Annotated in this window: 43 protein-coding genes and 1 rRNA gene; 24 read left to right on the plus strand and 20 right to left on the minus strand. The window is 61.3% G+C overall.

Going from position 1 to position 49467, the window contains the following annotated elements:
* Positions 1–6: 6 nt before the first annotated feature.
* Together rrf and mrdA are read left to right on the plus strand one after the other, a co-directional pair.
* Positions 7–122 (plus strand): 5S ribosomal RNA (gene rrf / locus CQ002_RS26715).
* A 356-nt stretch (positions 123–478) separates the two neighbouring features.
* Complete coding sequence (gene mrdA, locus CQ002_RS26720; protein WP_025857942.1) at positions 479–2371, plus strand: penicillin-binding protein 2; 1893 nt, start codon at positions 479–481, stop codon at positions 2369–2371.
* Here mrdA and CQ002_RS26725 read toward each other — a convergent pair whose 3' ends face one another.
* Positions 2372–2773: a GFA family protein gene (locus CQ002_RS26725; protein ID WP_034106050.1), complete on the minus strand. Its 402-nt coding sequence runs from the start codon at positions 2771–2773 to the stop codon at positions 2372–2374.
* Positions 2774–2872: 99 nt separating this feature from the next.
* Here CQ002_RS26725 and CQ002_RS26730 point away from each other — a divergent pair, with 99 nt between their 5' ends.
* Positions 2873–3340 (plus strand): SRPBCC family protein, encoded by a 468-nt coding sequence (locus tag CQ002_RS26730; protein ID WP_034106052.1) that lies wholly within the window; start codon positions 2873–2875, stop codon positions 3338–3340.
* A gap of 186 nt (positions 3341–3526) precedes the next feature.
* Here the strand turns inward: CQ002_RS26730 and CQ002_RS26735 are convergent, their stop codons facing one another.
* The gene (locus CQ002_RS26735) at positions 3527–5770 is read right to left on the minus strand and encodes a TonB-dependent siderophore receptor (RefSeq protein ID WP_034106054.1); all 2244 of its coding nucleotides are present in this window, start codon (positions 5768–5770) and stop codon (positions 3527–3529) included.
* Positions 5771–5966: 196 nt separating this feature from the next.
* Here CQ002_RS26735 and CQ002_RS26740 point away from each other — a divergent pair, with 196 nt between their 5' ends.
* From CQ002_RS26740 to CQ002_RS26755, 4 genes are all read left to right on the plus strand, one after another.
* Positions 5967–8324, plus strand: coding sequence for a DNA polymerase II (locus CQ002_RS26740; RefSeq protein ID WP_105161928.1), 2358 nt, complete (start codon positions 5967–5969; stop codon positions 8322–8324).
* 69 nt (positions 8325–8393) lie between these two features.
* The gene (locus CQ002_RS26745; protein ID WP_098466183.1) at positions 8394–8972 is read left to right on the plus strand and encodes a GNAT family N-acetyltransferase; all 579 of its coding nucleotides are present in this window, start codon (positions 8394–8396) and stop codon (positions 8970–8972) included.
* Positions 8973–8984: 12 nt separating this feature from the next.
* The gene (locus CQ002_RS26750) at positions 8985–9617 is read left to right on the plus strand and encodes a glutathione S-transferase N-terminal domain-containing protein (protein ID WP_105161929.1); all 633 of its coding nucleotides are present in this window, start codon (positions 8985–8987) and stop codon (positions 9615–9617) included.
* A 164-nt stretch (positions 9618–9781) separates the two neighbouring features.
* Positions 9782–10357 carry a DUF4174 domain-containing protein gene (locus tag CQ002_RS26755; protein ID WP_034106058.1) on the plus strand — a complete coding sequence of 192 codons (576 nt, stop codon included), beginning with the start codon at positions 9782–9784 and terminating at the stop codon, positions 10355–10357.
* A gap of 71 nt (positions 10358–10428) precedes the next feature.
* On the opposite strand, the gene CQ002_RS26760 is transcribed toward CQ002_RS26755, so the two are convergent.
* The 12 genes from CQ002_RS26760 to CQ002_RS26815 form a co-directional block, all read right to left on the minus strand.
* Positions 10429–11457 carry an acyltransferase family protein gene (locus CQ002_RS26760; RefSeq protein ID WP_177431183.1) on the minus strand — a complete coding sequence of 343 codons (1029 nt, stop codon included), beginning with the start codon at positions 11455–11457 and terminating at the stop codon, positions 10429–10431.
* A 99-nt stretch (positions 11458–11556) separates the two neighbouring features.
* Positions 11557–12966, minus strand: a complete 1410-nt coding sequence (locus CQ002_RS26765; RefSeq protein WP_034106062.1) for a lipid II flippase MurJ — start codon at positions 12964–12966, stop codon at positions 11557–11559.
* Positions 12966–14393 carry an O-antigen ligase gene (locus CQ002_RS26770; RefSeq protein ID WP_034106299.1) on the minus strand — a complete coding sequence of 476 codons (1428 nt, stop codon included), beginning with the start codon at positions 14391–14393 and terminating at the stop codon, positions 12966–12968. The genes CQ002_RS26765 and CQ002_RS26770 overlap by 1 nt, the downstream gene beginning before the upstream one ends.
* A 2-nt stretch (positions 14394–14395) precedes the next feature.
* A complete protein-coding gene (locus tag CQ002_RS26775; RefSeq protein ID WP_105161930.1) occupies positions 14396–15499 on the minus strand; it encodes a glycosyltransferase family 1 protein in 1104 nt (367 codons plus the stop codon).
* Positions 15490–16707, minus strand: coding sequence for a glycosyltransferase family 4 protein (locus CQ002_RS26780; protein ID WP_034106066.1), 1218 nt, complete (start codon positions 16705–16707; stop codon positions 15490–15492). The genes CQ002_RS26775 and CQ002_RS26780 overlap by 10 nt, the downstream gene beginning before the upstream one ends.
* Before the next feature lie 8 nt (positions 16708–16715).
* Entirely contained in the window at positions 16716–18044 is a 1329-nt protein-coding gene (locus tag CQ002_RS26785) for a cellulase family glycosylhydrolase (protein WP_105161931.1), read from the minus strand.
* The gene (locus CQ002_RS26790; protein ID WP_034106071.1) at positions 18034–19224 is read right to left on the minus strand and encodes a glycosyltransferase; all 1191 of its coding nucleotides are present in this window, start codon (positions 19222–19224) and stop codon (positions 18034–18036) included. Before CQ002_RS26790 ends, CQ002_RS26785 begins: the two co-directional genes overlap by 11 nt.
* Positions 19224–21215, minus strand: a complete 1992-nt coding sequence (locus tag CQ002_RS26795; protein WP_105161932.1) for an exopolysaccharide transport family protein — start codon at positions 21213–21215, stop codon at positions 19224–19226. The genes CQ002_RS26790 and CQ002_RS26795 overlap by 1 nt, the downstream gene beginning before the upstream one ends.
* Positions 21216–21230: 15 nt before the next feature.
* On the minus strand, positions 21231–22007 hold the full coding sequence (locus CQ002_RS26800) for a polysaccharide biosynthesis/export family protein (RefSeq protein ID WP_034106075.1): 777 nt from the start codon (positions 22005–22007) through the stop codon (positions 21231–21233).
* A gap of 29 nt (positions 22008–22036) precedes the next feature.
* Entirely contained in the window at positions 22037–22948 is a 912-nt protein-coding gene (locus CQ002_RS26805) for a glycosyltransferase family 2 protein (protein WP_069022729.1), read from the minus strand.
* Between the two features lies 1 nt (position 22949).
* Complete coding sequence (locus CQ002_RS26810; RefSeq protein ID WP_034106079.1) at positions 22950–24410, minus strand: mannose-1-phosphate guanylyltransferase/mannose-6-phosphate isomerase; 1461 nt, start codon at positions 24408–24410, stop codon at positions 22950–22952.
* Positions 24410–25849 (minus strand): undecaprenyl-phosphate glucose phosphotransferase, encoded by a 1440-nt coding sequence (locus CQ002_RS26815; protein WP_034106081.1) that lies wholly within the window; start codon positions 25847–25849, stop codon positions 24410–24412. Before CQ002_RS26815 ends, CQ002_RS26810 begins: the two co-directional genes overlap by 1 nt.
* A gap of 694 nt (positions 25850–26543) precedes the next feature.
* On the opposite strand from CQ002_RS26815, the gene CQ002_RS26820 reads away from it, so the two are divergent.
* Complete coding sequence (locus CQ002_RS26820; protein ID WP_105161933.1) at positions 26544–27173, plus strand: LysE family translocator; 630 nt, start codon at positions 26544–26546, stop codon at positions 27171–27173.
* Between the two features lie 726 nt (positions 27174–27899).
* Here the strand turns inward: CQ002_RS26820 and inhA are convergent.
* The gene (gene inhA, locus CQ002_RS26825; RefSeq protein ID WP_105161934.1) at positions 27900–28580 is read right to left on the minus strand and encodes an isonitrile hydratase; all 681 of its coding nucleotides are present in this window, start codon (positions 28578–28580) and stop codon (positions 27900–27902) included.
* A 90-nt stretch (positions 28581–28670) separates the two neighbouring features.
* Between inhA and CQ002_RS26830 the strand changes: the two genes are divergently transcribed.
* Positions 28671–29675 carry a GlxA family transcriptional regulator gene (locus tag CQ002_RS26830; protein ID WP_105161935.1) on the plus strand — a complete coding sequence of 335 codons (1005 nt, stop codon included), beginning with the start codon at positions 28671–28673 and terminating at the stop codon, positions 29673–29675.
* On the opposite strand, the gene CQ002_RS26835 is transcribed toward CQ002_RS26830, so the two are convergent.
* Genes CQ002_RS26835 through CQ002_RS26850 form a run of 4 tightly spaced genes read right to left on the minus strand, consistent with a single transcriptional unit; the run spans position 29609 to position 33739 of the window.
* On the minus strand, positions 29609–30523 hold the full coding sequence (locus CQ002_RS26835; protein ID WP_105161936.1) for an alpha/beta fold hydrolase: 915 nt from the start codon (positions 30521–30523) through the stop codon (positions 29609–29611). The genes CQ002_RS26830 and CQ002_RS26835 overlap by 67 nt on opposite strands.
* A 59-nt stretch (positions 30524–30582) precedes the next feature.
* Positions 30583–31071 carry an isochorismatase family protein gene (locus CQ002_RS26840; protein WP_069022736.1) on the minus strand — a complete coding sequence of 163 codons (489 nt, stop codon included), beginning with the start codon at positions 31069–31071 and terminating at the stop codon, positions 30583–30585.
* 48 nt (positions 31072–31119) lie between these two features.
* The gene (locus CQ002_RS26845; RefSeq protein WP_098466190.1) at positions 31120–32946 is read right to left on the minus strand and encodes a glycoside hydrolase family 15 protein; all 1827 of its coding nucleotides are present in this window, start codon (positions 32944–32946) and stop codon (positions 31120–31122) included.
* Entirely contained in the window at positions 32939–33739 is an 801-nt protein-coding gene (locus tag CQ002_RS26850; RefSeq protein WP_034103572.1) for a glucose 1-dehydrogenase, read from the minus strand. The genes CQ002_RS26845 and CQ002_RS26850 overlap by 8 nt, the downstream gene beginning before the upstream one ends.
* 253 nt (positions 33740–33992) lie before the next feature.
* On the opposite strand from CQ002_RS26850, the gene CQ002_RS26855 reads away from it, so the two are divergent.
* The 15 genes from CQ002_RS26855 to CQ002_RS26930 all read left to right on the plus strand — a co-directional run bounded on the left by CQ002_RS26855 (position 33993) and on the right by CQ002_RS26930 (position 48739).
* Complete coding sequence (locus CQ002_RS26855) at positions 33993–34697, plus strand: HAD family phosphatase (protein ID WP_105161937.1); 705 nt, start codon at positions 33993–33995, stop codon at positions 34695–34697.
* Between the two features lie 25 nt (positions 34698–34722).
* A complete protein-coding gene (locus CQ002_RS26860; RefSeq protein ID WP_105161938.1) occupies positions 34723–35946 on the plus strand; it encodes a transaldolase family protein in 1224 nt (407 codons plus the stop codon).
* The gene (locus tag CQ002_RS26865) at positions 35943–36671 is read left to right on the plus strand and encodes a sulfotransferase family protein (protein WP_105161939.1); all 729 of its coding nucleotides are present in this window, start codon (positions 35943–35945) and stop codon (positions 36669–36671) included. The genes CQ002_RS26860 and CQ002_RS26865 overlap by 4 nt, the downstream gene beginning before the upstream one ends.
* Before the next feature lie 10 nt (positions 36672–36681).
* Positions 36682–37407: an SDR family NAD(P)-dependent oxidoreductase gene (locus CQ002_RS26870; protein ID WP_034103580.1), complete on the plus strand. Its 726-nt coding sequence runs from the start codon at positions 36682–36684 to the stop codon at positions 37405–37407.
* Complete coding sequence (locus CQ002_RS26875; RefSeq protein WP_069022748.1) at positions 37404–38540, plus strand: hypothetical protein; 1137 nt, start codon at positions 37404–37406, stop codon at positions 38538–38540. The genes CQ002_RS26870 and CQ002_RS26875 overlap by 4 nt, the downstream gene beginning before the upstream one ends.
* Positions 38541–38547: 7 nt before the next feature.
* Positions 38548–39318, plus strand: a complete 771-nt coding sequence (locus CQ002_RS26880) for a bifunctional 2-polyprenyl-6-hydroxyphenol methylase/3-demethylubiquinol 3-O-methyltransferase UbiG (protein WP_034103584.1) — start codon at positions 38548–38550, stop codon at positions 39316–39318.
* Positions 39319–39328: 10 nt separating this feature from the next.
* Positions 39329–40558, plus strand: coding sequence for a nitrate/nitrite transporter (locus tag CQ002_RS26885; protein ID WP_034103586.1), 1230 nt, complete (start codon positions 39329–39331; stop codon positions 40556–40558).
* Entirely contained in the window at positions 40555–41169 is a 615-nt protein-coding gene (gene cysC, locus CQ002_RS26890) for an adenylyl-sulfate kinase (protein ID WP_105161940.1), read from the plus strand. Before CQ002_RS26885 ends, cysC begins: the two co-directional genes overlap by 4 nt.
* A 96-nt stretch (positions 41170–41265) precedes the next feature.
* Positions 41266–41910: a CGNR zinc finger domain-containing protein gene (locus CQ002_RS26895; protein ID WP_098466193.1), complete on the plus strand. Its 645-nt coding sequence runs from the start codon at positions 41266–41268 to the stop codon at positions 41908–41910.
* A 91-nt stretch (positions 41911–42001) separates the two neighbouring features.
* Positions 42002–42502, plus strand: coding sequence for a sigma-70 family RNA polymerase sigma factor (locus tag CQ002_RS26900; RefSeq protein ID WP_105161941.1), 501 nt, complete (start codon positions 42002–42004; stop codon positions 42500–42502).
* 26 nt (positions 42503–42528) lie between these two features.
* Positions 42529–43482 carry a FecR family protein gene (locus tag CQ002_RS26905; protein ID WP_034103594.1) on the plus strand — a complete coding sequence of 318 codons (954 nt, stop codon included), beginning with the start codon at positions 42529–42531 and terminating at the stop codon, positions 43480–43482.
* A 97-nt stretch (positions 43483–43579) separates the two neighbouring features.
* On the plus strand, positions 43580–45985 hold the full coding sequence (locus CQ002_RS26910; protein WP_105161942.1) for a TonB-dependent receptor: 2406 nt from the start codon (positions 43580–43582) through the stop codon (positions 45983–45985).
* A gap of 261 nt (positions 45986–46246) precedes the next feature.
* A complete protein-coding gene (locus CQ002_RS28685) occupies positions 46247–47176 on the plus strand; it encodes a hypothetical protein (protein ID WP_234010410.1) in 930 nt (309 codons plus the stop codon).
* A 172-nt stretch (positions 47177–47348) separates the two neighbouring features.
* Entirely contained in the window at positions 47349–47603 is a 255-nt protein-coding gene (locus CQ002_RS26925; RefSeq protein WP_080758249.1) for a hypothetical protein, read from the plus strand.
* Between the two features lie 218 nt (positions 47604–47821).
* Positions 47822–48739: a hypothetical protein gene (locus tag CQ002_RS26930; protein WP_034103598.1), complete on the plus strand. Its 918-nt coding sequence runs from the start codon at positions 47822–47824 to the stop codon at positions 48737–48739.
* Positions 48740–48797: 58 nt separating this feature from the next.
* Here CQ002_RS26930 and CQ002_RS26935 read toward each other — a convergent pair.
* Positions 48798–49467 (minus strand): MFS transporter (locus tag CQ002_RS26935; RefSeq protein ID WP_146118040.1); only part of this gene is annotated, 670 nt, incomplete at its 5' end.

Here is a 49467-nt window from a genome sequence, read left to right on the forward strand (position 1 = left end):
GAATTTCTTGACGACCATAGAGCATTGGAACCACCTGATCCCATCCCGAACTCAGCAGTGAAACGATGCATCGCCGATGGTAGTGTGGGGTTTCCCCATGTGAGAGTAGGTCATCGTCAAGATTAAATTCCAGAACCCCTGTTTGCTAACGCAAACAGGGGTTTTGTTTTGGGCGGTCGAAAAGTTCGTAGAGGCCTATTGCAGCGAAGGTTGCCCGCGACAATCGTCAACAATGACGCAAACCCGCTTACGCGCCGATTCCCCCTAACCCCCCGCATGGTGCATCCCACCCGCCGACGCCGGACCTTTCTGCGCTATTGCTCCTGCAATGCCTAAAAAAAACGCTCATCAACATGCCGTTGGGGAAATCGATGCAAAGTGTTTCTGCATTTTTGGTATGGTGCAGCACATTTTCATAAGGATTGATCTTTCATCCGCAGGACGCGGCGTCGACCTTCTTCAACGAGATGCTGTAGAAATGCCTGAACCGATACCAATCAAGGATCACGAAAAAGAGAACCGCCTGGTCAACAAGCGCCTGCTCGCCTGCGCGCTGTTGGTCATTGGCATCACCTGCGCCCTGGTGGGGCGCATGTACTTCCTGCAGGTCGTACAGTTCGACTACCACTCCACGATTTCCGAGAACAACCGCGTCCACGTGTTGCCCATTACGCCGACGCGCGGGTTGATCTATGACCGCAACGGCGTCGTGCTGGCTGACAACCGCCCCAGCTACAACCTGACCATTACTCGTGAGCGCACCACCGACCTCAAGGGCGAGTTGGACGCCATCGTCAGTTTGCTGCACTTGCCGGCCGAAGACCGTGCTGTATTCGACAAGGCGTTGAAACAAGCGCGTCACCCCTTCGTTCCTGTGACACTGTTTTATGAGCTGACCGAAGAGCAGATCGCGCTGCTGGCCGTGAACGAATTCCGCCTGCCGGGTGTGGACGTAGAGCCGCAATTCGTTCGCCACTATCCCTTGGGCGCCCACTTTGCTCATTCCATCGGTTACGTAGGACGGATCAACGAGAAAGAATCCAAAGCCCTCGACTCGGTGGAGTACCGTGGAACGCAGTCTATCGGCAAGACCGGGATCGAGCGTTTCTACGAGTCCGAATTACACGGCCACGTAGGCTATGAAGAAGTAGAAACCAATGCCCAGGGCCGCGTACTGCGCGTTCTCAAGCACACCGATCCGATTCCCGGCAAAAATATCGTCCTGAGCCTCGACGTTCACCTCCAGGAGGCGGCAGAAGAAGCCTTGGGTGATCGCCGTGGTTCGGTGGTTGCCCTTGACCCGCAAACCGGTGAGGTGCTGGCCATGGTCAGCAAGCCGAGTTTCGATCCGAACCTGTTTGTTACCGGCATCAGTTTCAAGGAATATGCCGCACTGCATGATTCCATTGATCGGCCGCTCTTCAATCGCGTCCTCAGGGGGCTTTACGCGCCTGGCTCGACCATCAAACCGGAAGTCGCCATCGCCGGCCTCGACAGTGGCGTTGTCACCGCCCAAACCCGCGTGTTCGACCCTGGTTATTACCAACTGCCCGACTTCGACCACAAATACCGCAACTGGAACCACAGCGGCGACGGCTGGGTAGACATGGACGCAGCCATTATGCGCTCCAATGACACCTACTTTTACGACCTCGCCCACAAGCTGGGCATCGATCGCCTGCACGACTACCTGGCCGAGTTCGGCTTGGGGCAGAAAGTGTCGCTGGACATGTTCGAAGAGTCAGCCGGCCTGATGCCGTCCCAGGCCTGGAAGCGCGCCACCCGCCGCCAGCCCTGGTTCCCGGGTGAAACCGTGATCCTCGGCATCGGCCAGGGCTACATGCAGGTCACGCCGCTGCAGCTGGCCCAGGCCACCGCCTTGATTGCCAACAAAGGCGTGTGGAACCGGCCTCACTTGGCCAAGACCATCAATGGCGTGCCACCGGTGGATGAGAACCCGATGCCCAACGTGGTCCTCAAGGATCCGCGAGATTGGGAGCAGGTCAACCACGGCATGCAATTGGTGATGCACGATCCACGCGGCATTGCCCGCGCGGCCGCACAAGGCGCGCAATACCGCATCGCCGGCAAGAGTGGTACGGCGCAAGTGGTGGCGATCAAGCAGGGCGAGCGTTACAACCGTGACAAGACCCTGGAGCGTCACCGAGATAACGCTTTGTTCGTCGGCTTTGCGCCAGCCGAACACCCCAAGATCGTGATTTCGGTGATGATCGAAAACGGCGAGGCTGGCGGTCGTGTTGCGGGACCGGTCGTGCGGCAAATCATGGACGCCTGGCTACTCGACCAGGAAGGCCACCTGAAGCCCCAATATGCGACGCCTGCTAAAGCACCCGGTGACCCGAAGGTCTAATCAGGGTTTCCATTCGTCCCATTGCTCTACGCCTTCATAGGCAAGCCAGGGCATATCATGAGCCGTCCAGATGTGCGCGGTGGGCCTGACGCCTGGATCATCATCCAGCGTCGCCACCCGCACAATGACGTGGGGTTGGTGCCCGCGCTCAGCCATCAGATGTGAGCCGCAGCGTGAGCAGAAATGCCTGAGCTTGCCCGGCGACGATTCAAAAAATGCCAACAGGTCCACGCCCTGTGTCCAGCGAAAGTGTTCGCGCATTACGCCTGCCGTCGCGACAAAAGCCGCCGCATGCGCCTTGCGGCAGCTGTTGCAGTGGCAGTGGCTGATAGGCATGTCGAGGCGGTCTACCTGATAGCGCACGCCCTTGCAGAAGCAACTTCCATTCAATGGGTCAGTCATAACGTAATGCCGGGTCAAGGAAGGGGGTCATCATCATTGCTTACAACCCAAGGTTGCGCATTGTTTGATGTCGCCTACTGTCAATGGAGGAGGTGACTTATGCACGTATTAGATCGCATAGAACGAAAAGTCTTGCTCAACGCTTCACGTAGACAGGTGTGGGAAGCCCTCACCGATGCCGAGCAGTTCGGCAATTGGTTCGGTATCGCCCTAAAAGGCAAAGCCTTCGCTGCTGGGGAAACCATCGAGGCCCCGATCACTTATCCCGGCTACGAGCATGTGATCTGGAAGGCCAAGATCGAACGTATCCTGCCGCAAACGCTGTTCTCGTTCTGGTGGCACCCTTTCGCGGTAGAAAAGGGCGTCGACTACGACCAGGAAACCCCGACACTGGTGGAGTTCACCATTGAGGACCGTGCGCCGGGTATTCTGCTGCGGGTGGTCGAATCAGGCTTTGACACGGTGCCGGAGGCTCGTCGGCAGAAGGCCTTCAAGATGAACTCCAGGGGCTGGGACGAGCAGATGGGCAACATCGAAACCTACCTGAGCCAAGCCCGCCAGGCCTGACCGCAACGGGCATCATGCTCGATGCTTGGCGGCATCCACCGCCAATACGTGGAGGGCGGCCAGGGCTAACGCGGGGCGCTGAGCGCGGGGTAGCTTTATTGTCAGGACTTCCCTGTGGCAGAAGTCCTGAGTCTGGCGGTGAGTCAGCGATTCACACACCTGCTGGCTCACCTTGCTGTGGCGCGTTTAGAAATCCACAGTCGCCGACAGCTTGGCGACACGTGGATCGCCTTGGCTGAGGAAGCCACCCTGGGCCGATTCCCAATACTTCTCGTTGGCGACGTTCTCCACGGTAGCGCCGAGGGTGACATCACGCTGAGCCACCTTGAAGTTGTAGCGCGCCCCCACGTCGAAGCGGTTCCAGGTCGGCAGGCTCAGGTTGTTGGCGGCGTCGGCATACTGCCCGCCTGTGCGCAGCATCCGGCCGTTGAGCGTCACGCCCTGCAGGCCGGGGACATCCCAATCCACACCGGCGTTGAGCTGGAACGAAGGCACACCGATAGCGCGGTTGCCATCGTTGGCGCCGTTCTGTGTGTCCTTGAGCTCGGTTTTCATCACCGTCACACCGCCCAGCAGGCGCAGGCCGCTTACGGGTTCACCGAACACGTTCAATTCAACGCCTTTGTTGATTTGCTGGCCTTCACGCACATAGCGCGCGGTAGTGGCATCAATGACCTGAACGTAACCAGCGCCGGGCTGTTCGATACGGTACACACCCAACGTCGCCCCGTAGGTGCCCATGTCGACTTTCACGCCGGCTTCGATCTGCTTGGAGCGCGCGGGAGCGAACGCCTGGCCGCCACCGATGATAGTGCGGTTGCCCGAGTTGACGGGAGATGTCGGGCCTTGCGCCAGGCCTTCGATGCGGTTGGCGTAGAAAGACACGTGTTCCCACGGCTTGAACACCAGGCCGTAGACCGGCGTGGTAATCGACTCGTCATAGTTGGAGGTACGGGTGCCACTCATATAGTTGTACCCCTGCACCACCATCTGCTGGCGACGCGCACCGAGTGTGACCAGCAGGCGATCATCGAACACGCCAAGGGTATCGGACACTGCTGCGCTGCGCACAAATGTCTTGGCCGTAATGGTGGGGTCGCTGAAATCAGTCCCTGGCGTATTGCGTGGGTTGTTCAAGGTCGGTGGCGCGCCGGTTACCGGGTCGTAGATATTGGTTGGAGTGGCCGTCGACGAGGCGTTGAACACATAAGCGTTGCGTGCCTGGGTCCAGATACCGGCCAGGCCGAAATTGAGGCGGTGGCTGACAGCGCCGGTCTGGAACTTGCCGTTCAGCCCCCCCATCAAGCTGCGGTTATTTTCTTCGTGGGCAATGGTCGAGCGGCTCGCCTGGGCATTACCGAGGTTATCGGTCAGTGTCACCGACGAGTATTGGCCCATTTCGCGGGTGTGCTTGGCACCGCCTGCGGCATAGGCGGTCCAGTTGTCGTTCAGGTCGTACTCGGCGCGCAGCATCCCCAGGGTGTCTTCGAGGTTGGTGCTGCTCCAGCTCGGCGCGTAGTTGGTGTCTGCCGAAGGCGCATCCGGCACCTGGGTGGCCGTGCCCAGGAACACCGAGTTTCGTCCGCCGTTGATACGCTGCTTTTGATACACAAAGTCACTGGACAGGCGCAATGCATCGCCGCGGTAGTCCAGGCCAACGGTAAACAGTTTCGAGCGCTGGTTCTCATCATCGATGCCGGTATCGCCTTCGCGCTGGGACACGTTCACCCGCGCGCCAAAACGGTTGTCTTCACCGAATCGCTGGCCAATGTCCAGATGCTCGCCAACCCGGCCATCACTGCTGATATCGGTGCTGAAGCGACGCAGCGGCACATCATCGGCCCGCTTGGGTTGCAGGTTCACACCCCCGCCGATCCCTGAGCCGCCTGGCGTTACGCCGTTGATAAAGGCATTGGGCCCCTTGAACACTTCCACGCGCTCCAGGGCGTCAGTAGAGATGATCTGGCGTGGCACGATGCCGTACAGGCCGTTGAAGGAAATGTCGTCACCGTTCAACGGCAGGCCACGAATCATGAAGGTCTGCGCCTGGTTGGCAAAGCCCGACGCCTGGCGCACCGACGAATCATTGAGCAGCACATCACCGACGGTCTCGGCTTGCTGGTCGCGGATCAACTTCTCGGTATAGGAGGACATGCTGAACGGCACATCCATGATGTCCTGGTTGCCCAGCACCCCCAACTGACCGCCGCGTGCCACTTGGCCACCGGCGTATACCGGCGGCAAGGCATTTGGCGCAGGGGCGTCGGCGCTGACAGTGGTCGCACCCAATTCCAATGTGTCGCCATCCTGACGGCTGTTCGCATCCTGCGGGATGGCCGGGGTTGCGGCGAGGGCGGTGAGGCTCAAGGAGCAGCAAAGGGCGAGCAGGGTGGGGCGAAACGGCACAGCGAACGGAGTACGGATGGGCATGGTCGATCCTGACGGCGAACCGTCAATGTGAGGAAAAGGGTAACAGCGTTGCGCGTCCTCACTGCGCGGATACGACTCCGGCGCGAATGATAGTAATTATTATTAACGTCCTGCAACAAATTTGTGAGATTAAGGTCTGCGCGCGCGGATGCCGAGTAGAATCACGCCCTGAAAGCGATTCCTGAGGTGCGGTACGGTGGATTTACAGCAGGGTTTTGTCCTGACCCGGCATTGGCGCGATACCCCGGCGGGCACGGAGGTCAGTTTCTGGCTGGCCACTGACCAGGGCCCGAGGTTTATCCGCCTACCCGTGCAGACCTCGGTGATGTTCATCCCCGAGGCCCATCGCAAGCCGTTGGATTGGCTGCTCAAGGGCGAGCGCGACATCGAGTTGCGCCCGTTGCAGCTGTGCGATTTCCATCATCGCCCGGTGCTGGGCCTGTACACGCGCCAGCACCGCCAGGCGATGGACGTGGAGAAACGCCTGCGTGCCGCCGGCGTCGATGTCTACGAAGGCGACGTGCGCCCACCCGAGCGTTACATGATGGAGCGCTTCATCACTGCGCCCGTGTGGTTTGGCGGCACGCCCGACGCTACCGGCGTGCTCTGCGATGCGCAGATGAAGCCCGCGCCCGACTACCGTCCGCCCTTGAAACTGGTGTCCCTCGACATCGAGACCACCGCCCAGGGCGATCTTTATTCCATTGCCCTCGAAGGCTGCGGCGAGCGCCAGGTGTACATGCTTGGCCCGCCGAACAAAACCGATGCCGTGGACTTCAAGCTCGACTACTGCGACACCCGTGCCCAACTGCTCGAACGCCTCAACCACTGGCTTGCGGTGCACGACCCCGATGCGATCATCGGCTGGAACGTGGTGCAGTTCGACCTGCGCGTGCTCCACGAACATGCCCAGCGCCTCAACGTGCCGCTCATGCTCGGGCGGGGTGAAGAGCCGATGGCCTGGCGCGAACACGGCAGCCGCAACCATTACTTCGCCGCTGCGGCGGGGCGGCTGATCATCGATGGCATCGAAGCCCTGCGCTCGGCCACCTGGAGCTTCGAATCCTTCAGCCTGGAGAACGTCGCGCAGACCCTGCTGGGCGAAGGCAAGGACATCTCCACGCCGTACCAGCGCATGGACGAAATCAACCGCATGTTCGCCGAGGACAAGCCCGCGCTGGCGCGCTACAACCTCAAGGACTGCGAGTTGGTCACGCGGATTTTCGCGAAGACCGAACTGCTCAAGTTCCTGCTGGAGCGGGCCAGCGTCACCGGCTTGCCGGCCGACCGCAACGGCGGCTCCGTCGCCGCGTTCACCCATTTGTACATGCCGTTGATGCACCGCCAGGGCTTCGTCGCGCCGAACCTGGGCGACAAGCCGCCCCAGGCCAGCCCCGGCGGCTTTGTCATGGACTCACGCCCCGGTCTCTACGAATCGGTGCTGGTGCTCGATTACAAAAGTCTCTACCCGTCGATCATCCGCAGCTTCCTGATCGACCCGGTGGGCTTGATCGAAGGCCTCAAGCACACCGATGACAGCGAGTCGGTGGAAGGCTTTCGCGGTGCACGCTTCTCTCGCACCCGGCATTGTCTGCCTTCCATCGTTGCGCGGGTCTCCGAAGGCCGCGAAGTGGCCAAGCGCGAACACAACGCACCGCTGTCCCAAGCCCTGAAAATCATCATGAACGCCTTCTACGGCGTGCTCGGCTCCAGTGGCTGCCGTTTCTTCGATACACGCTTGGCCTCGTCGATCACGATGCGTGGCCACCAGATCATGCGACAGACCCGCGAGCTGGTCGAAGCCCAAGGCTACGAAGTGATCTACGGCGACACCGACTCTACCTTCGTGTGGCTGGGCAGCGCACATTCCCAAGAGGATGCCAGTCGCATCGGCCAAGCGTTGGTGCAGCACGTCAATGACTGGTGGCGTGAGCACCTGCACACTGCGTTCGGCCTGCAAAGCGCCCTGGAGTTGCAGTACGAAACCCACTTCACACGCTTCCTCATGCCGACCATCCGCGGCGCGGAGGAGGGCAGCAAGAAGCGCTACGCCGGCCTGGTCGTACGCAGCGATGGCAGCGAGGAGATGGTCTACAAAGGCCTGGAAACCGTGCGCAGCGACTGGTCGCCCCTGGCCCGCCGATTCCAGCAGGAACTCTACCAGCGCATCTTCCATCGCCAGCCCCACCAGGACTACATACGCGACTACGTGCGCCGCACCCTGAGTGGCGAGTTCGATGAGTTGCTGATCTATCGCAAACGCCTGCGCCGCCAACTGGACGACTACGAGCGCAACGTGCCGCCCCATGTGCGCGCCGCGCGCCTGGCCGATGAGTACAACGACCGCCTGAACCGCCCGCGCCAATACCAGCGCGGCGGCTGGATCAGCTACGTGATCAGCGTCAACGGCCCGGAGCCCCTGGAAGTGCGGCAGGCGCCCATCGACTACGACCACTACGTCACCCGGCAATTGCAACCGGTGGCCGATGCGATCCTGCCGTTTGTGAATGATGATTTCAGCACCCTGGTGGGTGGGCAAATGGGCCTGTTTTAAAACGCTTGATTCGTCAGTGCGCGAGCCTGCACTCTCTGTTCCTGACGACCATCCAGACGGCGCAGCCCCATGACCCCACTTACCTTGACCGGCACCACGGTCGAACTCCTGCCCCTGCAAAGGGAACACAAGGCCGCCTTGCTCGAAGCCGCCGCCGATGGCCAATTATGGGACCTCAAGGTCACCCACGTACCGGGCCCGGACACTGTCGATCAATACATCGACACCGCACTGGCGGGACGCGACGCCGGTAGCGTGATCCCGTTCACCCTGGTGCGCCGCGATACCGGCCAGGTGGTTGGCAGCACACGCTTCTGGAAGGTCGACCGGGCCAACCGCAAGCTCGAAATCGGGCATACCTGGCTGGCGCTGTCGACGCAAAAAAGCGGCATCAACACCGAAGCCAAGCTGCTGTTGCTGACCTACGCGTTCGAAGTGCTCGATTGCGTACGCGTGCAGTTCACCACCGATGAACTCAACGAAAAATCCCGCGCCGCGATCCTGCGCCTCGGCGCCGTGCAGGAAGGTATCGTGCGCCACGAACGCATCATGCCCGATGGACGCAAGCGCAACTCGGTGCGTTTCAGCATCATCGATTCGGAATGGCCACAGGTGAAGGCCAACTTGCAGGCCAAACTGCAACGCTAGGAGGAAAAGCCCATGTACACGCTCTACGGTATCGATGAATCCGGTTCCTGCATGATCGAAATCGCCCTGCAGCGGTGTGCGGTGCCGTGGCGGCGAGTGGATGCAGCCTCGTGGGCAGACGGCGAGGGCAGTTCCGAACTGGCGCGTATCAACCCGCTCAAACAGGTGCCGACGCTCGTCACCCCCGACGGCCAAGTACTGACAGAAAGCGCCGCGATCCTGATCCACCTGGGCCTGGAGTTTCCCGACTCCCACCTATTGTCCGACAACCGCGCGCAGATCATTCGCGGCCTGGTGTACATCGCCGCCAATTGCTATTCGGCGATCGGCATCATCGACTACCCGCAGCGCTGGCTTGGCAACGTCAACGACACCGTGCAAGCGCAACTGGTCACCGGCACCCGGCGCTACCTGCATCAGGCCTGGGTAGTGTTCGCCGATCAGTTTGCCGACCAATTGCTTGCCGCGAACAATACGCCGAACGCACTCGGCTTGATGGCTGCCGCGGTGTCGCGTTGGGACGAGGCGCGGGACGCGTTGAACGGCCTGGCGCCAGGCTTTGCGCAGACACTGGCGCAGGTGGATGCCGATCCCCTTGTAGCGCCTGTATTTGCTCGGCATTGGCCGGAGTGGAAGGTCTCATGATGTTTCCGTAATCAGTGGAAACAATGACGGTCGCCCCCATCAAACCCTTGCGTAGCGGGCGTCCTGACCTACGCTTTCTTAAAGTGGTGTAGGAATCATCCTTGAATTTGACTGTCGCAGACATGAAACTCAAGAACCCTGCATGGAATTCAAAGGAGGTGCGCATGCTCATCCGGTCGCTGACCCTGGCTACCTTGATGGCTTTTACGGGGCCGCTGTTGGCTGCTGATGATATCAACCCGCTCAAGCAGGACTTGGGCAAGGCCCGGCCGCTGGTGGTGGTGGAGCTTGATTCCGGCAACGACACCTTGGCGACCCTCAAGAAACAGTTGGACGAGCCTGCGACCAAGCAGTCCTTTGAAGAACGCAGCATGGTGTTCTACACCGTGAAGTTCGGCAGCATCGGTGCCGAAGGCGAGAAGTTCGCCAAGGACCCAAAAGACAGCAAAAAGCTCACGCCGCCGGAAACCAACGCGCTGATCCGTGCCCTCAAGCTGGGCGCCGGCAGCGGTACCAAAGTGATCCTGGTGGGCAAGGATGGCGAGAAGAAACTCGAGAAGACCGTGCCGCCGGATACCCTCGACCTCAAGGCGTTCTTCAGCGCCATCGACCAGATGCCGATGGCCGAGAAGGAAACCGCCGCCCCGGCTGAGCCTGAACCGGCTGCACCGGCGCCAGCCAAGGGCGCCAAGCCTGCCAAGCCAGGCAGCAAGCCAGCGCCTCAGCAACTCGACGACTAACTGGTTTTGGTCGGTACGTGATCAATGTGGGAGCCGGGCTCGCCCGTTCCCACAGTGGATCTTCAGCATGCCTAAGTTGTCGCCTTCTCCCCGGTCGCCTTGCGCACCGGAAACGGAAAGTAGAAAAACCGCAGGAACGCCACTCGCTTGATCACTTCCCCGATCAACAACGGCACCACCACCGCCACCACAAAGCCGATACAGGCCGCGACAAGCGCAGGCAGCCCCAGGCGTTCCATCAGGTCGAACGTCTTGTGTTGGATCTCACCGTGAAAGATCAGCAGGATCAGCGTCGACTGACCGATGTAGGTCATCGCCCGGGTGATCAGTGCCGAGACCATGAGTACCCGCGCCAGCGCCCAGCACGCATACACCCCGATCATCGCCAGCAGGCTGGTCCATAGCCAGTGATCGTAGCGACGCTGCGCCAGGTCCATGGTATCGCCCCGGTACAGGAACACCGCGGCGAACAGCACGATCGACACCAACAGCGTCAGCAGCGACCCCGCATGGGTGCGCAACCAGTCCCGCAACAGGTAGCCATAGATGAAGCAGGTGCTGCTGATCAGGGTGATGTCGAGGCTGAACGGCAAGCCTGGCAGCACCCAGGTTCTGCCGCCCAGGGTGACGGGCAGTTGCCAGAACCAGGGCAGCATCCAGATGCCGACCAGCAACGGCACCAGCATCACTGCACAGCTCACGGGCAGTGGCAGGCGTTGGATCAGTCGCAGCACCACCCAACTGAACAGAATCGACACCCAGAAGTGCGGCAGGAACCACAGCGCCTGCCACGGGATGGTGTCCACCGACGCATACAGCACGCCGCCGACATCGGGCAGCAGCGGCTGGCCACGCAGAATGCTGCGCACGATCACGTAGGTGAGCATGGTGAAGAAAAACGGCTTGAGCAGGCCATCGGCCTTACGTATCGCCATCTCCACGAAGGGCTGCTCCGGCTTGAAGAACACGCCGGACAAAAAGAAGAACAATGGCAAGATGAACGACGCCAGGATCGGGTACAGCAAGTCCGGCGAGGTGGCGACAAACCAGCTGTGGGCATAGACGATCACCAGGATGCCGATGCCTTTGGCGATATCCATTTGAATCCAGCGATGTTTCACCTGATCACCCCTCTATAAAACCCACCGCCCCGGTAGGCGCTGGCGTGTGGCGAGGGCGCTTGCTCGCCACTGTTAATGTCATGCCTTGCGCCACGGCTTCAGCCACAGCCCCATCCCCAGTAACACCACCGCGCCGGCCAGCGTGCTCAGCCCCAGTTGCAGCCACACGCCTTCAACCCGAAACAGCACCAACGCCGCCAGCCCCATCACCCCTGCACTGAGCAGCCACTGCCGCGCCCAGGCCAGGACGCCGAGCAACCCCTGGCGCTGCATCAACAGCAGTGCAGTGCAGATGACCCCGGCCAGCGCGGCCAACGGGATGCCCGCCAGCCCGAACACAAACGGCAGCACGCCCAGCAACAGCACGTTGACCAGGCTGCCGAGCAGCTCGCAGCGCAGTGGCTGGCGCGTGTCACCAGCGGCATAGGCATAACGTGCAAGCAGTGCGTTCCAGGCGCCGAATACCAGCGGTACGGCAAACCAGGCCAACAGCAGTGGCAAAGGCGAGTCCAGCGATTGCCTGGGCAGCAGCAACGCGACCAGGCTCGGGGCCGCCGCCACCAGGCCGACGCCGGCGGGCAGGGTCAGCACGCTGGCGGTTTCCAGGCCACGCTTGAGCAGGGCCAGGCGCTCGTCGCCCTGGCGGCGGCTCATCATGCCCAGCAGCACCTGGTTGAGGCTCATCAGCGCAATCAGCGGCAGGTTCATCAGCTTGCGCGCCAGGTTGACCCAGGTCACCGCGCCTTCGCCCAGCAACGACGCCACCAGCCGTTCAATGAGGGCCAGGCCCTGGCTGGCGCCATTGCTCAGCAGCAGCGGGCCGATGCGTTGGCCCAGCTCCCGCAGTGGTGCAAACGACCGTTGCCAATGCCACGGCCGCCAGCCCTGGCGCCATACGGACGGCAGCAGCGCCAGCGGCATCAACAGGCTGCCGGCGAGGCAGGCCAGGGCCAATGAGTGAGGTTGAGTGGCGGTGCCGGCGAAGGCGAGGTAGGCCACCGGCGGCAGGTTGAACAACAACGAGCCCAAGCCCGCCAGTACAAAACGTTCGCCGGCCTGCAAGGGAATGCTGAACAGCGCATGCAGTATCAGCCCGGGCACGCACCAGGCGACAATCTGCAAGTTACTGCTGGCGAGCGCCGTGGCACTGGCCGCCAGGCCCGGCCCGAGCAGTTGCACTAGCCACGGCGCCAGCAGCGTCAACAGCAGGCTGGTAACCAGTGCGATCAGCAACAGCGCCGGAAACAGTACCGCCAGCCAACCGAGGCGTTCATCGTCTTTGCGCGCCAGGTACAGCGGCAGCGCAGCGGCGCTCAGCACGCCGCCGGCCAATGACATGCGCAACGCCTCTGGCAGAAACAAGGCGATCAGGAATGCATCGCTGCGTTCTCCGGCGCCCCAGGCCGCCACCAGCAGCCATTCGCGGGCAAAGCCCAGGCACAGGCCGAGCAGCGTCGCCAGCGTCAGCCAGACGGCAGAGCCCAGCATCAGGGCCGCGCGCCATCAAGCATGGATTTGCGATAGGCCACGCTTTTCACCTGCGGCAGGCGCGCCGGAAACAGTCGGCGGGCCTCCAGCACATTGATTCCAACCATTAGCCAGAACAGCGCAACCATCACCACCGCAAAGCTGAAGTAGTGGTCGAACAGGCCGCTGACCAGAGCCGAGAGGATCCCGGCGGTGGTGCCCAGCCACAGCGCATTGTCCTTGGTCAGGCGGATTGGGCCGCTGTCCGGGCGCGCTTCCCGCCACCAGCGTACGGTCACCGCGACAAAGAAGAGCATGCCGACGATGCCGGTCTTGTAGATGAAGTTCAGCCACAGGTTGGAGATGCCCAGCAAGTGCGTGCCGGGCACTGGCGGGTCCACCTTGAAGCCGATGCCGAACGGATACGACACCACCGCCTGCGGGAACATGCGGTATTCGTCGAAACGCACTTCGGTACTGGCGTTGTCCGAGGAAAAAATCGTCGCCAGGCGTTCCTGTAACGGCGGATAAGCGATCACCAGTGCCACGGTCAGCGCCGCGCCGATCATCAGCAGGCGTCCGGTGTACGGCACTCGGCGCGTGGCCATCCACAGCAGCACCAACGCCAGGCTGACCATCGCACCGCGGCTACTGGCCAGCAACAAGGCGGCCGCGCCCAGGCACGCCACACTCAGGCCGAGCGCGCGTTTCCAGCCTTGCTCGGTCATGCCGAAACAGAAGGCCAGGGGCAGCAGCAACGCCATGATCCCGCCGATGGCATTCGGGTGCATCCAGGGTGAGCCCATGCGTGAAGACATGGCTTCCAGGCCGAACTTCAACATGTCGAAGTTGCCGTAGTTGAACAGCGCCAGGATCGGCGCAATGCCGGCCCCGGAGCGCGTGCGCACAAACACCGCAATCGACAGCACCAGCATTGCCAGGCTGCCCAGCAGCAGGGCGATCACCAGGGATTCGCGGTGCTTGTGGTCCACCAGCAACTTGGCGCAGAGGAACACCGACGACAGGCTCAGCAGCCAGCGCAACCAGTTGGCCACGCCGCTGGTGTCGGCGTGGATGGTGACCTGGCCGACGATAAAGGGGAACACGCTGAACAGCATCAGCCACAAGAGCATCTGGTCGGTGGGCCGGCGGGTGAGGCTTGGTGTGTCGGGCAGGCGCGACAAAAAGTTGTGCCACAGCACCGCGCCCCAGGTCAGCGCCAGGATGGCTTCGCTGACAGTACTGCGGATGCCCAGGTTGACGGTGGAGTAGGGCATGAACGTGGCGACCAGGGCAAACAGCAACAGCCCCCAGAATGGAAAGCGCAGGATGGTCATCGCCCCGGCCAGGCCGATCACGGCCAGGAACGCCTTGGCCGGTGACAGCAACAGGGCGAGGGCGCCAAACAGCAGGCCGAAAAGAATCGCAACGAGGCCGGACAGGTTCACGTTCACTTCAGCTCCTCGATCAGTTCGGCCAGGCGCCGACGGTAGGCGTGATGGTTGAAGCGTTCCGCCCATTGCCGGCGTTGCTCGGGCGATTCTTCATCGGCCCGTTCGCCCAGGCTCACCATCAACTGCGTCAGCGCCGGGCCATCGGTGGGGGAAAAACGCGGTGCCGACGGCGGAGTGATTTCATCCAGCGACGTGCCGCTGGCCACCGCCACCGGGGTACCGACGCTCAGGGCCTCGATCACCGGCAGGCCGAAGCCTTCGGCATACGAAGGTTGCCACAGGCGCGAGGCCTGGCGGTACAGCGCATGCAATTCGGCATCTGACACGCCACTCAGCGCGCGTATACCTGGCAGCGTACGCTGGGTTTCGGGCAAATGATCGAGGCTGCCCACCACCACCAAGTCCGGCACGGCGGGGGACTGGCGCCGCGCCTGTTGCCACGCGTCCACCAGGAACGGCACGTTCTTGCGCAGCTCGCGGGTGCCCACCAGCAGCCAATAACGCGCGGGCAGTTGGCGTTTACTGAGGTCCGCCGCCAGTTCGAAAAAACCCTCGACCTGGTTGGGCAGCACGCGAATCTTGCCCGCAGCCTTGGGGAATAGCCGCGCGGTTTCATCGGCGCTGTACTGCGACGGCGTCCACACCCGGTCGGCGCTGTGCACCGCGTAGGCAATCGACAGGCGATCGCTGGTCTTGTAGATCAGCGCCTTCAAACGGTTGGCGTGGTAATTGTTCAGGGTGATCTGGAACAGGTCATGCAAGAGCACCACGGTGCGCAGCCCCTTCGGCTTGGGCGGCAACGGCAGGCCCATGTTGAAGGTGCTGATGTACAGGTCGATCCGCTCCTCACGCAAGGCCCGCGGTAGAAAACCGGCCTCGAAACGCAGGCGATTCTGCGGCTGGTGCATGGCGGTCTTGGCGCATCCCCAGGCCGGGCAGTGGGCCTGCAACCGGGTTTCATCGCCCAGGGGCGCCACGGTGAACCGCTCCAGTTCGATACCTGGCAGGCTGTGCAGGGCGCTTTCCAGCGCGTACACCTGGCGGCTGATGCCCGATTGCGGCGAGGTGCCGACGGTGCGGTAATCCAGGCCTACACGCATGCGGGCTCCTTCTGATTCAACGGCGAAAGGGTGGCGTACACCTGCTCCAGCTGGCTGGCAGCGACGCTCCAGTCATGGGCCCGACGCACATAGGCACGGCCCGCTTCACCCATGGGCGCGGCGGCATCGGGAAATTGCAGCAGGCGCACCACGGCGTCCGCCAGGTGGGTGGCGGTTTGCCCGCCGAGGTAGTCCAGGCCTTCCACCAGGTCCAACCCCGAGACGCCTTGCTCGGTACTTGCCAGCGGCAAGCCGGCGGCCAGTGCTTCGAGCACCTTGAGCTTGGAACCGCCGCCATGGCGCAACGGCGCCAGAAACACCGAACAACTCGACTGCAGGTTCAGCAGGTTGGGCACGAAACCCTGCCACTCGATGCGCGGGTCCTGCCAGCGTTCACGCCAACTGTCCGGCATGCCGAAACCACACACGCTCATGCGCGCATCCGGGCAACGCTCCCAGACCTTGGGCAGGATTTCATCCAGGGCCCACTCGATAGCGTCCACGTTGGGGGCGTATTCATAGTTGCCCAGGAATAGCACGCGGCGTGTCGATGGGTCGGGCCGGGCGGCAGCGAAGTGATCGCAATCCACGCCATTGACCACCACCGACACCGGTTTGCCGGCGATTTTATTGAGGGTCTGCGCGTCACTGTCGGTCACCGCCACCACACGCGCAGCCTGGCGCATCACCCGCCGTTCCCAGCGGGCGTAGCGCCACTGGTCATAGCGAATGAACGGCAGCGACCAGCCCGGCAGGCGGTCATAGGTGGCCGCGCCCAGGGCCGATTCGACGTTGTGTTCGGTCAGCACGAAGGGCTGGGATTTACGCGCCAGCGCCTCTTCGTAAGGCTGGAAGCTGTAGCTGTGCTCGATCTGCACCACGTCCCACTGTTCGTCGAGCAGTTGGTTGAACCTGTCCTGCAGTGCGCCCGACAAGCCATTCACACTGGCCAGCAGCGGGTAGGGTGCAAACAGCCCCGCGACCAGCGTCTTCACGCTGCGCAAGGGGCGGCGTGGCAGGATGATCAGTTGTTCCACAAACGCCTCGAGCACCTGGCGGTCAGTGAGTGACACCGGATGTTTGTCATGCAGCAGCAGGGTGATCCGGTGCCCCCGCGCGGCCAAGCTGCGCAGCAGGTGGAACTGACGCGTCTTGCCGCCGCTGGTGGCAGGCCAGGGTGAGTAGGGCAGGATCCATAAAATGCGCATGGCAGGCCTCAATCCCATAACAGAATTTGCAGGTTCGACTTGACCGGTACGGTCAGGCCGTCGGTGCCGCTCACCGGGGTTTGTGTGCCGCGCAGCGGGTCGTACAGGGTGGCGCCTGCCAGGTTTGGCAAATGGGCGTTGCCACCCTGGGCGGACCAGAAAAACCATAGCTTGCGGCCGTCGGTACGGGTCCAGCCGATGCTGAACAGGCCGTCGGGCAACGCGTCGGCGGTGGGCGGGTCTGCGGGGGTAAGCTTCGGCCCGCTGACGTCGAGGAAATTCTTCAGTGCGGTGTAGACGGCCTTGGGGTTGGTGTCGATATCCAGCAAGCCATAAGACTGGTCACGTACGCTGGCGCGCTGGTCGAGGTCGCTCAAGGTAAACAGGAAGATCTTGTCGAAATCCATTGCACTCATCAGCGCAAGGCGGCGAACCACGTAGTCGGCCTGTGCCTGGGGGGTGATGATGTCCTGGGCGTCTTTGGGCCCCTTGTAGGTTGACCAGCCCCACTCGGTGCTCCACAGGGTTTGCACACCGCCGTTGCGCAGGGCCTGGTTGAGCTGGGTGGTCTTGGCGATGAAGTCCAGGTTGGCCGGGTCGTTGCCCTCGGGCAATTGGGTGTAGGGGTGATAGGACACCACCGTGTTCAGGCTGGCCACGCCCAGCGCGCCCAAGGCGTCGAACATGGTCTGGCCGTTGGGCATTTCACTGAAGAACGCCATGCCCGCAGCCACCACCGGCTTGCTCGGGTTCACGGCCCGCAATGCCTGGGTGGTAGCGGTGAGCAGGGTGGCGTAACCCGCCGGGTCCGCCGCCGGGCGCCAGAAGCCCAGCAGGTTAGGTTCGTTCCAGACTTGCCAGGCATCGACGCTGGGGTAGCGCTGGGACAGCAAGGCCATGCGATTGGCGAATACGTTGGGGTCTTTCGGCGGGTACTGGTCCGGGTACATCGACAGCGGCGGGGCGCTGGAGATAAAACGCGCCGAACCCACCAGGTAAAACACCGACTTGATCTGGTTCTGTTGCAGCTTGCCCACCAGTTCATCGAGGGTGGCGAGCTTGTATTGGTTCTGTGCGGTTTCCAGCTGGTCCCAATGCAAATCCAGGCGCACCCACTCAAGGCCCAGGGCCTTGAGGCGGTCGATCTGCTTCTGGTAGCGCTCGGGGCTGAACCACAAGAACTGCGCATTCACCCCCAGGAAATCCTTCCAGACCACCTCCTTGCTACCCTTGAGCACATGGCTCTCGGCATCCGCCTGGCGCCCCCACAGGAACGCGGTCAGCCCCAGGGCTACGACCACTGCGAGGGTCGCGAGAAAGGTAGGTTTACGCGCCATGGGTCGACCCTGCAATGGCCTGTTCGAAGAGCTGCTTGAATTTCTGCGCCGTCAACGGCCACAGGCGCTCGCGACCAATCTCCCCGGCACGCTCCGCCCAATCCCGGGCCAGCAGCGGTGTGCGCGCCAGGCGCAACAGCTGTTCACTGAGCGCTGCCACATCGCCTTCGGGGTAGATAGCGCCGTTGCCGCTGGCGACCTCCTCGGCGAACGCGCGCGCATCGGAGGTGATCGCGCCACGCCCGCAGGCGGTGGCCCAGGACAACGCACCACTGGTGCCGCGCTGGCGTCCCAGCAGGCCGAGTTTTTTCGATTCGCGATAGGGCAGCACCATCACATGGTGGGCCTGGATGGTCTGGGCAATCTCGTCAGCCGGCAGGTTCAGCCGCCAGTCGATCGAACCGGTCAGGCCCAGTGCCGCGATCTGCGCGTTCAACTGCTCCAGGTAGTTTCCGCCCGCGCCAAAGGCCATTTCCGCGGCCGTGCCACCGGCCAGGGTCAGGCGCACGCGGTCGCGCAGTTCGGGGGCTTGCTTGAACATCTCCGCCAGGGCCTGCACCAGGTCTTCGATGCCTTTGCCACGGTAGATAAAACCGAAATACAGCACGTGCAGCGTGTCGAGCGACGGCAACGGGGCCGGCGCAATCGCCAGGTTGGCGTGGTTGATCACCGCCACTTTGCCGGCGGGCAATTGCATGCGCTGGCTCAGGCAGTCGGCGCCCAGGCGGGTAAGGGTCACCAGCCGGGTCAGCCCCTTGGCAACCTGGCGCTCTTCGCGCAAGGTCAGTGGGTCGGCCAGCACCACGGCTGCCTGGGGCAAGGGGCTGGGCAGGCGTTCCAGCAGGTTCAGCGGGAACGGCAGGTGCTCACGCCGCCACACGATGCGCTCCGGGTCGTGCACGGTGGCCGTCAAGGGCAACTGTGGATAAGCCTTGCGCAGTTCACGCAAGGCCAGGAATTCCCCCAGGCGCCCACCGCCCAGCTCGGCGTGCACCAGGTCGACGGCTTGCCAATCGAAGCCGGCGATGGCCTGCTGGATCGCCTCGGAGTTGCCCGCCACACCGGCCAACGGCGTCAGCACCGTCACACCGAGGTGTTCCAAGGCCGTGCGGAAATGGTTCGCGTAGTCGGCGATCCCATTTTTCTCCGGCGGCAAAGGCGCGAGCAGGGCGATACGCATCAGAACGCCCCCCGGTATTTGCCGATGGTCTGCAGCACTTTGCTCGGCACTTCGAACTTGCGACGGTTGATGATGATGCCGTCCACCTTGCCGAACGCGGTATTGAGGATCGACAGCGCATGCTCGACCACCGGCACGGTACTTTTGCGCGCTTCCACCACCAGCCCGATCAGGTCGGCGCGGCGCAGGGTGATAAACGCTTCGCGGTTGTCCAGCAAGGCCGAGGCGTCCAGCAGCACTACTTCACCCGGCGCAGCGTCCTCCGGCCCCCCGACCCGCACATTGACGCCATTCTCACGCAGCAGTTGGCGCAGTTGCTCGACCACAAAGGTCACCCCTTCGCCGTGGCGCGCCGAGGTCAGCCCCAGCACCATGCCCTGTTCGGCAATGCGGTCGGGCTGCAGCAGGCTGTACAACCGGTAGATGCTCGCATTGAACGCGTTGGTGCTTTGCGCGGTGGTGGTGTCCAGCTCTGGGAGGGTGGTCCACAGCGGCAGGCCGAACTTGCGTTCCACCAGGCCGCCGTCGTGAATGCGCTGGTCGAGCAGGTAGCACAGGTAGATCACCAGCAAGCCGACGATGATGGCGAACGGGATCGCGAGGATCAGCATCACCAGGGTTTTCGGGAAGATGCGGCCTGGGTTCAGGGTGGCTTCTTCGATCACCGCAATGTTGCTGATCTGGCTGTTGTCCAGCTCGCGGTCAATGCGCGACTTTTCCAGGTTATCGACGTAGAGCGCGTAGTTGCGCTCAGTGGTGTTCAGTTCGCGGGAAAGACGTGCCAGTTCCGGCTCGATCTCCAGGGCTTGCTTGCGTTGCGCTTCGAGGTTCAGCAGTTGCTTTTGCTGTTCAATCAGCTGGGTACGCAGGGCCTGGTTGTTGCTGGTTTCGTCCAGCAGCACGCGTTGCAAGTGGATTTCCAGGGTGTTCGGCGCGCGGTTCTCCGAGGCTTGCACCGTGTTGCTCTCGTTGGCGACCTGGGCCTGCATCGCACGGATCGAGGCATCCAGGGCTTTGACCGGCGGCGCGTTGTCGGTGTAGGTGCGCATCATGTCAGCCTTTTCCAGCAGCTTCTGGTTAAGCAGGCGACGCAAGTCCTGCTGCTGCGGGTTCAGTGCGATCTGGCGCACCGTGGTGACTTCCTTGGGCTGGCCCTTGAGCTGGGTGCGCGTGCTCTGGATGGCGCTGTCGGACGAGGCGATCAAGCGCGTGGTGTTGAAGGTCTCGCCGCGCAGCACGTTGATGCGCTCGGACAAGTCTTCCAAGCGGTCGGTGATGCTCGCCGCGCCGATCTCATTCAGGTGGGTGAGGATCTGCTGCTTGTAACTCTTGATCTCGGTGGCGCTGTTGGCCGCCTGGCCTTCATAAAAGGCGTACAGGCTCTTGCGACCCAGGGCCTGGGTGCGTTCGTTGATATAGGTTTCGACCCAATCCTTGACCACCGCCTGGGCAATCTCTGGGTCGCTCCACTTGAAGCTGATGTCCATCACCGTGGAGCCGGCGGCATGGCTCACCTCAAAGTTCTTCTCCAGGCCGGCGGCCAGGCGTTCCACCGGGGTGGTCTTTTCAACCACACCAACGGTTTCCAGCACCACGCGGATGCCGTCGAATATCGCACCCACGCCGCTCTTGACGTAGTACTTGGTGCGCTTCCAGAAACCTTCCGGTGGCGGTGCGTTGTCGATCACTTCCAGGTAATGCTCGGCCACGGCGCGCACGATGGGGCGGCCGGTGAGCAAACGCTCTTCGTCGACAATCGGGTCGCGCTGGGTGCTGGGCATCACCAGCGCCTGGCGGTTGCTGATCTCGATGGGCAGGGTCGAATCACGCCCCGGCTTGACCAACAGACGCGCGGTGGACTCGTATTTGGCCGGCAGCAGGAACGCCCCCAGCAGGATGATCACCAGCGCGGCAATCGCTGCCAGTTTGAACTCGCGCCGGAAGATGAAGAACAAGCGCAGAAGATCACGAAAAGAACGGATCTCGATCATTGGGATGTCGCTCCTTTAGTTGTTGCCGCCGCTGGTTCGGGTGTAGTTGTAGCCAACCCCAATGGACTTGGTGAACGGAATCAGTTGGTTCATGTAGGTGTCGACCCCTTGGATACGCTCGCCCACGTTGGACTTGGGCACGAACACCACATCGCCACGTTGCAGGCGCACGGGTTTGCGCCCGTTGGCGCCGGTCTTGAGCAGTTGGCTGAAGTCCAGGAAATACGCGCGATACGCGCCCTGGGCGTCTTCGCGCAGCAGGGCGACCATGCTGGCGTTGCCCGCCGGGCTAACCCCACCGGCACCGATGATCGCTTGTTCCAGGGTGTTGGCCGTGCCGATCTGCACGGCTGTCGGGTTGTTCACCGCACCGCCGACAATGATTGAACTGCTGGGTGCCTGGTTGATGTTCACCGTCACGCGTGGCTCGCGGTAGACCGGGGCGAGCTTGTTGGTCAGCTCCGTGGCCAGCTCCGAAGGCTGGCGACCGGCGACCTGGATCGGCCCCAGGAACGGGTAGTTGATCTTGCCGTCGGTCTGCACGGTGTACAGCGTCAGCTCGTAGATGGTGCTGACGTTGAACGCCGACAGCGTCGGCATCTCGCCGGCATCGCGCACGATACGCAACTGGTCGCCGATGCGGATACGTTCCACCGCCGGTGGCAGCTGGGCCAGTTGATCGAGGGCGCGCTTGCCTTCCTCGACCGTCTTGTCGTCCGGCGGGACGATACGTGCCGGCGTATTGCAGGCGGCCAAGGCCATCATGGCCACGACAAGCAGGGTTCGTTTCATCAAGGGGGACTTCCTGTAGGGCATGATGCTCACCTCCAATAACCGGGAAACATGCTGATGCGCCGCTTGAGGGCGAGGGGGAGGCGGCGCTCCAGATGGCCCAGCCGATAGCCGAGCAGTTTGAACGCACTGCGTACCAGTACTTCGGGGACACGGTGCAAGGCACCGGCCTTGCGCAGGGCCGCGAGCTCGGCCAGCACGTAGCGCTTGCCTTCGCCCCCCGCGTCGCCAAAGGCCTGTTTGATCCACGGCTCGCGGCCATAGAACACGCCAATGTCGAAGTAGCGGTGAAACTCATCCAAGAGTTTGTAATCGTGGGAGTGATGCACCCATGCGGTGGCGGCGTAGCGCACCTTGTAGCCTTCGAGCAGCATGCGGGCGGCCACATAGGCGTCTTCGCTGCCGATCACGTCAGCGGGGAAACCGCCCACGGCCTCCAGCACGCTGCGCCGGTAGACGGAAAACGAGTCGGAACTGAAACAGGTCTTGATCCCCAGTTCCGGCGCATCGGCCAGGCTCTTGCTGCGGCTCTGCTCCGGGTAGTTGAAGTGCCGCGATTGCGCACCCAGCACGCCGGCATCGGGGTGGGGCAACTGGCGCCCGTAGGCCACGCCGTTGAGCGGGTCCTGCTGCAGTTCGTCCAGCAGGTTGGCGAAGGTTTGCGGGGTGGCGGGGATGGCGTCCTGGGTCATCACGATCAGCGCGTCGCCGCCTACCTGTTCGCTGGCCCAGCGCCGAGTGCCGCCGTGATTGAAGTCGCGCGCGTCGATCACCTCGACCCGTGCACCGAACGCGCGAAAGCGCGCCACAGTGTCGTCGCTGGAGGCACTGTCCACCACCAGCGTCTCGTCAGGTTGCAGGGTTTGCATCTGCAGGGCCGGCAACAGGCGCGCCAGGTGGCTGGAGGCGTTACGGGTCGGGATGATCAGTGATGTGCGCATGTCATTTTTTCACTGCTGCGGGCGCGCGCCCGTAGATGTCATCGAAGCGCACAATGTCGTCCTCGCCCAGGTACTCGCCGCTCTGCACTTCGATCATCACCAAATCAATGATGCCGGGGTTGGTCAGGCGGTGTTTGTGCCCGGCGGGGATGTAAGTGGACTCGTTGGCGTTGATCAGGAATTCCCGCTCGCCGTTGGTGATCTGCGCCGCGCCGCTGACCACGACCCAGTGTTCGCTGCGGTGGTGGTGCATCTGCAGCGACAGCGACGCCTGGGGCTTGACCACGATGCGCTTGATCTTGAAGCGGCTGCTTTCCTCCAGCACCGTGTAGGTGCCCCACGGCCGGGTGACGGTGCGGTGCAGGCTGTACGCCGGATGGTTCTGGCGCTTGAGCTCGGCGACGATGTAGCGCACGTCCTGGCTGCGATGGGCGTCGGCGATCAACAGCGCATCAGGGGTGTCGACGATGATCAGGTCGCGCACGCCCACGGCACCGAGTACCCGCTTGGGCGAGTCGATGTAGCAGTTGTGCACGTCATGCAAAATCGCTTCGCCGTTGATCTGGTTGCCATGGGCGTCGCTGGGCGTGAGCTGGCGCAAGGCTTCCCACGAGCCGATATCGCTCCAGCCGATGTCGCAGGGCACCACGGCGACTTGCTTGGACTTCTCCATCAGCGCCACATCGATGGACACATCCGGCGCGCTGCCGAACGCGTCCGAGTCCAGTTCACGCTGGCGCGAGGTTTTGTTTTGCAGGCTCTGGCTGTGTTCCAGCGCAGCCCGGGCGGCTTCGAGTACGTCGGGCGCATGGGTGGCGAGTTCGTCCACCAGGGTGCTGGCCTTGAAGCAGAACATGCCGGCGTTCCACAGGTGTTTGCCGCCGTCCAGGTAGCCTTGGGCGGTGGTCAGGTCGGGTTTTTCCACGAAGCGTTTGACCCGGTTGCCCGTGCCCAGCGGCTCGCCCTGTTCGATATAGCCAAAGCCGGTTTCCGGGTGATCGGGCTGGATGCCGAAGGTCACCAGGTAGCCGGCCTCGGCCAGGTCGCGGGCCTGGGTCACGGCCTCGGCAAACGCCACTTCATTGAGGATCAGATGGTCGGCCGGCATCACCAGTAACTGCGCCTCGCCGCCGAAATGCTCTTGCACATGCAGCGCCGCCACCGCGATCGCCGCCGCCGTGTTGCGGCCGAAAGGCTCGAGCAGCAGGTCCAGGGGCAGGTGGGCCTTATTGACCCCGCGGTAGTCATCCAGGGTGCGGAACAGCAGGTCGCGGTTGGTGACCGTCAACACGCTTTCCACGCCGGGCAGTTTGGCGGCGCGTTGGAAAGTTTTCTGCAGCAGGCTCTGGCCGTCACGCATGCGCATGAACGGCTTGGGCATGTTCTGCCGGGACACCGGCCACAGCCGCGTGCCCGAACCACCGGAAATGATGCAGGGAATTAATCCGTTGAGTGTGTTCATCAATAGACTTCCTTGGTGGAAAGGACGGCCGGGACCGTCATGAAGACGATGTACAAGTCGAACCACACCGACCACTTGGAGATGTACTCCAGGTCGTACTCGACACGTTTCTGGATCTTGAACAGGGTGTCGGTTTCACCCCGGTAGCCGTTGATCTGCGCCCAGCCGGTGATGCCCGGTTTTACCCGGTGCCGCGAGCTGTATTCGCTCACCGCCACCTCGAAGGGAACGCCCGCCGCTTTGGTCGCCGTGGCGTGTGGGCGCGGGCCGACCATGGACATGTTGCCCAGCAACACGTTGAACAGTTGCGGCAGCTCGTCGATGCTGGTCTTGCGGATGATGCGGCCCACCCGCGTGATGCGCGGGTCTTCGCGGGTGGTTTGGCGTTCGGCGGTGAAGTCGCTCTGGTCGGTGTACATCGAGCGGAACTTGAACACGCGGATTTCGTTGTCGTTGTAGCCATAACGGTTCTGGCGAAACAGCACCGGGCCCTTGGAGTCGAGCTTGATTGCAATCGCTGTCGCCAGCATCACCGGTGACAGGCACACCAACGCCAGGCTGGCGAGCAGGAAGTCCTCGCAGCGCTTGATCACCGGTGACCAGCCGCGCAGCGGTAACTGCGAAGTATTGAACATCAGGATGCCGCCCACATCGGTGATCTTGCTGTGGCCGTAGCGCAGGGCGGCCATGTCCGGCACCAGCATGACGTTCACCGACAGCTGCCGTAGGCGGTTGACCAACCCATGAATGCGTTGCTCGGCGGCCCAGGGCAGGCAGATCATCACTTGGTTGACCTGCTCGGCGCGGATCAGTTTTTCCAGGTCGCGGGTGTTACCCAGCAGCGGCAGGTTGCTCAGCTCCTTGGGAATGCGCTCGGTACGGTCGTCAATGAACCCGATCAGGCCGGAGCGGATGTCACCATTGCGCTGCAAGTGATCGGCAACATGCACGGCGGTATCGGTAAAACCCAGGATCACCGTGCGTTGCAAGTACTTGCCGGCACGCATCAGCTTGCTGTACAGGCGCAGCATCAGCAGGCGCTCAAGGCAAAACAGACCCAGGCTGGCGGCGTACCATGCCGCCAGGTTGCGCGGGGTCAATTGCGGAAAAAACTGCAAGATCTGGTACATGAACAACAGGATGCAAAAAGCCGCAGTCCAGGCCTTGATCTTGGTTTTCAAGCGCAGGCGGTTGCTGAACAATTCTTCGGAATAGATGCCCAGGGCCTGGAACAGAATAATCGTCAGGGCCGCGAAAAAAACCAGCAGGCCCAGGAAGTGCGGGCGCAGCTCAGGGTCCATCGGGTCGAGGAAAAGCACCAGGACCAGCGGTGGCAAAATGGCCGTGAGGCCATGGATCAATTTGACGAAAACGACAAAGAACTCAACAAAACCGGCACGCGTTAAAAACAGACTGTCGACGGACGACTTCTCTCGCATAAAAACATCCCTCATTGCACGCCAGACTTCACTGTTCGAATATTTGTTAGATCAAGCAGCGGGCTGCCTTAGAACAAAGGTCGAACGACTACTCTGGGTAATACGCAACTTTCCAATCCAAATGCACAATCCAAATGCAGCTATCCATTTGAAGGGATTTCGCGGGGGTAGTGGCTAAAGGAGTGTTCCCTTGTGCGCTCAGTCAACTATTTGACTATGGTGCGGAGGCGGCATGCTAGACAGCTTAATCAATCTTTTCTGTGGCATTTTATTGACGTTCCTTGTCCGAACACTCGGTGTTTAGGTGTGTTTTTGAGTGTAGAAACAAATGTGGGATTTTTCCTGCTTAAAGGAAAAACCTTTTTCAATGCGAGGTAGGAAAAGGGGACAAACATGAGGGGGGCTGAGGCACTTAGTGCCCGGCCACCGGGGCTTTCGCCCGATCAGAAGTTGCCTTTTAAACTGATGTTGAAATGGCGCGCTTTAGCGTAAAAGTTGTTCCATGAGGCTGTACCGACGGTTTTGTATCAGCTTTTATCGAACAAATGGGTACTGTTGAACACCAGGATGAGTTCCGCACTGCAGGCGCGGGTGTGACGTTTCGCGATGCCGCAGCAATGTATCCAGCACAATTTTTTGTCTACCCCAGAGGCACCGACTAATCTGCAGGCTTTTCCCGGCGGATGGCTTGAGCATGATCGACCTCGCGACCCTGGCGGTTTTTTCCGGTGCTGTCTTGTTATTGCTGTTATCGCCAGGGCCGAACATGGCCTTTGTGATCAGCCATGGCGTCACCCACGGCTGGCGCGGGGGAGTGGCATCAGCCTTGGGTATTGGCGTGGCCGACGCGTTGCTGACCGCACTGACCGCCACCGGGGTAACGGCGCTGGTTGCCAGTTGGCCGCCTTCTTTCGACGTGATCCGGTACGCGGGTGTGGTCTACCTGTTGTGGCTGGTGTTCAAGACTTTGCAGAACAAACCTGGGCTGGACACTGCCCTGCAGCGCCGCGTGCCCCTCGGGCGGGTGTTTCTACAGGCGATGCTCAACAGCCTGCTCAATCCCAAGGCGTTGCTGTTCTTTGTGGTGTTTTTGCCGCAGTTCGTGCGGCCGGAGGCGGGCTCCATCGCTGTGCAATTGATGCTGCTGGGGGGCGTGCTGACGTTGGTCGCAGGCGTGTTTCACGTGCTGCTGGGGATTTTTGGTGGGGCGCTGAGTCGGTTCTTTGCCGGGCGCTCAAAAGGTGCCTGGCTGCAGAAATGGGGCTTGGCGACGGTGCTGACCGTGCTGGCTGTGCGCTTGGCGGTGATGTCTCGCCCGGCCTGACTGAAGCACACATTTTGATCAAAATGTGGGAGCGGGCTTGCCCGCGAAAGCGGCCTGACCGCCAACCACCATCTGCCTGTCACCCCGCGATCCAAAAATGTGGGAGCGGGCTTGCCCGCGAAACCGCTCTTACAGCCGATCACTATCTAACTGTCACCCCGCGATCCAACTGTGGGAGCGGGCTTGCTCGCGAAGACGGCCTGACACCCAACCACTGTCTGCCTGTCACCCCGCGATCCAAAATGTGGGAGCGGGCTTGCCCGCGAAAGCGGCCTGACAGCCGACCTGAATGTTGGATCAGACCGGGTATATATCCGTTATTTAGGTGATGGCTGCTATGGGTTCCGCTCTTACAGCGGCTCACTTTTGAACAGCGCAAAAGTAAGCAAAACGCTCTTGCCCCAACACTCGGCACCTCGCTCACGCTCGGTGTGCCCGTAATCCGACAGTGATTTGGGGGGCCGCCGCCACGCGCCCTCCATGGCGCGGGGCGGCTAAACCGGCATCCCTGCCGGTTTACCCCCCAAATCCCTGTCGAATTTCGGCCAGCGTGTTTGATGGGGCGCCTCAGATCAAAGGCAAGATCAAAAGCTCGATCAAAAGCTCGATCAAGAGCTCGATCAAGAGCGGCTCGCTTCGCATCGTGGTTGGCGTGGGTGGTTACACCGTTGTCTCGATATGTATGGCTATCGCCGGCAAGCCGGCCCCTTGCGGTGTTTTGCTGGATCAGCCCAACCGTGCAGCGGCGCGCGCGACGATCTCAGCGCGCACCCTGCGCGATTCGGCGGTGCGCTTGTTGGCTTCTTCCAGCACATGCGCGGGCGCGGAGTCCGGGCGGCCGGAATCGAAGGGGGGCGCGGGGGCGTATTCGATCTGCAATTGCACCAACTGCGCCGCAGCCTCGCTGTACAACTCGGCCGCCAGGGTCAGGGCGAAGTCGATGCCGGCCGTGATACCGCCACCGGTGAGCAGGTTGCCGTCACGGACCACGCGCTCTTGCACAGGGATGGCGCCGAGCGGGGCGAGCAAGTCGTGGTAGGCCCAATGTGTCGTCGCCTTGCGGCCGCGCAGCAGGCCCGCTGCGCCCAGCACCAGCGAGCCGGTGCACACCGAGGTCACATAGCGCGCGGTCTGTGCCTGGGTCTTGAGGAAGTCCAGGGTCTGCGGGTCTTCCATCAACGCGCCCACGCCGGAACCGCCGGGCACGCAGATCACATCCAGGCGCGGGCAGTCGGCGTACGTCATGGTCGGGGTGAACACCAGCCCGGTGCTGGAAGTGACGGGTTCCAGATCTTTCCACACCAGGTGCAGTTTCACATCCGGTAGCGAACCCAGTACGTCGTAGGGACCCGTGAGGTCCAGTTGCTGGATGCCGGGGAACAACAGGAAGCCGATCTGCAAGGTCATGAATGTAGCTCCGTCAAAGGGGTGGACGGCTTCACTCTAGAGGCCTAGGCTTTGGCGAATACGCCATTGAGCCCACGAATCACGCCAATCATGCCTCGAATCGTCCATGTACTCGCTTTCGATAACGCCCAGGTGCTTGATGTCACCGGGCCGCTGCAGGTATTTGCCTCCACCAATGACCTGGCGCGCCAGCGCGGCGAACCCTTGCCTTATGCTGTCTCGGTGATCGCCGCGCAGGCGCAGCCGGTGATGACCTCGGCCGGCCTGGCGCTGGTGGCCGAGCCGCTGCCCGCTGTCGATGCGCCGTGCGACACCCTGGTGATCGCCGGCGGCTGGGGCGTGTACGGCGCCGCCGAAGACCCGGCGTTGGTGGATTGGGTGCGCGAGAAAGCCAGGCACACCCGGCGCATGACGTCAGTGTGTACCGGTGCGTTTTTGCTGGCCGCCAGCGGCATGCTCGACGGCTGCCGCGTGGCCACCCACTGGACGCGTTGCGAGGAGCTGGCGCGCAAGTTCCCCTCGCTGACGGTGGAGTCCAACCCGATTTTCATCCAGCAGGGCGCTGTATGGACGTCTGCCGGTGTCACCGCCGGCATCGATTTGTGCCTGGCGTTGGTGGAAGAAGACTTGGGCCGTGCCGTGGCCCTGGAAGTGGCGCGGCACCTGGTGGTGTTCCTCAAGCGTCCCGGCGGCCAGTCGCAATTCAGCGTGACCTTGTCGCTGCAAAAGGATGACAGCCGCTTCGCCGAACTCCACGCCTGGATGGCCGAAAACCTGACCCTGGATCTGAACATTTCCACCCTGGCCGCCCAAGCCGGCATGAGCGAGCGCAGCTTCGTGCGCCACTACCGGGCCGAAACCGGACAGACCCCGGCGCGTGCCGTCGAATTGATCCGCGTCGAAACTGCGCGCCGGCAATTGGCCGACAGCACCGCATCGATCAAGCGCATCGCCATGCAGTGCGGGTTTGGCAGTGAAGAGACCTTGCGGCGCAGTTTTCTGCGTGCGCTGGAGGTCACGCCCCAGGCCTACCGCGAGCGCTTTTCGCCAAGCAGCTCCAGTAGCGCGTCAAGCGTGGCCTGCGGCGCCTCCTGAGGAATGTTGTGGCCTACACCGTGCAACACCTGGCGCCGGTAAGACCCACTGAAATGCTCAATGTCATCATCCTCTTCGGGCGGCGGGCCCACGCCATCATCGGCGCCGCACAGCGAAATGCTCGGCACCGAAATCGCCGGTTGCAGGGCCAGTGCAGCTTCAATGGATTCCAGTGCCGGGTCGCCGGGCGCGTACATGAAACGATGGCGATACGAGTGAATCACCACCTCGACGAAATCCGCGTTATCGAACGACGGCGCCGTCTGGTCATACAGGCTTGGCCCCGCACCCCAGGACGGCGACCACAGTGACCACAACAGCTTGCAAAGTTCGCGACGGTTGGCGGTCAAACCGTCCACACCGCGCTGGGTGTGGAAGTAGAACTGGTACCACAAGCGATGCTCCGTCTCGGGCGCGCGTGGCTTGAGGGATTTGGCGATGTCCTGGATGTTGTAGCCATCCCCGGTCACCAACCCGCGCACGCGCTCAGGCCACAGCGCCGCGACGATACACGCGGCGCGCCCACCCCAGTCATAGCCGGCGAGGCTTGCCTGCGCGATACCCAGCGCGTCCATAAAATCCAGCAGGTCCTTGGCCAACGCCGCCTGCTGCCCGGAACGCATCACCTGCGCGTTGATGAACCGCGTAGGGCCATAACCGCGCAGATACGGCACCAACACCCGACACCCGCGCGCGGCAAGTACCGGCGCGATCTCGTCATAGCCACGCGGGTCATAGGGGAAGCCATGCAGCAGGATCACAGGCGTACCGTCGGCAGGGCCGTGGGCTTCATAGGCCACGTCGAGCATCGAAGTGCGCACGTAATGCAGGGGGAGGGCGGTGGTCATGGTCGGCTCCTGTCAGGTGCTGTAACTCTAATGGAGGGGTGTGACGGGATGGCGCGCGATTAAAGGCCGTGGTGTGACTTGTCCAGGCCAAGATCAGCGCGGCTCAGGACATGCTTGAAGTGATGCCGCCACAGCTCCACCCCCAACTGCCCGGAACGATCCAATGACGAGCCCACCGTCAGATCGCTGATCAGCGTCGGCTGCAGCCCCGCATCAAACAATGCAAACCCGGCGGCCAGCACGCACGTATCGGTCTGGATGCCGCACACCAGTACACGTTCCGGCCCGAGGCTTTTGAGGTAGGCGACGGTTTCAGGTGTCGGCGCATAGCCGTGCTTGATGAAGATGCGATCCGCGGCAATCAGGCTCTGGTCGTCCGGCGCCGGTTGCCAGCCGAGTTGCCGGGCGAAGGGCGTGACGCTCTCGTCATGGCGCTCCACGGTGGCGACTGACGGCATGCGACCCAGCAGGGAAGCGATGCCGTCGACCAGCCACGCCGGCGGGTTGAAGGAGGGCTGCACATCGATGATCAGCAGTACCTGGCGCATGGCGTTCCTGTCCGTGGTCGAGTGGCTGCCCATTGTGCACAGGCCACTTCAGGGTTGCCAGGTGGTTTTCTCGCCGCTGAGCTTGCGGTCCAAGAACGTCGCCGCGCTGATCAACGCCAGGTGACTCAATGCCTGGGGCGTATTGCCGAGGTGATGGGCCTGGCTGTCGAACTCTTCGGCGTACAAACCCAGGGGGTTGGCGTAGCGCAGCAGTTGTTCGAACTCCAGGTGGGCCTTTTCAACCTGGCCGGCGCGGGCCAGGCATTCGACGTACCAGAACGAGCAGGCCGCGAAGGCGCCTTCGGTGCCTTGCAGGCCGTCGATCTGGCTGTCGTCGTTGCGGTAGCGGTAGACCATGCCGTCGCGCACCAGGCTTTTCTGAATGGCTTCCAGGGTCGAGAGCCAGCGTGGATCGGTCGCCGCGACGAAGCGCACCAGTGGCATCAGCAGCATCGAGCCGTCGAGCGCCGTGCTGCCGGTATGCTGTACGAAATGCCCACGCTCTTCGTTCCAGAAATTGCTCCAGATGTCGGCGTAGATCGCTTGCCGGGTCTGGTCCCAGCGTGCGAACGGCGCTGGCAGCGAGCGCTTGGACGCCAGGCGGATGGCACGGTCCAGTGCCACCCAGCACATCAGCCGCGAATGCAGGAAGTGATGCTGCTCGCCGCGCATTTCCCAAATGCCCACGTCCTGGGTATTCCAGATCTCGCAGACCTGGTCGGCCACGTCCACGGTGTGTTTCCAGCCTTCGTGGGAGATCGCTTCCCCGTACTTGTTGACCAGGTAGACCGCGTCCATCAATTCGCCGTAGATGTCCAACTGGATCTGGTCGAAAGCCTCGTTGCCGATGCGCACCGGCTTGGCTCCGCCGTGGCCCTTGAAGTGGTCAAGCTCGGCTTCCGGCAACTCCTGGCGACCGTCGATGCCATACAGGATGTTGATCTTGGTCGACTGACTGCAGCAGTCGCTGACCCGGCCTTTGAGCCAGCGCATATAGGCATTGGCTTCCTCGACAAAGCCCAGGCGCATGAACGCGTAGACGGTGAACGAGGCATCGCGGATCCAGGTGTAGCGGTAGTCCCAGTTACGTTCGCCGCCGGGCGTTTCGGGCAGGCCGAAGGTCGCGGCGGCGATGATTGCGCCGTGTTTGCGCGAGGTCAGCAACTTGAGCGCCAGCGCCGAGCGGTTGACCATTTCGCGCCAACGCCCGCGGTAATTCGATTGCGCGATCCAGCCGCGCCAGAACTTCAAGGTATGGGCCAGCGCCAGGTCGGTGCAGCTGCTGTCCACGCGTGCATCCTCCTGCCCGCCGAGGACGAACTCGGCGCCTTCCTCTTGGTCCAGGGCAAAACTGGCCACGGCGGCGTCGTTCTCAAGCTGCAGCGGATGGCTGCCGGACAGGCGCAGGCCGGGTTGACCGCCGGCAGTGAAGACGACGGTGCCATTGTCCAAGGCTGCGTGGGTCGGCGTGCGCGCATAGTCGTGCCGCACCGCGCAGCGCAGGTGAATGTCAGCCTTGCCACTGACCACTCGAACCCGACGGATCAGCAGCGGCAAGTCATCGATTTCTTCGCTGATGACCAGCAGGTCAGTGATCTCCACCACAGCTTGGTCGCTGAGCCAACGGGTTTGCAGCACATTGGTGTCGGGCAGGTAGATTTGTTCGCGTCGCGCGTTGGGCAGGTCCGGGGTGAGTTGGAAAATGCCGGCGTCGGGGCTGTCCAGCAGCGAGCAGAAGATCGACGGGCTGTCGAATTCCGGCCAGCAGAAAAAGTCGATGCTGCCTTTGTCGTTCACCAAGGCGGCACTGCGCATATCGCCAATGATGCCGTGGGCATCGATGGCGCTCTGTTGTTCGTTCTTCAAATCAACCATTGCCACGGAACTCCGGATAAAGGCTCATGCCGCCGTCAATAAAAAGCGTGCTGCCTACCACATAGTCGGAGGCATCACTGGCCAGCCACACCACGGCGTTGGCCACGTCTTCCACATCGCCCACGCGACCGTAGGGAATCAGCTTGAGCAGTTCTTTTTCCGCCGCACCTTCGGTGGCGGCACGGTTGATCGCCGTACGGATCGCACCTGGCGCAATGCCGTTGATGCGGATGCGCTGTTGGCTGACTTCCTGGGCGAGGGTGCGCATCAGCATCTCAACGCCGCCCTTGGACGCCGCGTAATTCACATGACCGGCCCAGGGGATCAATTGGTGAACTGAGCTCATGTGAATGATTTTGCCCGCCGCCCGCGACACGCCATCGCGCACGCCTTGCCGATTGAAGATACGCACGGCCGCGCGGGCACACAGGAACTGGCCGGTGAGGTTGACGCCGATCACCGCATTCCAGTCGTCGAGGCTCATGTCGACCAGGTTGGCGTCCTTTTGCATCCCGGAGTTGGCTACCAGGATGTCCAGGTGGCCGAAGGCATCCAGGGTCTTTGCAAACAGCGTTTCCACATCGGCCTCTTTGGAGACGTCGGCGCCGATGGCGATCGCGCGGCCACCCTCGGCGTTGATCTGCGCTGCCAAGGCCTCGGCCGGTGCGGCCTGGCTGTTGTAGTTCAGCACCACGGCCGCTCCGGCCTGCGCCAGGGCCTTGGCCGCGCCTGCGCCAATTCCCGAACTGGCGCCTGTCACCAGGGCCACTTGTTGCTCCAACGAAATACGCATTGCTCACCGACCTTAATTTCGTGAGTTCAAGTAGCTGACTGACGGCGCGCAAGGGAAGTTCAGACGTGTGAAATTAGCGACTACAACCATGGTGGAAAATGGAATAACAGAACTATAAAAAATAACCATAAGATACTAAAAAACCGCTCAAAAGCGTTTGACAGGCTTTTTCACCCCGTGTCTTATAGGCACACCTCAACCCGCTCCGTTGGTAGTTCGGAAGTCATCGCGGGGCCACCTATAAGAGATATCTATGTGCCGGTCGGCCGATATAGGGGAACTACCAGGTCAGGAAAAAGCCGCTGCCTTAGTTGGCGTGCCTCAGTTAGTTATCTTCGATTGCGACGGTGTACTCGTTGACAGTGAAGAAATAACCCTGTCTGTGTTGATCGCCATGCTTAATGCGCTTGCTCAGCGCGATACCGTTCTTGATGTCACCCGTTTTATTGAACACTTTCGCGGGCGCAAGATTGCTGATTGTCTGCGTGAAGCCGAACAGATATTAACGATCAGCCTGGATGCTGAGTTTGAACAACGCTTTCGCCAACAGGCATTGGAAGCGCTGACGCTCAACATGAAAGCCACGGAGGGAATAGTTGAATTACTCGAAGAACTGAACGTTGCTTATTGCGTCGCCTCCAGTGCGCCACGCAATAAGATAGAACACTGCCTGCGTATTGCCGGGCTGTTGTCTTATTTCGAAGGGCGAATATTCAGTTGCTATGAAGTCGGGCGTTGGAAACCGGATCCCTTAGTGTTTCTGACGGCCTGTGACACATACGGTGTTGATGTCAGTGATGCGCTGGTGGTTGAAGACAGCGTGACGGGTATTCAGGCGGCGGTCGCCGCCCATATAAGGGTGCTGGGTTTTGGCCCGACAGAGCGACATTCGCAATTGGCCGCTGCCGGGGCATTACCGATTGCGGATATGCGTGAATTACTGACCCTTTTCAATTGATCTTATTACTCAGGGAGGAGGCATTGTGAACACACTAGGTTACCTGGAGCGGCTCAAGCGCAACGATCAATGTTCAGAAGTGTGGTGGGATTCATCGCCTGCCGTGTACCTGCCTTACAAACAGCACTTGCTGGAAAAGTACCCGGCGGCGGCGACTTATATAGAAGCATTGATGCCGGATGATTTCTCCCAGCCCTGGGGCTTGTGCAGCGCGACCACCAACCCGCGGCTGGTGACGGCCGTGATCCTCGAGAAACGCGAGTATTGGTCATCGCGCTTCAACCTGGCCAGCCTGTCGCCCAGTGAGTTGCGCAAGCAGCTGTACAACGAAGTGATTGCCGAAGGGGCTTCGATGCTCAAGCCGCTGTGGGTCCAGTCGGCGCAGGCCGAAGGCTGGATTTGCGCGCAGGTCGACCCGGTGGATGTGCGCTGCACCGAGCGCATGACCACCAGGGGCCTTGAACTGCAGCGCCTCGCACCGAACGTGATGGTCAAGGTACCCGGTAGCCTGGAGGGGCTGGCGACTGTCGAGCACCTGGTAGCCCAGGGCGCGTCGGTCAATATCACCTTCTGCTTCACGGTCGCCCAGTTCCAGGCCGGTATCCAGGCCATCGAGCGCGGCAGGGCAAGCGCGCGCAGCAATGGTATCGAGACGGGCCGCTGCAAGTACGTCATCACCTTCATGATCGGGCGCTTCGCCTGCCAGCCTGATCTCACGTTGCAGGCTGCGGAACGTGGCCTGGTGCTGAGCGCCGAGGAAATGCGCTGGGCCGAGTTGATGATCTACGAGCAGATCCAGGCGCTGGTAGCAGCGTCGGACGTGCCAGTCAAAACCTTGCTGTCCAGCATAAAAGTCGATGTGGACGAACGCGGCAACAAGCACTGCTGGCACTTGGAAAAGACCGGTCAGACCGCGACCTGCTACACGCTGACGCCGGATGTCGTGGAGTTTCTGATAGAGCGTGAAAGCCACGGCAAACCGGTGATGCCGGCCACAGAGCCGCAGAAGCCGCCGGCGTCGACCTTTTCGAAGTTGGTCCGCATCCCGTATTTCTACGAAGCCTACTTTATCGACAGCATCGAACCGTACGATTTTGGCAACCATGAGGCATTCATCAACGCCTGCAATGAAGCCAACAGCGCGCACCGGCGCCTGGCGGATTACTGCGTTCGCCTCTGCCCGGTGACAAAGCCTTTCAAGCGCGCGCTCAACGCGCTGCTGGCGGCCGAATTCGGGGTGATCGCATGAACCGCATGATCGGGTTGTGGGCCCATCCACGTTCGCGTTCCACCGTACTGGAGCGCGTGTTTATCGAGCGGAGGGATTTCGAGGTCTTCCACGAGCCCTTTGCGCACATGGCGTTTTCAGAGAACTCGGCGATTCCTTCGGATGAGTGGGATCATCGTTTACCGACCACTTACCAGGGCATTAAGGAGCATTTGCTGAGTGCTCGCGAACGTACCCACGTGTTTCATAAAGACATGTGTTACCACTGCCTGGATGATTTGAAAGTTGACAGTGGGTTTCTCGCGCAACAGGACAATATCTTTCTTATTCGCGAACCGGCCAGCAGCATTATTTCCCATCACCGTATACACCCGGATATGCCCTTAGAGGCCATTGGGCATAAAGCGTTGTACGAGATATTTTGTGTGGTGACCAAACTCACCGGGAAAGTGCCCTATGTGATCAATGCGGACAGTCTTGCCGCCGACCCGGAACGAGTGATCCGCAAACTGTGTGATCACTTGGGTATTGAATTCCTGCCACACGCCATGACGTGGAAACGTGAATGTCCCCAACAATGGAAAACCTGGCGTCGTTGGCACACGGCGGCGGAAAACAGTGAGCGCATTGTGTCGCCGGATATACAGCCTGTTGACTTGCAGGCATTCGACCACTACCCGAAGTTAAAGGCGATGTATGAATACCATCGAACCTTTTACGCGCGCATGAATGAATTTTGTCAATAAGGATTGTTGTATGAAGACGTTGATTGTGACCGGGGCGGCCAACGGAATTGGTCGGGCAACTGTTGAAATGGCCATACAACAGGGTTACTTCGTTATTGGTGCCGACAAGGACGCCGACGGTCTGAAAGTGCTGCAACGTATTTACAGCGACGCGGTATTTGAAGCACAGGTCGCCGACTTTTCCGATATGGCCGTTATCAAGACGTTTATTCCGAAACTGTATGAGCGCCATGCGACTATCTATGGCCTGGTCAATAACGCCGGTCTCTACCATGGCAAAAGTGTCTACGCCTACTCCGATGAGCAGATCGACGAGATCCTCAACGTCAACCTCAAGGCCCTGGTCTACCTCTCCAAGGACTTCGCGGAACGGGAGATGCGCCACGAAGCGCCGCGCAGCATCGTCAATATCGCCTCGGTGGCCGGTGAAGTGGGCAGCTGCGACGCGCTCTACGGTGCCACCAAGGCTGCGGTGATCGGCCTGACCAAGGCCAACGCCTGGAACTTCGCACCGTTTGTGCGGGTGAACGTGGTGTCCCCGGCACTGATCCATGAGACCGCGATCTACGACACCATCCCGCAATACCGACGCGCCGAGTACGCACGCCAGGAAATCCTCAAGGACCCGATCCTGCCCAGTGGGGTGGCCGAGGTCATCCTGCTGCTGGTTGGCGATGCCATGCGTCACATCACTGGCAGGGTGATTCCGGTCGACAACGGAGCCTACCCACGGTGAGCCAGTCGATGCGCAAGAAAAAACTGCTGCTGGTGGGCGCCGGCAACCTGTGCCTGCAGATCCTCAAGATCCTGGGGCCGAAAAACGCGTTCGAGTTCGTGGTGCTGGGCCGTAATGAAGACGCGACCGTTCGGTTGTGCAACCTGGTGACGCTGTCGTGTGCGCAACTGGGGCAATTCATTGCGATCAAGCCGGTGATTGCCGACTTGACGGATATCGGCCGGGTAGCGCAGTTGCTGCGTGAAGAGGCGCCGGACATGCTGGTCAATTGCGCGTCGCTGCAGTCATGGCGGGTCATTACCGGATTGCCCAGGCTGTCCTTCGAAAAGCTCGACCAGGCCCAGTTCGGCCCCTGGTTGCCCATGCACCTGACGTTGATGCATTGCCTGATGCAAGCGGTGAAAGCCTCTGGCATCAGCACCAAGACCGTCAACGCGGCGTTTCCCGATGCAGTCAACCCGATCCTGGAGCGTATCGGGCTGGCGCCGGACATCGGCGTGGGCAATGTGGCCAACCTGATTCCCGCCGTGCGGTTTTCCATCGCACGGTTGCTGGAATGCGCGCCCGCCGATGTACAGGTGCAGCTCTATACCCAGCATTACTTCAGCCATTACGTGCCACGCGGTGGTCTGCCGCCGCGTGCCAGTTACCGCCTGCTGTACGAGGTGCGCGACCGGCCTGAGCTGGCACGCCTGCCGGACGAGGCGATTTTCTCGACGGTGAAGTCCGAGTTCCGCCGCCTGGGTGGGGTGGATGGGCAGTTCCTCACCGCGTGCTCCGCCGTCACGGTCATCGAGGGGCTGTTTTCACCGACGCCGGTGCTGGTGCATGCACCCGGCCCCCTGGGGCTTCCGGGCGGTTACCCGGTTTCGCTGCACGACGGCCAGATCACGGTGCAGTTTTCCGAGGCCTGCCCTCGGGATGAGGCGGTGCGCATCAACACTATTTGCCAGAGCCAGGATGGCATCGACGCAATCCACTGTGATGGCTCGGTCACTTACAACCCGCAGTGCATGGCGGTCATGCAGTCGATGCTGGGGTACGCCAAGAACACCATGGCCATCGAGCAATCCGCCGAGTTCGCCCACGAGTTGGCGAGCAAATACCTGTCCTTCAAGCATTCAACCTGGTAGGTGTGAGATGAATCAAATGTCCGGGCGCAAGCACCACGACGTCGCCAGTTATTCCACACAGTATTCGGCGGACTTTGTCGAACGTTGGGATGAATTGATCGACTGGGACAAACGCAAGGCGGGGGAGGACGGGTTCTTTGAAAACCTGCTGCGAAGCCGCGGCGTGCAGTCGGTGATCGACGTCTCGACGGGCAGTGGCTTCCATGCGGTGCAACTCAAGCAGGCGGGCTTCGATGTGGTCGCCACGGATGGCAGCAGCACCATGTTGACCAAGGCGCGAGCGAATTTTCGCAAGCATGGCCTGGACATCCAGTCCCATTATCGTGACTGGCACTCACTGGACCCCCAGGAGCTTGGCCAGTTCGATGCGGTGGTATGCCTGGGCAGTTCGCTGTGCCATGTGTTTGAAGCCCACGATCGATTGAGGGTGCTGGCGAAGTTCAGGGCATTGCTCAAGCCGGGCGGCCTGCTGATTGTGGATCAACGTAATTTCTTCGCTATTCGCGCGGGCAAGTACAAGGCCAGCGGGAATTATTATTACTGTGGCACGAATGCCTCAGTGAGTCTGGGGGAGGTCAATGAGCGCCTTTGCGAGTTCATCTACTCGTTTGATGACGCGGAGCAGTACAGGCTGAAGGTCTACCCGTTGCTGCCGGGTGAGTTGGTCACTGAGATACTCGCGTCGGGGTTCAACGCGCCCGAGAGCTATGGTGATTTCCAGCGTGACTACGACATGATGCAGTGTGATTTCGTCATCCACACTGCGCGCGCCGTGTAAGGGGGGCTTGATGAGCACACTCGTACACAGCAATACCCGCCCGTTGGACAGCGTCGTGCTGGCGGTGGTCCTCACCGGGTTCGTGGCCAGCACCTATGGCTTCGGGGTCTACCTGTTCGCCAACCTGGTGGTGGACATGCGCCGCGACATCGGCTTTGACTACACCACGGTGGGGCTGATCACCGGTGGGGCGCAGATCGGCTTCCTGCTGTTTTCATCCGTGACGAGCTATATCAGCCGGTTTTTCGAGGGCTGGAAAATCAGCCTGGTGTCCACGGTGATGACCTCCCTGGCGCTGCTGGGCCTGAGTGTCAGTCACAGCATCTGGGTGTCGGGCGCGTTGTTGATCCTCCTCGGTGGCTGTTCCGCCTCGGTGTATATCCCATTGGCGGAGATCGTCGCCAAAGGCTTCAGCCCGGGCAACCGCTCGCGGGTCATGGGCTTGATCTCCAGCGGCACCAGCTATGGTGTGTTTATCAATGGCTTGTTGGTGTCGTTCCTGACCCTCAATGGCGGATGGCGCTCGGTCTGGCTCACTGCGGGGGTGATATCGGTGGCCCTGTGCGGGGTGGCCTGGTTTCTGTTGCGCAACCTGTCGACCAACCGGGACACCGGGTTTGCCGGGGAGCGTGCCAGTGCGTCAGACACTCACCAACCCTGGCTCAGCCGTTCGTTGTACCTGACCTGGGCCATCGCTTTTCTCAACGGCATGGCGCTGCTGCCGTTCCAGACTTACCTGGCGCCTTTCCTTCGCGATGAACTCGGGGTGTCGATACGGGACGCCGGGTTTATCTGGACCACCCTCGGCGCCGTAGGCATGGCGTCAGGCTTTCTGGTGGGGTGGATCGCCGACAAGGTCGGGGTGCGGGCGTCGTTGGCGATGTGTTTCCTGAGTGCGGGGCTGGCCGCCACCCTGGTGTTCAGTTTCAACAGCCTCCCGCTGTTTTACCTGGCGGCGTTTTTGTTTGCGCTGGCGTTCTACCCCATCTTCGGTCTGGTCCCCAGTTACATCGGGCAAATCGTGCCGGTCAGCCGGCTGACCCAGGCCTTCGGCATTGCCAACGTGTTGATCGGGTTGGGTGGCGTGTGCGGCAACTTCCTGGGCGGATTCTCCAAGGACCTGACCGGGTCGTTCTCGACAGTCTACTGGGTGGTTGCGCTGTTGCTGTTCGTGCAGTGCGCGATGGTGTTCATGTTGGGTAGACAGCCGGTTTCGGTGACGGAGGGTGAGCGGCCATGAGTCATTTTCCAGAGAGTCAAAACCAGCATCTGCACGCGTTTGCGTTCAGCCACGCGCGCTTCGAGCACTCGCGGCTCAAGCAAAAGCCCGCGGTGATCTGGATGACCGGAATCTCCGCGTCTGGCAAGTCGACCATTGCCGATGCGCTGGATATTGCCGTGCAGGAGCAGGGGCGCATCACTGCCATTATCGACGGTGACTCGGTGCGCGGCGGCCTGTGCCGGGACCTGGGGTTTACCGACAGCGACCGTGACGAGAACATCCGACGGGTCGCCGAGGTCGCGCGGTTGATGCTTGAAGCGGGGCTGATTGTGATCGTGGCGCTGATTTCACCTTCGTCAGCCAGCCGCCACTACGCGCGCTCGATCATCGGCAATGAGTTTTTTATCGAAGTGCATGTGGACGTGCCGTTGGAAACCGCCGAACACCGTGACCCGAAGGGCCTGTATAAAAAAGCCCGCGCGGGGTTGATCAAGCACTTCACTGGTATCGACTCCCACTATGACGTGCCGGTCTTTCCGGAAGTGCACTTGGATACCCAGGCGCTTTCGGTCGCGCAGTCTGTCGAGACGATCCTTGACTGGGTGACACGCCACGACGATCACACTTAGCCGTTGGTCTTTGCGCCGGGACGTCAATGTCTGCAATTCGAGAAAACAAGGTAATCTGCGCCATCGCAGGGAGAACGCGTTTTTTCAGGAGCAGGCATGACACATTTTACGGGCACTGCAAAATCGATCCGTCTGATCAGTGGCGCCCGGGTATTGGACTTTATCAATACCACCAATGGCCGGCGTCCCGGCACTGCACTCAAGATCATTGAAGAGCGGCTCACCAGTTTTCAGTTCTTCTTCGAATGGGCCTTGCATGCGGCGTTGATCTCGGACCAGGAGTTCGAGGCCTGCAGGCCCATGGTGTTCGAGTCGTCGATGGCCTACCAACCTGACCTGGACACCATTATCGCGTTCAGGGAGTGCCTCTACGAGGTGTTCCATCCCTTGTCGCTGCAGCGCGCCGCTCCCGATGACGCCTTGCAGCAGATCAACCAGATGTTCCAGCAAGGCGTCGCCTGGCGGGTGCTGCAGTCTGTCGATGGCAAGCCTGCCTGGGCGTGGAAGCCTTGCACCACTGCGCAGGAGCTGACGGCCATGGTGCTGGGGCGCCTGGCTATCGACGCCACGCAGTTGCTGGTGTCCGGTGATCTTCACGCATTGCGCAGTTGCAGTTCCACTGACTGTGATTGGGTGTTCCTCGATATCTCCAAGAACAAACAGCGCAAATGGTGCCAGATGAGCGTGTGCGGCAGCCGGGAGAAACTCAGCCGTCTCAAGCAGGTGGCCAGTCCCCAGTAGGCTCGATGCCGTGCTGTGGACGACGGGTAGCAATTGCCCCGCTTAATAGGAAGCATTACTATTCACACCCCGCCTCCCCAGTGCTCCCGCGATGATTCCTCCACCGCCCCGCAGAACAGGCTTTTTCGAACACTACGAAGAGTTGATCGGAACCTGGACGCGCCGCCTGAGGAACCGTCAGCAGGCCGAAGACCTGGCCCATGACACCTTTGTGCGCGTGCTGGAGTCAAAATCCTCCGAGGTTGAGCAACCGCGCGCCTACCTGCATCAAACGGCGCGCAATATCGCCGTGGACGCCTATCGACGCGAAGACCGCCGGGAAGCCTTCACGCTTGAAGCCTTTGATCAGCGTTCGCCCCACAGCGGCGACCCGGAGCAGTTCATGCACGCGATCCAGTTGGCGGACTCTATCGAGTGGGCCTTGGCCGAGCTGCCGCTCAACTGCCGCAAGATTTTCATCTGGCAGAAAATCGAAGGCCTGACCCAGCAGGAAATCGCCGAACGCCTGGGTCTGTCTAAAAACATGGTGGAAAAGTATATGATCCGCACCCTGCGGCATCTGCGCGACCGCCTGGACGCGATGGCGCCATGACCGCCCGCCATGAAACAGGATCTTCCATGATGGATAACCGTGCCCGAGACGAAGCTGCGCAATGGTTTGTGCGCCTGCAGGACGCCGAGTTGAGCGTCGCCGAGCGCCAGCGCTTCGATGCATGGCGCAACGAGCATGCCGACCACCAATATGAGTTCGACGTGCTGCAAGGCTTGTGGAGTGCCGCCGACTTGCTGCCCAAGGCGCGCCTGCAAGCGTTGGGCGAGGCGCCTGCAGAACGCCCCAGGCGCAGAACCGTTCTGCGTTACGCGGTGGCCGCCAGTGTGGTGGCCATTGCCCTGGGGTTGGGCCTGTTCAGCGGGCTCGATCATCCGAAGCCCTACAGTGCCGAGTTCAGTACCCGCTTGGGCGAGCATCGCCAAGTGGCATTGCCCGATGGTTCGGTGATGGACCTCAATAGCCGCAGTGTCGTCACGGTGCATTATGAAAAAGGCCGGCGCGGCGTGGAGCTCAAGCAGGGCGAAGCGATGTTCAGCGTCGAACATGACACCAGCAGGCCTTTTGTGGTGGTTGCCGGGGCAGGGCAGGTGACCGTGACCGGCACGCGCTTCGATGTGCGCCGCGATGAAGACCAGACCCGCGTGATGGTCGAAGCCGGTACGGTGCAGGTGCAAGGCCGTTCGCCAGACAAAGGGGTGACGCTGACTGCGGGCCTGGGTACGCACGTCGACACCCAGGGCCTGGTGGCGGCGGCCTACGGCGTGAACACCGAAGAGTTGACTGCCTGGCGGGCGGGCAAGCTGGTCTTCAACAACGCGTCGTTGAGCGAAGTGGCCCGGGAAGTCTCGCGTTACCGTGAACGACCGCTGCGGGTCAGTTCACCTGCCGTGGGCAATCTGCGCTTGACCAGCGTGTTCAAGGCCAGCGATACCGATGCCTTGCTCAAGGCCTTGCCGCACATCCTGCCGGTGGCCTTGCGCACCTTGCCGGACGGCAGCCAGGAAATTATTTCACGCTGACATTCAGGTTTTTTTCGAGTTCTTCGTCTTCTCCTGCAACTGCAACTGGTTTGCATTAACAGCCGCATACTCGTGCGATTACAGGACTGGGTTCGACGTGAAAAAACGTGCCGTGAACAACAATAAAATCTCCCGCTGGGCGCCGCTGGCCCTGGCGCTTGCGGTCAGTGCCGCGCTGCCTGCGGCCTACGCCGCCGATGCCATTCACATCCAGGCCCAGCCCCTGGGTTCGGCGCTGAGCCAATTGGGCCAGCAGACCTCCCTGCAGGTGTTTTTCAGCCCCGACCTGGTCGCGGGCAAGCAAGCGCCAGCGGTAGACGGCAACCTGTCGCCAGAACAAGCGCTGCGCCAGTTGCTGCAAGGCAGCGGCCTGGACTACCAGATCGATGCTGGCTCCGTCACCCTGCGCTCGCGGGACAGCGGCACCGGTGAAGCCGGTTCGCCCTTGGAGTTGGGCGCCACCGACATCAAGGTCGTCGGCGACTGGCTCGGCGATGCTAACGCCGAAGTGGTGCAGAACCACCCAGGGGCGCGCACGGTGATCCGCCGTGAAGCCATGGTGGAGCAGGGCGCAATGAACGTCGGTGATGTGCTGCGTCGCGTGCCGGGTGTGCAGGTGCAGGAATCCAACGGTACTGGCGGCAGTGATATTTCCCTCAACGTTGGCGTACGTGGCCTGACGTCGCGCCTGTCGCCACGCTCCACCGTGTTGATCGATGGCGTGCCGGCTGCCTTCGCGCCTTACGGCCAGCCCCAGCTGTCGATGGCACCGATTTCCGCCGGCAACCTGGAGAGCATCGACGTCGTCCGTGGTGCCGGTTCCGTGCGTTATGGGCCGCAAAACGTCGGTGGCGTGATCAACTTCGTCACCCGTGCCATCCCCGAGCAATTCTCCGGTGAAGTTGGCACTACCCTGCAAACCTCCGCCCACGGTGGTTGGAAGCACGTCGATAACGCCTTTATCGGCGGCACCGCCGACAACGGCATCGGCGCCGCTTTGCTGTACTCCGGCGTCAATGGCAACGGGTACCGCAACAGCAACAATTCCAATGACATTGACGACGTGATCTTCAAGACCCACTGGGCGCCGACCGATCAAGACGACTTCTCGCTGAACTTCCACTATTACGACGCCAGTGCCGACATGCCGGGTGGCCTGACCCAGCAGCAGTTCGACGCCAACCCGTATCAATCGGTGAGGGATTGGGACAACTTCAGCGGGCGCCGCAAGGACGTATCGTTCAAGTACATCCGCCAGATCGATGACCGTACACAGGCCGAGGTGCTGACGTACTACTCCGACAGCTTTCGCGGCAGCAATATCGCCAACCGCGACCTGCGTACCCTCGGTTCTTACCCGCGCACCTACTACACCTTCGGGATCGAGCCACGGGTGTCCCATGTGTTCGATGTGGGCCCGAGCACCCAGGAAGTCAGCCTGGGCTATCGCTACCTCAAGGAAGGCATGCATGAGCAGGCCAGCAGCCTGAACCTGGTCAACAATGTACCGACGCCGGGCGGGCAGAATGACGGTCACGTTTACCAGGACCGTACCGGGGGCACCGAGGCCAACGCGTTCTATATCGATAACAAGGTCGATATCGGCAAGTGGACCATCACGCCAGGCATCCGTTTCGAAGATATCCGTACCGAATGGCACGACCGCCCTGTGATCGCGTTGAACGGCACGCGTACCCAGGAAAAACGCCGCGAAGTCCACAACAACGAACCGCTGCCCGCGTTGAGTGTGATGTACCACGTCTCGGACGCATGGAAACTGTTCGCTAACTACGAGACTTCGTTCGGCAGCCTGCAATACTTCCAATTGGGCCAGGGCGGCACCGGCGACCAGACGGCCAACGGCCTGAACCCGGAAAAGGCCAAGACCTATGAGGTCGGTACGCGCTACAACGACGCTGTCTGGGGCGGTGAGCTGACGTTCTTCTACATCGACTTCGCGGATGAACTGCAATACGTCAGCAACGACGTGGGCTGGACCAACCTGGGTGCAACCAAGCACACCGGTATCGAAGCCTCGGCTCATTACGATCTGTCGAACCTGGACCCGCGTCTGGACGGCCTGACCGCCAATGCCGGTTTCACCTACACCAAGGCCACCTCCGAGGGTGACGTGCCGTTCAAAGGCCGTGACCTGCCGCTGTACTCCCGTGAAGTGGCTACATTGGGCCTGCGTTACGACGTCAACCGCTGGACCCATAACCTGGACGTGTACGCCCAGTCTGGCCAGCGTGCGCCAGGTACAACGAGCACCTACATCACCCAGGGCACCGCCGATGGCCAATTTGGCGATATCCCCGGCTATGTATCGGTCAACGTGCGCAGCGGCTATGACTTCGGCGAGCAGTTGTCCAACCTGAAAGTGGGTGTGGGCGTGAAAAACGTCTTCGACCAACAGCATTACACCCGTTCCAGTGACAACAACTCCGGGCTTTACCTGGGTGAACCACGGACGTTCTTCGTACAGGCCAGCGTCGGTTTCTGATCCTGCCTTCACTCGAATAGTTACCGCTCTTCCTGACCCAGTCGGGCGGTAACTCCTGCCAAACCGATGGTTTTTGCTCGTTAATTCAGAAGTTCTTCCTACGTGGGCTCTGGACGTTTTCTGCTGTCTCAGGAACCGGTTCCCACCGTTCTGCCACACAGGGTATGCCTGCCTTCGCTGATGTCCTTGACGACCTGTTGGCCGTCGGGGTGGTTGGGACAGTGAGCTCAGGCGCCTGAATACACCGAACTGGAGAACTAAATGTCGGTATCAGCATTCAATCAGAGCGTCGCGCCTTCTCCCGAAAGTGCCGCGCTCGCTGGGGCGAAGTCCAACACTGAGCGGTCGAGGACCTCCTCAACGGCCCAGCCCACGGTAGGCGTCAGTTTCTCATCGCCACTCGGTCATTGCGGCCCGGTCTTCGGTGGCCCGCCGTCGCGCCCGCTGCCGATCACGGTGCGTCCAAACCCCGGTTCGCCACCGCGTCCGCTGCCCATCGGTGTGAGTCCAAACCCTGGCCCGCCGCCGCGCCCGTTGCCGATCACGGTGTGTCCCAACCCCGGCCCGCCGCCGCGTCCGCTGCCCATCGGTGTGCGGCCAAACCCTGGGCCGCCACCGCGTCCTAACCCGACGGTGCCGGACCCCTATTACTCCAAGCAGAGTAACGAACAACTGGCCCAGGCGCTTTTGGATAATTATGCGGCGTTCAAGGGCCGCTGGCCTTCACGCAGTGTCACGCGCCAGAGCCTGCAAAAAATGGCCGATCAGCCGTTGACCGGTAATCCCGAGAAGGACGCGATGATCCGATTGGCGAAGGAAGTGTTGCGCCGTCCCGCTCTGGTGCAAGCGTTCGATCGAAATGGCGACGGTCTTTTTTCCAAAAAGGAGATCAGGAGCGTTGTTCGCTCCGATAACCCCTTGAAACTGTATGACGACAAGCAGCTCGTGCAAGAAATGCTGAACCATTTTGATGCGCTGAAGGGCAGCTACTTCAATCGCACGATCAAGCTGTCGGACCTCAGTACACGCGCGTCGCAACCGTTGACCGGCAACCTGTTCAATGACCACCTCATTCAGCTGTCGAGGGCCGTCCTGGCCCGCCCGGACCTGAAGGAGATAATGGACCATAAGTTCAGTTGGCTGCGCGACGGCAAGGTCTCTCGACAGGGGTTGCTCGCACTGCTGGGTTAAACCTGGGGCTGCCCTCTGCCGCGGATTGCGCGGCAGAGGCCGGCAAGCGCCTGGGGCAGGCGATTCAACTGCTGTCATGCGGGAACCGTTTGTGAAAATGCACCACATAGAAACTATCCACCGGTCATTGGCTGCCGATGGGGGCCTTCATCTACCGGATTAGGTCTGGACCATGAATTCGACATCAATTGAATCCCGTCACGCCCAGTACAATCTCTCGACCCTGTCTGCGCTTGCGCAGGAGGCAGGCGGCCCAGGGGCACTCCAGCCACAAGGGCTCAATCTTACGTCCTCGCCCAAGTCCAGCTTCAAGGCGCCCACGGCGGAAGATTTCGACAAAGGCTCCCGTCTGTTCATTGAAGAACCGGCGCCCACCCCCTTGCTTGCAGTGTTTGCCAGCCTTTGGACCAAACTGTCTCGCCGGTAGGGCGCGCGTTGCTGCCATGGATTGCCCGGCCCGCTGAGCTGGTTACAAACGCTCAAGATTCACCAGTGCGTATACGGCGTTTTGGCCGGCCTCCGTCGGAACCATTGTTATCGGGGCACCACTCAGTCGGTGCTTGTGCCATGTCGATTTCGAGGCATTTTCGAGGATCAGGCAGTCAAGGCCCAGGCTATGGAATCTAGAGAGGGTGGAGGTAAATCATGATTGGCAGAGTCGATAATCTGGGCGTCAAGCACGCGGCTGCAGCACATGCGCCGAACACAAACCCTGCGGGTAATGGTCAGTCGCGCTATGAGGTCGATGCCCGCGCACTGGGTAAGCCGCTGCCAGCGGCGCAACCCATCAACTCCCGTTTCGCGAACGGTGCCGACCGACACTTCGACGGTCAGAATCTCTACGGCGGCATGACAAAGGCGGGGAACCCGTTTGTCAGCTCGGATGACCACTTACTGGCGACCGACCTGAGGAACAACTTGTCATTGCTGGATGCCTTCAAGAAAGAGGGGCGACTCACCCAGGCTTCGTTGCAGGAGATAGCCAAGGAGGAGCCCAACAGCAGCAAGGTTTCTGAGCGCACCATCATGTTGATGCGAGAGATACTCAACCGCCCCCGACTGAATGAAGCGATAAAGGCAAAGGGCGGCGAGATCACCTATGAAAGCCTTGTCAGGGCCAGCGACTCGCAGATCGGCAATACCAACCCCAACACGCAGAGCGCGGATCCGTTCCACGCGAAAACCGATGCACAGGTTGTCCAAACATTCAGGGGTATGTTTGATGAGTTGCGGGATAAGTCGGAGGACCGTACGTTCTTTTTCGAGAAGCATCGCTACGTCAAGAAAGACACGCTTATCGAGATCAGCAAGGACCCCAACCAGACCGACAAGAACGGCGAGCCTTTGCGCGATGTGCGTACCGGTTTCCCTTTGAAAAAATACAGCGAACAACAGGTGTACCTGACCAAGAATCTTCTGGAGAGACCCGGGTTGATAGACTCTCTGGATAGTCACAAAGCCAACGGCTACAACATCTTCGGCAGCCATAACGATGATGGATGGTTAAAGAACTACAGCATTGACCGCTGGTTGGAGAACGACAAGGAAGAGAAAGGCTATTAACGCATGCAGTCGCCCATGAGCGGCTTGATAGTCTCACGCCGCTCATGCCGTTTCAGGTTCATACCCGCAGTATTTTTCCGCTGACCGCAACGGCTGCCAGCAAACCCGCGATCAGCAGGAAGGCAGTTGCCAGGCTGCTGCCATGGGCGATGAAGCCGATCAACGCCGGCCCGGCCAATATCCCCGCATAACCCAGGGTGGTAATGGCCGGCACGGCAATGTGCTCCGGCATGACGGTCTGCTTGCCGACAGCGGTGTACAGCACCGGGACGATATTGGAGCACCCGGCCCCTATGAGCGCATAACCCAGCAATGCCATTTCCCAGGCTGGGGACAACGTCGCGAGGAAAGTGCCCGCCGCAGCCAGTGCGCCACCGGCCACGATCACCCGCGTCGCACCCAGCCGGCGCACAATGGCGTCACCGGTCAGCCGTCCGGCCGTCATGGTCAAGGCAAATGCCGCGTAACCCAGGCCTGCATAGGCCTCGTCCAAGCCGCGCTCGGCGCTGAGGAACACGGCGCTCCAGTCGAGCACGGCGCCCTCGGCCAGAAACACAATAAAGCACAGGCAACCGATAAACAGCACCACGCCGTGTGGCACGGCAAACGCCGGGCCCGAACTCTCACTGCCGTAAGGCAGCAGGTGGGGCGCCGCCTTGAGCAGCGCCGCCAGCGTTATAACGATCACCACCAGGGTTGCCTGCAGCGGTGACAGGCCCAGCCCCAGC

This window comes from Pseudomonas sp. MYb13, from assembly GCF_002980075.1.
Classification (GTDB): Bacteria; Pseudomonadota; Gammaproteobacteria; order Pseudomonadales; family Pseudomonadaceae; genus Aquipseudomonas; species Aquipseudomonas lurida.

What these genes read in the sequence shown, in the direction of transcription:
- CQ002_RS26850 (WP_034103572.1), bottom strand. Translation starts at nt 33,739, where the DNA reads ATGCGTATTTCGTTGGAGCAACAAGTGGCCCTGGTGACAGGCGCCAGT.
- CQ002_RS26800 (WP_034106075.1), bottom strand. Translation starts at nt 22,007, where the DNA reads ATGAAACGAACCCTGCTTGTCGTGGCCATGATGGCCTTGGCCGCCTGC.
- CQ002_RS26930 (WP_034103598.1), top strand. Translation starts at nt 47,822, where the DNA reads ATGATTGGCAGAGTCGATAATCTGGGCGTCAAGCACGCGGCTGCAGCA.
- CQ002_RS26725 (WP_034106050.1), bottom strand. Translation starts at nt 2,773, where the DNA reads ATGACTGACCCATTGAATGGAAGTTGCTTCTGCAAGGGCGTGCGCTAT.
- CQ002_RS26865 (WP_105161939.1), top strand. Translation starts at nt 35,943, where the DNA reads ATGAACCGCATGATCGGGTTGTGGGCCCATCCACGTTCGCGTTCCACC.
- CQ002_RS26760 (WP_177431183.1), bottom strand. Translation starts at nt 11,457, where the DNA reads ATGGATATCGCCAAAGGCATCGGCATCCTGGTGATCGTCTATGCCCAC.
- CQ002_RS26840 (WP_069022736.1), bottom strand. Translation starts at nt 31,071, where the DNA reads ATGCGCCAGGTACTGCTGATCATCGATGTGCAGCCCTCCTTCAACCCG.
- CQ002_RS26765 (WP_034106062.1), bottom strand. Translation starts at nt 12,966, where the DNA reads ATGCTGGGCTCTGCCGTCTGGCTGACGCTGGCGACGCTGCTCGGCCTG.
- CQ002_RS26855 (WP_105161937.1), top strand. Translation starts at nt 33,993, where the DNA reads ATGTGCCGGTCGGCCGATATAGGGGAACTACCAGGTCAGGAAAAAGCC.
- CQ002_RS26925 (WP_080758249.1), top strand. Translation starts at nt 47,349, where the DNA reads ATGAATTCGACATCAATTGAATCCCGTCACGCCCAGTACAATCTCTCG.
- CQ002_RS26900 (WP_105161941.1), top strand. Translation starts at nt 42,002, where the DNA reads ATGATTCCTCCACCGCCCCGCAGAACAGGCTTTTTCGAACACTACGAA.
- CQ002_RS26805 (WP_069022729.1), bottom strand. Translation starts at nt 22,948, where the DNA reads ATGCGCACATCACTGATCATCCCGACCCGTAACGCCTCCAGCCACCTG.
- CQ002_RS26810 (WP_034106079.1), bottom strand. Translation starts at nt 24,410, where the DNA reads ATGAACACACTCAACGGATTAATTCCCTGCATCATTTCCGGTGGTTCG.
- CQ002_RS28685 (WP_234010410.1), top strand. Translation starts at nt 46,247, where the DNA reads ATGTCGGTATCAGCATTCAATCAGAGCGTCGCGCCTTCTCCCGAAAGT.
- CQ002_RS26780 (WP_034106066.1), bottom strand. Translation starts at nt 16,707, where the DNA reads ATGCGCATTTTATGGATCCTGCCCTACTCACCCTGGCCTGCCACCAGC.
- cysC (WP_105161940.1), top strand. Translation starts at nt 40,555, where the DNA reads ATGAGTCATTTTCCAGAGAGTCAAAACCAGCATCTGCACGCGTTTGCG.
- CQ002_RS26820 (WP_105161933.1), top strand. Translation starts at nt 26,544, where the DNA reads ATGATCGACCTCGCGACCCTGGCGGTTTTTTCCGGTGCTGTCTTGTTA.
- CQ002_RS26755 (WP_034106058.1), top strand. Translation starts at nt 9,782, where the DNA reads ATGCTCATCCGGTCGCTGACCCTGGCTACCTTGATGGCTTTTACGGGG.
- CQ002_RS26905 (WP_034103594.1), top strand. Translation starts at nt 42,529, where the DNA reads ATGATGGATAACCGTGCCCGAGACGAAGCTGCGCAATGGTTTGTGCGC.
- CQ002_RS26830 (WP_105161935.1), top strand. Translation starts at nt 28,671, where the DNA reads ATGCCTCGAATCGTCCATGTACTCGCTTTCGATAACGCCCAGGTGCTT.
- CQ002_RS26790 (WP_034106071.1), bottom strand. Translation starts at nt 19,224, where the DNA reads ATGCGTATCGCCCTGCTCGCGCCTTTGCCGCCGGAGAAAAATGGGATC.
- CQ002_RS26775 (WP_105161930.1), bottom strand. Translation starts at nt 15,499, where the DNA reads ATGCGTGTAGGCCTGGATTACCGCACCGTCGGCACCTCGCCGCAATCG.
- mrdA (WP_025857942.1), top strand. Translation starts at nt 479, where the DNA reads ATGCCTGAACCGATACCAATCAAGGATCACGAAAAAGAGAACCGCCTG.
- CQ002_RS26895 (WP_098466193.1), top strand. Translation starts at nt 41,266, where the DNA reads ATGACACATTTTACGGGCACTGCAAAATCGATCCGTCTGATCAGTGGC.
- CQ002_RS26745 (WP_098466183.1), top strand. Translation starts at nt 8,394, where the DNA reads ATGACCCCACTTACCTTGACCGGCACCACGGTCGAACTCCTGCCCCTG.
- CQ002_RS26750 (WP_105161929.1), top strand. Translation starts at nt 8,985, where the DNA reads ATGTACACGCTCTACGGTATCGATGAATCCGGTTCCTGCATGATCGAA.
- CQ002_RS26835 (WP_105161936.1), bottom strand. Translation starts at nt 30,523, where the DNA reads ATGACCACCGCCCTCCCCCTGCATTACGTGCGCACTTCGATGCTCGAC.
- CQ002_RS26845 (WP_098466190.1), bottom strand. Translation starts at nt 32,946, where the DNA reads ATGGTTGATTTGAAGAACGAACAACAGAGCGCCATCGATGCCCACGGC.
- CQ002_RS26735 (WP_034106054.1), bottom strand. Translation starts at nt 5,770, where the DNA reads ATGCCCATCCGTACTCCGTTCGCTGTGCCGTTTCGCCCCACCCTGCTC.
- CQ002_RS26730 (WP_034106052.1), top strand. Translation starts at nt 2,873, where the DNA reads ATGCACGTATTAGATCGCATAGAACGAAAAGTCTTGCTCAACGCTTCA.
- CQ002_RS26785 (WP_105161931.1), bottom strand. Translation starts at nt 18,044, where the DNA reads ATGGCGCGTAAACCTACCTTTCTCGCGACCCTCGCAGTGGTCGTAGCC.
- CQ002_RS26885 (WP_034103586.1), top strand. Translation starts at nt 39,329, where the DNA reads ATGAGCACACTCGTACACAGCAATACCCGCCCGTTGGACAGCGTCGTG.
- CQ002_RS26870 (WP_034103580.1), top strand. Translation starts at nt 36,682, where the DNA reads ATGAAGACGTTGATTGTGACCGGGGCGGCCAACGGAATTGGTCGGGCA.
- inhA (WP_105161934.1), bottom strand. Translation starts at nt 28,580, where the DNA reads ATGACCTTGCAGATCGGCTTCCTGTTGTTCCCCGGCATCCAGCAACTG.
- CQ002_RS26880 (WP_034103584.1), top strand. Translation starts at nt 38,548, where the DNA reads ATGAATCAAATGTCCGGGCGCAAGCACCACGACGTCGCCAGTTATTCC.
- CQ002_RS26795 (WP_105161932.1), bottom strand. Translation starts at nt 21,215, where the DNA reads ATGATCGAGATCCGTTCTTTTCGTGATCTTCTGCGCTTGTTCTTCATC.
- CQ002_RS26815 (WP_034106081.1), bottom strand. Translation starts at nt 25,849, where the DNA reads ATGCGAGAGAAGTCGTCCGTCGACAGTCTGTTTTTAACGCGTGCCGGT.